A 45,821-nucleotide genomic window follows, 5' to 3' on the forward strand; every position below is an offset into this window, starting at 1 on the left:
AAGTAATAGCGAAGCGATTCATAATCTTTTTACTCAATTAGATTTAGAAAAGCTTTCTCCTGATATATTAATAAATGCAGCTGGTATTCGAGAGATAGCACCTGTTTTACATTTATCCGATGATATGTTTAAAAAAGTAATTGATGTAAATTTAGTAGCCCCATTTATCCTTTCTAGGGAAGTAGCTAAGCGATGGTGTGAATCGAAAATAAAAGGTTGTATTGTGAATATAGCATCGGTTTCTGGATTAATGGCTGAACCAGAGCGAGCTGCTTATGTTGCATCAAAGCATGCTTTAATCGGATTGACTAAACAGATGGCTATGGAATTTGGAAAGCAAAATATAAGGGTAAATAGCATTTCTCCCGGTGTTATTAGAACTGAACTTACAGAAGAATACTTTAGTAATACAGCCTTGATGTCTATGATAAAAAGTAATCAATCTTTAGATACTTGGGGGTTGCCGCAGGATATTGTTTCATGTATTGAGTACTTGATTTCTGATCAGGCCCGCTTTATTACTGGTTCTAATTTTGTAATTGATGGTGGTTGGACTGCTGGGAAAAATTTATAATTGAGTGTTTTTGAGGAAAAGCACCTGTCCTTTTTTAGGCTGGTGTTTTTCTCACTATAAACCGAGTTTTTATTGGAGGGGGATTAATTTGCTTCAAAAAAGTTTTAAGCAAGAGAAAACGGTACCGGCTTTAAAGATGATAGCATCAATGGTTATCTTTGGATCAGTTGGATTTTTTTCAGTTCAAACAAACTTACCTTCGTTTGAATTAGTGTTTGTAAGGTGTATTTTTGCGACAATATTTTTAAGTGTATGCTGGTTGCTTACAGGGCAATATAAACAAGATAAATGGGAACGAAAAGAAGTTATTCAAGTTTTAATATGTGGCTTTTTCTTAGTATTTAATTGGGTTTTCTTATTTAAAGCCTTTGAAAATATGTCAGTTACAATTGCTATCTCGGTTTATCATCTTGCACCCGTAATTGTACTGTTAATTGGAAGTATCGTCTTTAAAGAAAAATTAACATTCATATCTATCATTTCAATAATTGTGTGTTTTGCAGGAGCTTTATTAATTGCTGGTATCGATGGAAGTTTCTCTGTCGGTTCATTAATGTCTTCAGGTATGATATGGGGATTTCTTGCAGCTCTCTTTTATGCATTTACAACTTTATTTGGTAAAGGGATTAACAAAATGAGTGCGTATGCAATGACATTTTTACAAACATTCTTGGGGATATTTCTTTTAATACCATTTATAGATTTAGATGCTTTTAGTGGCCTCACTCAAAGTAATTGGACATATATTATAGCTACTGGTTTTATTCACACAGGGATAGTATATTATCTGTTTTTTGATAGTTTACGCTATTTATCTACAAAAACAATCTCAATATTAGTTTTTTTGGATCCGGCAGTGGCAATATTATTAGATACTGTACTTACTGGATTCCGTCCAACTTTAATGCAAATAACAGGAATTCTTTTTATTTTTATTGGTATGACTTTAACATTAAAAAAATCTAAAGATAAAAAACTGAGCCAAAAAGAAAAGCGAATTGAAAGCGATGCTAGTATATCTCAACAATAATGAAATATATTGTGTATAAAACGATAAACCTTGCATGAATCATGTAAGGTTTATTTTAGTTCAATATAATTCATATTTATAATACATAATTTTCAAAACTGAGGTGTGTTTTTTTCAATATGCTTTTGATTCATACATGTTTATTTGACTATAAATTTACAAAAATGTATATGAAATCTTATTTTTTGATAATATATAAGTAATAAATTCATAGAATTGGAGTGATGAGATGCAGCCGTTAGAAAGGGAGATTCATTCTAATATGCTGAAAGTGTGGCGAATTCACGCTTTAATTGGGACGGCAGTTATACTAACAGTCGTAATTGCGTATTTCTTTTTTATGATTAACTTTAACTGGTGGGGCTGGTTGTTTGTACTATTAGTAACAGGAGCTATTACATTTATTCCACTTGATTATTTTGTGTTTCCAAATTTGCGTCAGCGCTATTATAGTTACAGATTAAATGAAGAAGAGATTGAGATTCAAAAGGGAATGTTCGTTGTAAAACGCGTACTTATTCCGATGATCCGTGTGCAGCACGTAACGATTGAGCAAGGGCCGATCATGAGAAAGTATAATTTAGCAGAATTACACATTTCAACAGCCGCAACTTCTCATAGTATTCCAGGTTTAACGAAAGAAGAAGCAGAACAGCTAAAAAGACAAATTGGAGAACTTGCGAAAGTGAGTGATAAGGATGTATAAGAGGCAACATCCGATTACGATATTGTTAGGTATTAGAGTTGCGAGTTTGTTGCCACTTATTATTCTTGTTTTATTTAAACCTGATGAACAAGTGGAACCTTGGTATTTATTTTATCTTTTCCTTCTGGTTGTTTTATTCATCATGGCTATTTTTTCAGCAATTAAATGGTATTTTAAAGTGTACTGGATTGAGAATAATATTTTACATATAAAGCACGGTGTTTTTGTAAAGAAGGAAAGTTATTTAAATAAAGAACGTGTGCAAAATGTTAGTACGTCTTCTAATGTCATTTATCAGATGCTTGGGCTTATGAAGTTAAATATAGAAGTAGCGGGTGGTGGTAGTGAACCAGAAGTGATGTTGGCTGGTATTAAAGAAGACGAGGCAAAACATTTAATCTCTTTATTACATAAGAAAGAAACTACTGTAAAAGAAGAAATAGAAGAGGAAGAAAGCAAGACGGTTTATCAGTTAACAGCGAAAGAGGTTTTAGCAGCAGCGATTACATCTGGTCGGTTCGGACTAGTGTTTTCTGGACTGGTACTTCTTTACACAAAGTTTGATTTTGTTCTGCCTGAAGGATTCACAAGTAAAGTAGAAGCGTATGTGATGGGAAACGGTGTTTATAAACTAATTGTAATAGCATTAATTTTAATGGCAATTTCATGGATTATTTCCACGGCTGGATATGTGTTGAAATATGCAAACTTTAAAATTGAGCGAAAAGGGGAAGAAATTCGTATCGTTCAAGGGTTATTTGAAAAGAAAGAGTTTGTCTTAAAATTGCACCGAATTCAAGCGATTACTGTAAAAGAATGTATGCTTCGCCAGCCATTTGGTTATTGCGCTGTTGAAGTGGAAGCAATTCACAGTATTGGAGCAGCAAGTAATGAAGTGATGCTGCATCCTTTTATGAAGAAAAAAGATGTACAGCACCTGCTCACATATTTAGAGTTACCTTATGAAATTGAAGCGGAGATCGCTCACTTACCAAAAACAGCGTTGCGTCGTTATTTCATTATGGGCTGGTTAATAAGTATCATACTCACAGTTCTAATTGCTAGCGTGAGTATATATTTAAAACAATATATTGCGTTATTTTTTGTTTTACCGTTATTTATCGTGTTTTCGTTACTTGCGTATGCTAGATATAAAAGTGGCGGTTATGAATTAAGAGAAAATCAACTAACGGTTGTATATCGTAATTTTTCGAAATATACAGGAATAATGCGAAGAAGACATGTTCAAGCAGTAGGTTATAATCAATCGTATTTTCAAAGAAAGGATGAATTATGTACAACTCTTGTAGCGGTAGCGGGGCGGGGTTATGAAGTAAAGCATATGAGAAAAAAAGATTCACTTCGTATATATAATTGGTACAAAGAAAAAGGAAACACCGGTGTGTAATGGTGTTTCCTTTTTGTGTCATGATTTGTCGATAAGTCGATATATTCGAGTTGCGCTGATATATTCGAAGAAACGCTGATATAATTCGAGTTGCGCCGATAAATTCAGAAAAACGCTGATATAATTCGAGTTGCGCTGATATATTCGAAGAAACGCTGATATAATTCGAGTTGCGCCGATAAATTCAGAAAAACGCTGATATAATTCGAGTTGCGCCGATAAATTCGAAGAAACGCTGATATAATTCGAGTTGCGCCGATAAATTCAGAAAAACGCTGATATAATTCGAGTTGCGTTGATATATTCGAAGAATCGCCGATATAATTTCACATACCGTGGTTTCCGAACTCCAAACTCAAAAAAATTAAACTAACACATCAAAAGTAGTCACAAAAGAAGGGCGAGAGAAAATACTCTTTTGCTGTTCCGCATGTGGATGCGCTTGAGCCTGAGGTTTTCCTTCTACTTGCGTGGGACGTTTTTTATGAGCGTTTTCGAATGAACGTGATTCTGTCCAGTCTTTAAAGTTTTGCTCTGTTTCCCACATCGTTAAGATGACATATGTATCGTTACTTAATGGGCGTAGAACGCGGATCGCTTGGAATCCTGGTTCGTTTTCGATAAGGCCTGCGCGGTTTTTAAAGCGGTTTTCAAATACAGGGCGACCTTCGTCTGTTACAGAAATGTTGTTACAAACGATATAGCCAGGTTGTCCTTTAAATTCGCCGACAGCATCTAGTACGTCATACTGAAGTGAACCTTCTACAGATTCTTCTGTATTTTCTTTATAAAACATATTTTTCTCATCATTTTTTGCAGTGAAATGTGCTTGTTCTAGAGGTGTTTCGTATGAAATAATAGCCTTCATTTTAATGCCCCCTTACTAGTTTGTTTCTATTATATCAACTCTCTTAAAAAACTTCGAAGATTATATACATAAAGATACTTCTTTTTCAAATAATAAATGTACCATCATTTGGAAAGAAGGACGATGTATGAAGAAAGTAAAGTGGACTTTATTAGGCGGCGTCGCAACGTTCGTAGTAGCGATTGTACTCTATAAACTTATCGTGTTAGCTGGTGGCTATATGATGGATGAAAAGCAGCTCGTTTTCCACTCTTCATCACGTATCGTTGACCAGAAAGGGAAAGAAATTACGAAATTATACGTAGAAAATAGAGACCTCGTACCGATCGAGCAAATTCCGAAGTATGTGCAGCAGGCGTTTGTTGCGGTGGAAGATTCTCGTTTTTATGAGCATCAAGGGATTGATTATCCGTCTATATTCCGTGCTCTTTATAAAGATACGTTAGCTAGAGAGAAGGTAGAGGGCGGTAGTACCATTACGCAGCAACTCGCTAAAAACGTCTTTTTAACTCGTGAAAAAACATTTACGCGCAAATTGAAGGAAGTCGCAATTTCTCTTCAATTAGAGCAAAAATATACGAAGCAACAAATTCTTGAAATGTATATGAATCATATTTATTTTGGTCATGGGGCTTACGGTATTCAAGCGGCAGCAAAGTTGTATTTTAATAAAAATGTTGAGGATTTAACAGTAGAGGAAGGGGCAATGCTTGCAGGCCTTCCGAAGTCACCAAACGGATATTCACCGTACTATTCTGCAGAGAAGAGTAAGGAACGCCGCGATCTAGTATTGTCACTTATGCATAAACAAGGCTATTTGACTGCAGAAGAAAGCGTTCGTTATCAAGGGAAGACAATTGCTCTATATAAAAATTTAGATGAGAATGAGCTTGCATATATGCCGTATATTGATATGGTCATAGATGAAGCCGCTCGTTTATACGGGTTGTCTCATCAAGAAGTACTTCGCGGAGGATATACGTTTGTCGTACCTATGGATGAAAAGATTCAAAAGGTAGCATATAACCAGTTTCAAGATGCAAGGAATTTTCCTGGGAAAGAAGAAGGGGCGCAAGGTGCTTTCTTATTAATGGATAATCGTACGGGAGGGATTAAAGCGGCGATTGGGGGAAGAAAGTACGTCCCGAGAGGATTTAATCGTGTTTTTGCCAAAAGGCAGCCCGGATCTGTTTTAAAACCACTTATCGTTTATGCACCAGCACTAGAAACGAAAAAGTATAATCCGTATTCTTTATTAACAAATGAAAGAAATTCTTTTGAAGGGTATGAACCTCGAAATTATAATCATGAGTATTCAAAAGAAATGACGATGTATGATGCGATTTTAGAGTCGGCAAACGTACCGGCAGTTTCTTTATTAAATGAGTTAGGGGTAGAAGAAGGAAAGCAATATTTAGAAAAAGGAAATGTCCATATTGCAGATGCTGGTTTAAGTACAGCGCTTGGGGGACTAAAAAATGGCGTTTCAACATTTGATCTTGTAAAAATGTATCGTTCATTTTTAGCAAATGGAAATATTATTGAGCCGCACGTTATTGATAAAGTATTAAATAGACACGGTGCAGTCATTGGGGAATCTCCAAAAGTAGAGACGAAAATCTTCTCGAAGCAGACAGCATGGTATATGACGAAAATGTTAGAAGGAGTTGTGAAGGAAGGAACAGCGAGAGCTGGTGTATATAACGGTGCGTTAGCTGGAAAAACGGGTACAACTTCATTGCCAAATGACGATAAGGGAGCAAGAGATATGTGGTTCGTCGGCTATACACCTAACTTAGTAGGCGCTGTTTGGATTGGTTATGACCGTACGGATAAGGAGCATCAGTTGCAAGGAGAAAGTGCATCTGCGACAAAATTGTTTAAGAAAATTTTAACGAAGGCTAATGTAGAACATAAAGAGAAGTTTATGAAGCCTGAAGGTGTGGAAACAATCGGCGCTCCGATTCGACTGCGCAAAATTGAAGATGTAAAAATGAAACTATCATTTAGCCCTTTCGGTTTATTTAAAGCAAAATTAAGTTGGACGCCACTTCCAGATAACAGAATTATGTACCGAATCTATAGAGTGGAGAACGGAATTCATACACATGTTAGCACTGTAAATGGTGCTGGGGAATATGAGGAAAAGTTCGTTAACATATTTTCAAAACCGAGCTTTTACGTTGTACCATATAATACACAAACGAATCGTGAAGGAGAAAAGTCAAAAGTAGCTAAACCATAGTTTTTCTCTGTGTTATAATAAGAATGTTGTGAAAATAGTAAGCGTTTTTAAGAATGTTTGTGTCAATTTAATGAACAACGTACATAATATTATGCATTTTGTTTTTACAAGCTGTATAGTAAAAAAAGATAAATATCGAACGTATTCGAAGCATTGGTAAGGAAGGGAGCAAGGGTCTTGGTAAGAACTATAAATGAGACATTTTTAAAAGCATGTAGGGGGGAACGTACCGATTATGTACCAGCATGGTATATGCGTCAAGCAGGTCGTTCACAGCCGGAATATAGAAAGATTAAAGAAAAGTATTCTTTATTTGAAATTACACATAATCCAGAGTTATGTGCTTACGTTACAAAATTGCCGGTTGATCAATATAACGTAGACGCAGCAATTCTTTATAAAGATATTATGTCACCACTACCTGCAATTGGTGTGGATGTAGAAATTAAATCAGGTATTGGCCCAGTTATTGATAATCCAATCCGTTCTTTACAAGACGTAGAAAAACTAGGGGAAATCAATCCAGAAGATGACGTACCGTACATACTAGATACAATTCGTTTATTAACGACAGAAATGTTAGACGTACCGTTAATCGGTTTTTCAGGAGCTCCATTTACATTAGCGAGCTATATGATTGAAGGCGGTCCATCTCGTAACTACCATAATACGAAAGCGTTCATGTATGCAGAGCCAAAAGCTTGGTTCGCTTTAATGGATAAACTAGCAGATATGGTTATTACATATTTAAAAGCGCAAATAAACGCAGGAGCAAAAGCAGTTCAAATTTTCGATTCTTGGGTTGGAACAGTAAATGTAGCAGATTATCGCGTATTTATTAAACCAGCAATGGAGCGTATTTTTGCAGAAGTTCGTAAGATGGGTGTACCGATGATTATGCACGGCGTAGGAGCTGCACACTTAGTGAATGAGTGGCACGACTTACCGCTTGATGTAGTCGGCTTAGACTGGCGCTTACCGATTGAAGAAGCACGTGCACGTGGCGTTCATAAGGCGGTACAAGGTAATATGGACCCTTCATTCTTACTTGCACCATGGTCTGTTATTGAAGAACATGTAAAAGGTATTTTAGATCAAGGGATGAAACAGCCGGGTTATATCTTTAACTTAGGTCACGGTGTATTCCCAGAAGTAAATCCGGATACATTAAAACGTTTAACTACATTTATTCATGAATACTCTAAAGGGCAGTTAGCGAAGTAAAGGAGAATTGCTGTATGAAAAAGAAAATTGGTTTGCTTGTAATGGCATACGGAACGCCATATAAAGAAGAAGATATTGAACGTTACTATACACATATTCGTAGAGGAAGAAAGCCAAGTCCTGAAATGCTGGAAGATTTAACAGAGCGTTACCGTGCAATTGGTGGTATTTCTCCTTTAGCTACTATTACATTAGAGCAAGCTAAGAAGTTAGAACAGCGTTTAAATGAAGTACAAGATGAAGTAGAGTACCATATGTATCTTGGTTTAAAACATATTGAACCGTTTATTGAAGATGCGGTGAAAGATATGCATAACGACGGAATACAAGATGCAATCGCACTTGTTCTTGCACCTCACTATTCTACGTTTAGCGTGAAATCATACGTTGGACGAGCACAAGAAGAAGCTGAGAAACTTGGAAACTTAACAATTCACGGCATTGATAGCTGGTATAAAGAGCCGAAATTCATCCAGTACTGGGTTGATGCAGTGAAAGGTATATATAACGGTATGTCAGATGCAGAGCGTGAAAAAGCAGTATTAATCGTATCTGCACATAGCTTACCAGAGAAAATTATTGCAATGGGCGATCCATATCCAGATCAATTAAATGAAACAGCGGATTATATCGCGCGCGGAGCTGAAGTAGCAAACTATGCAGTAGGCTGGCAAAGTGCAGGAAACACACCAGATCCTTGGATTGGTCCAGATGTACAAGATTTAACGAGAGAACTAAATGAAAAACACGGTTATACTTCATTCGTATATGCACCAGTTGGATTTGTTGCGGAACATTTAGAAGTTTTATATGACAACGACTTTGAGTGTAAAGTTGTAACGGATGAAATTGGTGCGAAATATTATCGTCCAGAAATGCCAAATGCATCGGACGCATTTATTGATTGTTTAACAGATGTTGTATTAAAGAAAAAAGAATCTGTACTGTAAGAAGAAAGGGGGAGCCTGCTTGAGGAAAAAAGTTGTGATCGTCGGCGGAGGCATCACTGGATTAACAGCAATGTATAACTTACAAAAAAATATTCATGAAAAAAACTTGCCGATTGATACATTACTTATAGAAGCATCGGGTAAACTTGGCGGAAAAATTCAAACCGTTCGAAAAGATGGATTTACAATTGAGCGCGGACCGGATTCTTTCTTAGCACGAAAAGAAAGTGCAGCTAGATTAGTGAAAGAATTAGGTCTTGGCGATGAACTTGTAAATAATCAAGCCGGTCAATCATTTATCCTCGTAAACAATCGGTTACATAAAATGCCGAATGGATCAATGATGGGAATTCCAACGCAAATTACGCCGTTTCTATTTTCCGGGCTGTTCTCCCCAATTGGTAAACTAAGAGCTGGTTTTGATCTATTAATGCCGAGGTCAAAGCCAGTATCTGACCAATCACTCGGACAATTTTTCAGACATCGTCTTGGAAACGAAGTGGTTGAAAACTTAATAGAACCGTTACTATCGGGTATTTATGCAGGGGATATTGATGAAATGAGCTTAATGTCAACATTCCCGCAAATGTATCAGATTGAGCAGAAACATCGCAGTATTTCACTCGGTATGCGTACGCTCGCTCCGAAAGAAGAGAAAGCTGAACCGAAAAAGGGAATGTTCCAAACAGTGAAAACAGGTTTAGAATCTATCGTAAAATCTCTCGAAGCAAAGATGCATGAAGGTACGATAATAAAGGGAACTCGCATTGAAAAAGTTGCAAAACAGGGTGATGGTTATACAATTACTCTTAGTAACGGAAAAGAAATAGAAGCGGACGCCATCGTAGTGGCAACTTCGCATAAAGTATTGCCGTCCATGTTTGCTCAGTACAAGCAGTTTCGTTTCTTCCGTAATATTCCATCCACATCCGTTGCGAATGTGGCACTTGCTTTCCAAAAGTCTGCAATCCAGCGCGATATTAATGGTACAGGATTTGTCGTATCACGAAATAGCGATTACACCATTACAGCATGTACGTGGACGCATAAAAAATGGCCGCATACAACGCCAGAAGGAAAAACACTCCTTCGTTGCTACGTTGGACGTGCTGGTGATGAAGCGGTTGTAGAACAAACTGAAGAAGAACTCGTTCAGTTCGTACTAGAAGATTTAAAGAAGACGATGGATATTACAGAGGATCCAGAGTTTACAATCGTAAGTCGCTGGAAAGAAGCGATGCCTCAATATACAGTAGGCCATAACGAGCGAATGAAACAGCTCACAACATTTATGGAGAAAGAGTTGCCAGGTATATACTTGGCAGGTAGCTCCTATGCTGGCGCTGGACTTCCAGACTGTATTAATCAAGGTGAGGAAGCTGCAAAGCGTGTATTATCTCATTTGGAGAAAGTAATAGATGCTGAATTAATCGCACAATAAATTATAAGAAACGCCTTCAATCATATTGAAGGCGTTTCGTTTATTATATAAAATACTTATTCGCCAATAAACATATATAAGTTATTTGGCTTTATAACAGCATCTCCTGCATAAATAACCCACTCTGTTAAGTTATCAAAATCTAAATGATAACTATTTCCTTCACTCATATCTTCTATGAAATATGGTTCATTAATGAGTATTCCTTGAATGAAATCTTCCGTAATGTTTTGCATTTCAAACCACATATGTTCACTTTTTCCTTCTTCGTAGGAGACACCAAACTTAGCAAGGAAACGAAAATCTTCATTTGATTGTTCAATGTGAAAAATGTTGCTGAAATACCCGAAAGTATTTTTCGCATTGTAAGCCATACGATCGGTTTCACTATTTGTTTTATAGAACATGAGCCCTGTAGCTTCCTCGTGTTCTTTGAAAAAACTTTCAATATATTCTTCTGAAGTATTAAATTTGAATAAGAGAACGGATGGAGATTGATGGTATTCATCTCGGGCATCCATTCCGCCTAAGAATGTATTTTGTGCATCTATTGGTTGTAGTTTCACTTCCTCATCTTCGATTGAAGATAATTGGTCCATACTCGTTTTATGCCCTATATAAGATAATCCTTTTTCCCACGGAACAGCGACTGTATGTATAGAACCTTGCTGACTATGCGCGATAACGATAGGCTCATTCATAGGGACTTGTCCATTCTCAACGGCATTATTAGCAAATGTTTGAAAGAGATCGCTAATGCCGTAGTAGGAAGAAATGCGATTTGGAATAATTAACTCTATTTCAGTTACGCCTGCTCTTAAAAGACCATGTGTATGAAACCAATATTGCGTAGGCTCACCGTCTTTATCGTCTTCATAAACGGAATGAATAACGTATAAGTCAGGAATGTCAGGTAATAATTCATTTTCAACGTGATATTCAATATAGCTTCTAGATATCACTTTCATTGCTGCACTTGAATCGATTACAAATAACAAATCTGGGGAGAGATTCCATAAGAACTGTAACTGCTGGAAAAAGCAGTCCAGTACATCGCCTACAAATAGCGTACGAGTGAAAATTTCAGTGCCGAAAGCTGCATCTTCAAAATTACGATCTACGATTGTAGCATCTTGTCTATTGTACATTTTATATCCTTCTGGATCGTTCGGTTCATCAATATGCAGTTCATACGGTATGACTGTTTCACCCATATGTAATTCAACAATAAGGCTTGTCTCATCACTATAAACAATTTTTAAATCATCAACTTTAGTAGCGATCGTTTCTAGTCGCTGTTTTAACTGCTCAATTGTAATTCTAGTTGGTATAACGGCAATCATATCTGAAAAATGACGTTCTAATGTTCCATTCATAGCTGCGCGGTATGTTTCTGTTTGCACTTCCATCCAATCACTCCTATTCAAATGAATCCATTTTACATGCCAATTAAATGTCGATATTTTCTGTTTTCTCTCTCTAACATTATAGAGTGTATTTGTAGAAGGTGTAAAATTATTATTTTGTATTATAGTTTGAAAGCTTGTAAATTAAATAAATCTTTTGTAAAATTTGTCGAAATATAGTTCTATATAACGAATCATTTGTTATGATAGAAATGCTGAGAAAATATGAAATAGAGAGAGGAAAATGGCTGTGAAGAAATTGTTAAGTGTCTTTTTATCATTCTTGCTATTGCTTTCATTTACTGGAACTTTAGCGCAAGCAGAAGAAACTGCTTCTATGTCAGTAGAAAAAGCAATTCAAGTATTTAAGCAGCAAGGGAAAACGAAGGGGATAGTAGAAGGATATATTGTTGGATATACGCAAAGTTCTTCTAAATATACGAAGGATCCAGCTAAGTTTGATGATACAAACGTAGCAATTGCAGATTCGCCAAACGAAACGAATCCAGACAAAATCATGCCCGTTCAGTTACCGAAAGGTGATGTGAGAACGGCAGTGAATGTAAAAGATCACCCTGAAAATATCGGGAAGAAAGTTAGTTTGACTGGGACCCTTGAATTATATTTTAGTAACCCAGGTCTAAAATCAGTAACAGCTTATAAGTTTCAAGGTGAAGGACAAAACCGTGTTAGCGATGTAGTAGCTTCACCGAACGGTGGAGAAGTTGCTAAAGGAACAGCGGTAACATTAACGACGAATACAGAAGGCGCAACAATCTACTATACGTTAGATGGCTCTAATCCTACTAATAAAAGCGTTCGTTATAATGGACAAATTATAGTGAATGAAAATAGTGTAGTGAAAGCAATCGCAGAAAAAGAAGGACTTACTCCTTCAGCAATTTCGACATTTTCATTTATTATCGTAAATAATGAACAGGTTCGTATTCATGACATTCAAGGGAAATCACATATGTCTCCTTACAACGGGAAGAAAGTAAACAATGTGGAAGGCGTTGTCACAGCGCTTGATAAAAACGGCTTTTATATAGAAGATAATCAGCCAGATAATGATCCAGCTACTTCAGAAGGTATGTACGTATATAAAAAAGATGTGAATGTAGCAGTAGGAGATCTTATTCAAGTTGATGGAGTAGTAGAAGAATATGTTGGACCAGGATATGCAGAACGATTTGAAACAGACTTAACGACGACTGAAATTAAAGCGAGCCGCGTTGCTGTAATCGCAAAAGATCAATCTTTGCCAGCACCGATTGTACTTGGGGAAAACGGTGTGAAAATCCCGGACCAGATTATTGATAATGATGCATTTGGTTTATTTGATCCAAATGAAGATGCAATCGACTTCTATGAAAGTATAGAAGGTATGCGTGTTACGATGCCAACACCAAAAATTATTACACCTCAGAAAAACGGAAATTTATATGTAACAGTAAAAAATGGTGGAGATAAAATAGTAACACAATATGGCACACCTCTATTAGATGAAAATCAATTAAACCCAGAGCGCCTTTCTGTAAAAGTACCTCGCGATTATGTAGCAAAAGTAGGAGATACTTTTACTGGAGATATAACAGGGGTAGTAGGATATGATTACGGTTCTTTCCGTATTTCGCCAATAACAGAACTGCCAGCTGTAGTGGATGGTGGATTTAAGCAAGTAGGGGCAAATATTCAGCCACGTCTTGATAAGTTAACGGTTGCTACATATAACATTGAAAACTTCTCAGCGAATAAAAAAGAAACAACTGATGAAAAAGTAAAAGCGTTAGCGTATTCTATTAAATACAACTTAAAAATGCCAGATATTATCGGTGTAGAGGAAATGCAAGATAATAACGGATCAATTAATGACGGTACAACAGATGCGTCATTAAGCGCAAAACGTATCATTGATGCAGTTCTAGAAATTCGTGGACCGAAGTATGAGTATGTAGAAATCGCTCCAAACAATAATCAAGATGGAGGAGCACCAGGAGCGAATATTCGCGTCGGCTTCTTCTATAATCCATCACGCGTGAAATTAGCGACGGTACCGAAGTTACTTGATAAAAATGTTGTTCGTATTGGAGACGAAAATCCATTGTTTGAAAGTACACGTAAACCGCTAGCGGCAGAATTTACGTTCCAAGGACAAAACATTGTTGTCGTTGCAAATCACTTAAACTCAAAACTAGGAGATGCAACGCCATTTGGAAAAGTGCAGCCGCTCGTATTAAAGAGTGAAGACAAACGAATTCAGTTAGCACAAGAAGTAAATTATTTCGTGCAAGGAATTCAGAAAAAGAATACAAATGCACCAGTTGTTGTGTTAGGTGATATGAACGATTTCGAATTCTCTAAACCACTAAAAACACTAGAGGGAACAATCTTAAAAGATATGTTAAACACAGTGCCGAAAGAGAATCGTTACACGTACATTCACGAAGGAAATGCACAAGTATTAGATCATATTTTAGTAACAAACAATATCGCACCACACACAATTGTAGACCCAGTACATTTAAACTCAAACATTATGAAAGAACACGGACGTGTAAGTGACCACGACCCAGTACTTGCTCAAATTGATTTGAAGAAGGCTTCTTAAAGTGGGGAACGCTTAGGTGACTAAGCGTTCTTTTTTTGCATTGTTATAGAATAGTATAAAGAGATGATTCCTTTTTTTGTAATCTAACGATAAAATTGATTGAATATTTAGTTTTTAATAAGAAGGACAACAATGCAGTTACAAATAAATGGAAAGGTAATGAATCAGTTTGCAATTTTTTTTAGTACGATCATCATGCTTCAGTTTGTAGCTGATATAACAGGACTTACAAGCAATCTAGATATTACGTATAACTTAATACATACAGCAGCTTCTTATATAACATTTAGTTTGGCGGTTATTTTCACTTTAATAGGTGCAAGAAGAGAATTAAGTAAATATGCAATTGTTTCATTATGTTTAGTTGTAGGTATTAAAGCGATTTATTTTGTAGCGGTCGTTATTTTATGGGGGTTGGCAGGTACGCCATAAGTGAATAGTAAATAAACCCTAATTTCCAATATAGTAAGGAAATTAGGGTTTTATTATACTTGAAACGCTTTTCTACACCGCTCTCTTTTTTGCAGTCTTCTTTTATATTTTTTTCTATCCCGCTTTACTCCTTGTATATACATAAGTAAGCTAACGAAAAGGAAGAAAGCACATTGCGTCATTAAAATATATGGTGACATGCCTTGCAATGGTTGTTTCGGATCATATAAATGAAAAGGTGCTCCGCCTATTGAAGGAAGTATTGTATTTAGCAGGACGTAAGGAATGGAGGCGGCTGCAAATGGAAAGAGAATTGCCATATAGTCTTTTTGTGACCATACAGATGCGGCAAGTCCTAAAAGGGCCATTAAACCTGCAAATAAAAAATTAATTCCGATATATACAGCAATGTAAGTGAGAGGCGCATCAAAATATAGGTTTGCGAACATTCCATCAGCATTTATGATGCCTGAACCAACCGTAGGTGTTCCGTCTGGAATGGTTAATTTGCAAAATAATAACGATAAGATGAATGGAAGTGTATAAAGAAATCCTCCGCAAAAAAACGTAACGATATATTTCGCTACTGAATAAGGAAATATAGAAATCCCCTTACTCACAAACGGTTTAAAACCATCGGACTTATCCGAATTGTAACTTGTACTAAAGGGGAAACTCGCAATAACTGGCATTAATAATAAATAAACATCCATTTCATTGTCGCGAAATCCAATCCATTTTAAATCTGTTGATATAGGACCATTTGCTGCGTTTCCTAAATAACGAATTACATAATAATAGTGATAAATGCAAATAAGAACGAATCCACTAAGCATCATAATTAAAGAAATACGACTACAAAAAGCTTGCTTTATATTTAAACGAAGTGCACGCATCATGACTGAAAAAGCCTCCACTGTTTTGATAAACTTGTCTATTTTCTATATTACTATTAATTGTAAAGATTTTCTTGTTTTTTTATTTGATTATTTGAAAAAGAGGAATTTTGTTGTTGGTAAGTAAGGTTTAGCTGAAATTAATTTTTCTAAAATATGGTTGACAATTAAGTATTACATTTGTAATCTTAATTATAGATTACAAATGTAATACTTAGGAGTGAAATATACTATGACAAATCAATTACCTAAAATATCTGAAGCAGAATTAGAAATTATGAAAGTGCTTTGGTCGAATTCTCCGCAAACAGCGAATGAAATTATAGAAGAACTGGAAGATGCAATGGACTGGAAACCGAAAACAATCCGCACATTAATTAATCGATTAGTGCAAAAGGAAGCCGTTTCTTACCATCAAGATAAAGGGCGTATGTACGCTTATTACCCGTTAGTATCACAAGATAATTATTTGCAAGTGGAAACGAAATCTTTACTAAAGCGTTTTTGCGGTGCAGCGTTTAAGCCATTACTTGTTAATTTCTTAAAAGAGGAGAAATTATCTTCAGAAGATATTAATGAATTAAAACGCATTTTAGATGAGAAGACAGAGGAGAATAAGAGGAAGGATCGATAAAAATGATAAACACGCTTATAAATGTATACCTTCCTCATTTTTTTGATTGGCTTATAGAAACGTCACTTATGGCTAGCATATTAGTCGGATTTATTTTATGTATAAAAGTTCTATTCAGAAATAAATTAACCCCCCGGTGGCAATATATGCTGTGGATCATATTAATGATAAGACTCCTTTTACCGTGGTCGCCAGATAGCTCTTATAGCATTTACTCATTACTTTCTTATAGTTCTAGCGTATCGGAAGTTATTCCAAAAAATATGCCGGCTACTGAGAATATAGTGAATATAGAAAGCGACCGAAAAGTGGAATTGGAATCAAATTCTAAAATGGTGACAAAAACTAGCGAACCGGAAGTAAAAGTCAGTTCGGAAAAACAGACTACATTTTCTTTATACAAACTTGCTTTGTATGTGTGGCTAGCTGGGGTAATCATATTAGCAGCCATCACGTTTCTTACAAATAGACGTTTATATTCTTACATAAAGAAACAACCGGATATTACGGACGAACAGGTCACTACAGTGTTTAATCGCTGTAAGCAGTCTATGAAAATGAAGAAGGCAGTTTCATTACGTCTTGCAGGAAAGATTGCAAGTCCAACGGTTTTTAGTTTCTTTCGCCCGAAAGTATTACTATCAAAAAAACATATGAAAGTATTAAATGAACAACAATTACAATATGTCTTTTACCATGAGTTAGCTCATATTAAGAGAAACGATGTAGCTGTAAATTGGATTATGTACAGTTTAATCCTATTAAATTGGTTCAATCCAATTCTTTGGTACGCCTATTTTTGTATGCGAGAAGATCAAGAATTAGCCTGTGATGCATATGCACTTACTTTTATAGATAAAGAGGAACAAATTGCATACGGTCATACAATTATTACCCTTTTAGAACACTATTCCTATCAAGTACCAAGCCTAGCAAATTTAAGTAGAAATAAACGAACACTAAAAAGGAGAATCATTATGATTAAAAAATTCCAAAAGAAATCGTATCGTCTTTCTTTACTTGGAGTTATTGCGATAGCAGCTATAGCAGGCGGATTTTTATTAAATGCAAGGATAACTGAGGGAGATGAAAGACAAAAGGAAAAGGTTGTAGAAAACAAGCAATATAAACCTGCATTTGAAAAAGCGATAGAAACAGTATATGGTACACCAGAGAATGCAAGTAGAGAATGGGGTATGTCGATAAAATCATATAAAAGAGATACAGATTTTTTGTATTTGGCAGAAAAGAATTTTACAAAAGAAGAATTTGAACAATATGTCCAATTATTTAAAGAGGCTAGCGAAATTCAGAAAAAAGCAATGGTTAAGAAAAATGTGCCTGAGAATTATGATGGAGATACAAAGGAATATAAACCTGAACGCTTGAAGAAAGCTGATCAAGAAAGACTAGCTACTATTCAGAAGAAATTAAAACCTTTTGATGATAAATTGCAGAAGTCTTTAACATATACTATGGAAGAAGCAAAAGAACATGTACCGTATCAAATTAAGCAGCCGACTTATATACCTGAAGGTTATGAGTTAAAGAGAGAGTGGGCTGACTCATATTTTGGAAGAGACGTAGAATTAGTTATTAAATCAGAATATACAAAAGGAAAATATGGTTTTACGATTTATCAGTCAAGGATGTATATGGATGGTAATGGTAATGGCACTAAGGATCCGCTACACTATATGATGCCTGGAGTAGAGAATCTAGAAAGTTATAGTTTAGATGGGAAAGAAATGGTATATAATAAATCTTCTCATGGAGAGGGGAAGTTAAGAGGCCTTAAAATGTTTGTACCAGCACAAGGTAAGAATAGTGATTATCAAATTGTCATAGTGAATGATATTTTTACAAGAGATACAAAGATATACGAAGAGATAATCGATGATGAGCTAACTAAGAAAGAAATGGAGAAAATATTACTTTCTATGTCAAAATAATAGACAGTGTTCTTAAACCTTTGGTTTTAAGAACACTGTCTATTTTATTAAATTTCTAGTGGGATCTAGTCAGCAATTATTTACGAATATATTCTAGCTTTCCATACAAGTATACTTTTTGATAAACTATGGAAAGTATGATATACACTGACTGAAATTTTTTTATACTGGAAATAATAAAAAGAGAACTTGTATAGAATGTAAGCGTGTGGTAATATCAAAGATGTACTGATTGACTATATTATCCAATTGGTCATTTTTGGAGGTGATGATGTGGCAATAGATCGAAAACGTTCTATTATTGAAGCTGCAACAAAGTCTTTTTCAGCGTTCGGTTATAAAGCAACAACGATGGATCAAGTAGCGAAGTTAGCGAATGTAGGAAAAGGAACGATTTATACTTTTTTCAAAAATAAAGAAGAGCTATTTGGTGAAATTATTTCTAATTTAATTACAGAAATGAAGCAAGTTGCAGAAAGTGCAATTCGTTCAGATGTTTCATTTTTTGAAAATGTACATAGAGCATTATATAGCATCTTGGAATTTAGAAAAGAACATCAGCTTATGATTAAATTAATTCAAGAAGAGCGCGATATGGGAACGAAAGAAGTACAAGAAGTTATGCAACAAGTTGATGTGGAAATCGTTTCTGTTATTCAATCGTATTTAAAGATTGCGATTGAAAAAGGTGAAATTAGCAAATGTGATCCAGAAATTACAGCATTTATTATGCTTCGTCTATATGTATCGCTTATTTTTGATTGGGAAAAAAATCATGAACCGCTAGAAAAAGAAAAAATTGCAGAGTTATTTGAACTTTATTTACTAAAAGGATTGTCAAACTAAGATAATCCTTTTAATTTTATAAAAAAATGACCAAATGAACAATGTGGTCATATATTTAAATTAAGGGGGGATATAGAAAAAATATAATCATAATGAGAAAAAGTTGCATAGTAATAAATTCGTGGATAAGGCATATGTATGAACAAGTATAGCCTTTTTGTTTGGGTAAAAATGACTATATGAACATTTTGGTCATTTTATAAAAGGGGGAGAAATTATGAAAGGGAATCAGTTACTTCGGAAAGAGTTCACGGAAATTATCAAAAGTAAAAAAATATTAATTCCAATTATTGCGGTCTTATTCGTACCGATTTTATATGCAGGGATGTTTTTGTGGGCCTTTTGGGATCCGTATAAACAGTTAGATGACTTACCAGTTGCAGTAGTCAATTTAGATAAAGGCGCAGTATTTGATGGGAAACCAATTGAGGTCGGAAAAGGGCTCGTTGATAATTTAAAAGATAATAAAAGTTTTAAATGGGAGTTCGTAAGTGAAAAAGAAGCAAAGAAAGGAATGGAAGGTAGAAAGTATTACATGTTAGTGCGCATTCCAGATGACTTCTCAAGTAACGCTACAACGTTACTAAAAGACAATCCAAAGCCATTAAACTTAGAGTACATTCCAAACGAAAGCTTAAACTTCTTATCTTCACAAATTGGAGGAACAGCCATTGAAAAGATTAAAACTGAAGTATCAAGCACGTTAACGAAAACATATGCAGAGAAAATGTTTGATTCCATTCAAGACGTCTCAAAAGGATTAGCAGATGGGGCGGAAGGAGCAAATAAACTACACGACGGATCAAGTGAGCTGCATGATGGTTCAAGTAAAGTGACGGATGGCCTTCATACACTTCAAGGGAAATCTGGGGAGATACAGACAGGTGTAGGGAAACTATTTGATGGGTCTGGGAAAGTAACAGCAGGTTTAAATACGTTAAATAGCAAAACAGGTGAAATGCAAATAGGTATTGGGAAATTAGTAGATGGGTCAGGAAAAGTAACGAACGGTTTAAATACGTTAAATAGTAAAACAAGTGAGATGCAAGCAGGTATCGGAAAATTAGTAGATGGATCAGGAAAAGTAACAGACGGTTTAAATACGTTAAATAGCAAAACGGGTGAAATGCAAAAAGGAATTGGTGAATTGCATGATGGATCTGAGAAACTGACTGGTGGCTTGAACAAACTAGTAAGTAAATCCGGCGAATTACAAACAGGAACAACTGATCTATCAAATGGTATGGAACAACTGGTTGGGGGACAAAACCAATTAGAGGTAGCTTCTCAAAAAATTGAAAAGGGTTTGCAAGATTTAAATAGTAAAGTGAAAAGTTCTGCTGCAGGTTTAGAGGAAATACAGTCGAAAGGCCCTTCTATATTGAATACAGTAAATGAGAAAATAGATGGAGCTGGGGCGAATGTAAATCAGTTAAATGAACTTACACAATCAACGGCAGGAGATGCCAAAAATGCAGAACAAGAGGTAGTGAATTTACAAAAGCGAATTGAAAGTTTACCGAAAGAATATCAAGAACAGTTACAACCATTCATAACAAGTGCTGTAAAAAGTACAGCGACAGTTCAGCAAAAAGCTGCCGGGGTAGCAGGTGGAACAAATAAATTAAATGAAGAAGTAAAACAATTAAAAGGTGAAATAAATCAAAAAACAAGTGATGCACAAAACAAACTACCGAATACAGCGAAATTGGACTCTTTAACAGAGGGTATTGAGAAATTAGCCAGTGCACAAAAAGGATTTGTTGAAAATTTCCAAGGGTTTGGTAAGAATTTAAATGTAGCAAAAGAAGGCGCAAATAAATTTAAAAATGAATCCGGTCAATTAATTGATGCGATAAATCAATTAGCAGATGGCTCGGGTAAAGTAACAGGCGGTTTAGGTGCATTATCTGCAGGAGCAAATCAAATGGCAGGTGGTGTACATCAATTAGCAGATGGCTCAAGTCAAGTAACAGGCGGCCTAGGTCAATTATCTGCAGGAGCAAACCAAATGGCAGGTGGAGTAAATCAATTAGCAGATGGCTCGAGTAAAGTAACAGGCGGTTTAGGTACATTATCTGTAGGAGCAAATCAAATGGCAGGTGGAGTAAATCAATTAGCAGACGGCTCCGGTCAAGTAACAACAGGCTTAGGCACATTATCAACTGGCTCAACCCAGCTAATCGACGGCGTAAATAAACTAGCAGATGGGTCAGGAAAAGTAACAGATGGTCTCGTAAAAGTAAACGACGGTTCAGGTGAACTTGCAGAGAAACTTGGCGAAGGGGCAGAGAAAACTGGGGAAGTAAAAGGAACGGATAAAACGTATGATATGTTTGCAAGTCCTGTAAAAGTGAAGACAGAGAAAATGGCGGAAGTTCCTAACTACGGAACTGGATTTACGCCGTATTTCTTATCACTCGGTTTATTTGTTGGGGCATTATTATTATCTATCGTATACCCATTACGTGATACAGTAGGCGTTCCAAAATCAGGATTTAGTTGGTTTATTAGTAAGTTCGGTGTTTTACTATCAGTTGGTATTATTCAAGCGATAGTAGCAGATGTTATATTACTGTTCGGATTAGGTGTAGAAGTACAAAGCATTCCATACTTCATACTCTTTAGCATCATTACAAGTTTAGCCTTTATCGCATTAATTCAATGTTTAGTAACAGCATTTGGTGATGCAGGCCGTTTTATCGCCATCATCACATTAATTATGCAGCTTACAACAAGTGCCGGAACATTCCCACTAGAATTGATTCCGAAGTTTTTACAACCATTCAATGCTTGGTTACCGATGACATACTCTGTATCAGGATTGAAAGCAGTCGTATCGAGTGGAGACTTTGACTTCATGTGGAAAAACATAGGAATACTCATGATTTTTATCGTTGTATTATCATTTGGAACAATCGTTTCTTTAACTTTGATGCACAAACGAAAATTTAAAAATGTGCTTGAAAATCAATCGGTTGAAGCGTAGATAAAAGCACCTTTTTGGTGCTTTTTTTATTAGTTTTGTTTTATCCCGCTTTAATGATGGGCAGTAAGACCAAACCTCAAAATTCAGCGAAAGCAAAGAAGTTAGGTGGGGATCAACTGCCCATTAAAGCCCGATTGGTGAGGGCTAATAATCAGTGGGGGATGAAGAAACCCCCACTGATTAAAGTTTCACTTCATTGGTTGAGAAAGTTCATTTGTTTTTCTGTTTTTACGGAACAAGTATATAACGATACTTATAAGAATAATTGTAGCTACAATCCAAATAAATGGACCATATTTTTCAGCAAAAGTATATAGTTTCATATTACTAGCAATTTCCTCTTTTGTTTTTCCTATTAGAATTTCAGAACCACTATACCCTTCAAGGGTATCCCCCTTTTTTATGCCAAAAATAAGAGTGTCTGATTTGTTTTCTATTCCCGTATATCGGTATCCTTTACTTTTAATTGTTAATTGAGTATCATCCTTTTTTAGTGAGTAATCTTCGATGGAAATATCTTTTCCTGACAGTGTAATTGGTTCCATCGAAAAACGAATTTCTTTTAATGCAGGAAGAACCTCATTATTTAGTAAGAGCTGCTTTGCAATATGTTGCTCTGTATCAATGTTTATCCAATTTGCTTTTCTTCGTTTATACGTATTAATTTCAAGGAGTGCGAATTCTTTATTTTGAAGTTTTTCCTCTGTAATAGGTTGCGCAGTAGTTAATGCTCCTTTTAATAAAATCACACCGTCTTTTGCAGATTGAAATGAAGAGACTTCTTTCGTTTCTTTTAATGTATTGATAGCACTTCTATAATCTTCTTTTCCTAAAAGAACAGCTCCTGTATGTACGGTTAAAATAAGATATAGAATGCTTAATACTATAATAGCTTTTTTCACTATGTACCCTCCAAAGTATGTATAAGTTAATTGTAACATAATTTACCATTTTTAATTTGTTAATTTGAATAATAGGTTGCAAATGTAAAAGTGGTAAGTCAGTTTGAAGAAAGTGTGGGTGAGAGGAGTAAAAATGAAAAGGAATTCCATAATAGGAAACCAGAAGATACAAAGAAAATAGATAGTAGAATATATACGTCTGTCGTAGTAGCTTCATTATCGAATAAGAGAGGAAGCAGTGTTGAAGCACCTATGGTGAAAAATAGCAAAAAAGATAATGAATAAGAAAAATTTATCAATTTTAGAGTGAAATATCATTTATAATCATCCTTCTCCTTAATTTCACCATATCGCATGTGCAGTTTAAACGAAAGAAAAGGATTTACAACAATTTACAGAGAAAACTAGAATAGAGGAGTTGATATGATGAAAGGAAATCTTACTTATTATTTTATCTTAAATCCGCTAATCATCTTTCTTGTTTACGCCCTTTCACCTATCTTATTTCATAAAGAAAAATATATAAATATGAAAGATGCACTAGGAATACTTGTAGTTTACTATGTGCTTATTAGTGGGTATTACTTTATGGATGTTGTAAGTGAAAGAATGAAGAAGAATAGTAAGGACAAACAATAAAGTTTTGTTGTATAAAAATTAATGGAGGACAATAAAATGACTGAAAGTGACATGAAATTTAGGGATACGACCATTCGTAACTTTTTCGATAAAGAGGATCGTTTAAAATCGATTCCAGGTCAAAAGAAGAAGAAACTAGTATTGTTAGAGCATTTAATTAGCAAGTTAGATGCTGGAAATCAATATACAGAAAAAGAAATGAATACATTTATAAAACAATATCATGATGATTTTTGTACAATTAGACGTGAATTTATTGTACATAGGTTTATGGATAGAGAGGATAATATGTACCGTATAAACGGGAGAGAAGTTTGGACGAAGTGGGAGGAGTTAAAATAATGAATCAGCGAGGGGATTCCCGCTGATTATAAGCCTGTGCTAGTCTTGCTGTTTCTTTGTAGTAAGTCTATGAACGCTTCAACATTCGAACTTGTAATGTATCCAAGCGTTATATATTCATCTTCATAGTAAAATATTATTTTTTTGTCAAAGATTCTTCTCTTCGTTTCTATGGATAGAATTTTTTCATAATCAAATTCGGCAATAAATGTGTTTTTATATTGGCTAAAAAAGAGAAGTCTTTTATTAGTAGCAAGTAACATGCCAGGATATGGGACTTTATGCGTAATCATATAGCCAGTAAGTGAACATTTTAAAGTAGATAAAATCTTTTCTTCTTTATGTAATAGTTGTTTTGCAGCTGTTAAGATTGGATTCATTGCATACATTCCTTTTATTTTGATGTATGAATATTGTATCAAGAGTAAAAAGATTCTCAATATGCAATATTGCATATTGGACGTTTTATAGTTTTAATATTATTTTTTAAAAGAAAAAGTACGAGGTGATTCAATGATACGATTAGCAAAAGAGGCTGATGCAGAAGCAATAATGAATATTAGAAAAGAAATTATATTATCGGAAAATACTACAAAGTTTTTCATAGTATCTCCAAAGAAATTACCGAATGATATTGATGCAGAAAGAGAAAAGATACGGAAAAGTAATGAGAAAGGTAATCTTTATATTGTGTATGAAGTAGATTATAAGGTGGTAGGCTTTTTACTTTTCAACCGATATGAACTAGAACGGTTACAACACGCAGGCACAATGGGAATGGGGATTAAAGAGGCGTATTGTAATCAAGGCATCGGCACGAAATTAATTGAATTTCTTATTAGTTGGGCTAAAGGGCAGAAAGGTTTAGAGAAAATTTGCTTAGGTGTAGTTTCTGTTAATGATCGGGCAATTAAAGTGTACAAACGTATGGGTTTTGTAGAAGAAGGAAGACAACGAAAGCAAATTAAATATGAAGATGGATCATATGGAGATGATGTATTGATGGGCTTTTATATTAAATAAAGAATATATGGTATTAAGAAAAGGAATGTACATAACGTAAATTTCTAAAAGCAGTATATTGCCCATGCATTAACAGACTTTTACCTATGTATAATATTAATATAGTAAAATCATAACAACCGATATTGCAGTTTCCAATAATATACTATATAATCAATTTAAGAAAACGTTTTCATGCAAAGGGGGAGAATTTCGTGTCGACTATAGAGGACGTGGCGAAATTAGCAGGGTTATCAAGGACAACGGTTTCTAGGGTGATTAATAATCATCCATATGTTTCAGATGAGAAGAAAAAAAGGGTTCAATTAGCAATGAAGCATTTAGGCTTCGTTCCTAATTCTGCGGCGAGAAGGCTTCGTAAACAAAAAACGGAAACAATTGCGGTGCTAGTTCCAAGGATTACAAATCCTTTCTTCAGTAGATTTATTGAAGCAATCGAGATTGCTGCTTCTGAACATAAATATAAACTGATTATTTGTCAAACAAGATATTTACCGGAAAAAGAGATGGAGTATTTACAATTATTATCTACGAAACAAGTAGATGGGATTATTCTATGTTCACTAGAAAATCCGTGGGAAGATGTAGAGCCATACTTACAGCACGGTCCAATCGTGTTGTGTAATGAATATATTGAGGAAGCAAATATTCCAACAGTGAAGTTTGATCATGCGCAAGGAGCATACATAGCTGCGAAGCATGTGTTAGATCAAGGATATCGTAATCTTATTTTTTGCCGTGGTAACGAAACCAAAGTCGTTAGCCAGCAGCGAAAAATGGGCTTTTTACGTGCAATAACTGAGAAGAGCCGCCAAGTAGAAGCGATTGACTTTCTTGAAAACGCTTTCTCTTGGGAAGATGGAAAACGAATATTCCATGAAGTATTAAAGGACAAAAAAAATCCTACCGCGATTTTGGCAGGAGGCGATGAGGTAGCAGCTGGAATTATCTCAGAGGCGAAACGCCATAACTGGAGCATTCCAGATGATCTCGCTGTTATCGGTTTTGATAATCAAATATTATCGCAGATTACAGAACCAGGTATTACGACAATTGAACAGCCAATTGATGAAATGGCCAGAAAAGTTGTCGACCTGATGATGGATAAAATCCATACGAAAAATTATCGAAAAAAAGAATTGTATGAGTTTGAACTGGAGCTCTTGGTGAAAGGTTCAACGATGAAGGATAAGATGTTATTAGCCTAGTAGACTATGTCTGCTAGGTTTTTTTATGCTCAAAAACTACTATTCTTCGTGAACGCAATCATCACATTTGTTATGGTATGCTTCGTGTTGCTCATCAATTTCTTTCCCGCAGTGCGCACAAGTTTTCGTCGGTAAATTTCTGAAAAACTCCATTGGTTGATCGATCATGTCAATCCCTCCATTTCCATTTCTTACTATCATTGTATTAGTACAAAAAATAAAAGTCAACAACTGTTTTATAACAAAATTGAAAATTAATGAAAAAGTTTAGGAAATGGATTATAGTTAACAATGTAGGATGTAAGTAAAAAACTTTCTCAAGTACGGAGAAAAACTGCATTCCTACTCGGTTTTAGAAAGGATGGATACATATGAAAATGACTGTTGTCGGCTTTTGGGGCGGCTTTCCAGAAGCGGGAGAAGCAACGTCGGGGTATTTGTTTGAACACGATGGTTTTCGTTTACTTGTAGACTGTGGTAGTGGTGTACTAGCACAGCTTCAAAAATATATAACACCATCTCATATAGATGCAGTTGTACTGTCACACTATCATCACGATCATGTTGCGGACATTGGGGTATTGCAATATGCGAGATTAATTACGAGTGCGACAACAAGGCAACTACCGGAATTACCAATATACGGTCATACGTTTGACGAGAATGGATTCCATTCTTTAACACATGAACCACATACGAAAGGAATCGCGTACAATCCAGAAGAAACACTTCAAGTTGGACCGTTCTCGATTTCGTTCTTAAAAACTGTTCATCCTGTTACATGCTTTGCGATGCGTATTACAGCTGGAGATGATGCTGTAGTATACAGCGCTGATTCAAGTTATATTCCTGAATTCATTCCATTCACGAAAGATGCTGATCTTTTCATTTGTGAGTGTAATATGTATGCACATCAAGAGGCTGCAAAAGCAGGGCATATGAATAGTACAGAAGTAGCAAGTATTGCAAAAGATGCAAATGTAAAAGAACTTTTATTAACGCACTTACCGCATACAGGCAACCCATCTGATTTAGTAACAGAAGCAAAACAAATTTTCAGTGGCCACATTACGCTAGCGCATAGTGGCTACGTATGGAACTCATGAGGTGATACGATGTTATTTATTGATAATAAAGGAATTACAGATCCTAGAATAAACTTAGCGATTGAAGAATATTGTGTGAAAAATTTAGATATTAACGAAACATATTTACTGTTCTACATTAACGAACCTTCGATTATCATTGGTAAAAACCAAAACACAGTAGAAGAAATTAATGCAGATTACGTAAAAGAAAAAGGTATTCATGTCGTTCGTCGTCTATCAGGCGGAGGCGCAGTATATCATGATTTAGGAAACTTAAACTTCAGTTTTATTACGAAAGATGATGGAGACAGTTTCAGCAACTTCAAAAAATTTACAGAACCTGTAACGAAAGCGCTTAGTAAATTAGGCGTAAATGCAGAACTAAGTGGTCGTAACGACATTTTAGCTGAAGGTAGAAAAATTTCAGGTAACGCACAGTTCGCAACGAAAGGTCGTATGTTCAGCCACGGTACGTTACTATTTGACTCTGAAATCAATCACGTCGTATCAGCGTTAAAAGTAAAAATGGATAAGATTCAATCAAAAGGAATTAAGTCAATCCGTAGCCGCGTTGCGAACATTACAGAGTTCTTAAACGAAGAAATGACGACAGAAGAGTTTAGACAACTTCTTCTAGAAACAATTTTCGAAGGAGAAACAGAAATCCCAACGTATGAATTAACAGAAGAGGATTGGAAAGCAATCCATAAACTTTCTGAAGAACGTTACCAAAATTGGGATTGGAACTACGGAAAATCACCGAAGTTCAACTTACAACATTCACACCGCTTCCCAGTTGGACAAGTTGACGTTCGTCTTGAAGTGAAAAAAGGAACAGTAACAGAATGTAAAATTTACGGCGACTTCTTCGGTTCACTAGATGTTCATGATATCGAAGAGCGTCTAACAGGCGTTCAGTTCGATAAAGATGCATTCACTGCAGCTTTAGAAGGCGTAGATATCGCACGCTACTTCGGTAACATTACAACAGAAGATTTCTTACATTTATTCTTCTAAAAATGAGGGAGGCTTCCATAACGGGCAGCCTCTTTCTTTTTTGCGTAGATTGTCAGGTTTTGTCGGTAAGTCGATATAACTGAAAAATCGCTGATATAAATTGAGTTGCGCTGATATATTTGAAAAATCGCCGATATAAATCGAGCGGCGCTGATATAACTGAAAAATCGCTCATATAATTTCATTTACCACAAAACATAAAATCACAGGACATTTGCCCCTCGTAAAGGAATATATATATTCAAAAGGAGGCGAATCGAAATGAAAAGGGTAATGTACGTTGTATTATTACTCAGCTTCGTCGTCGGAATGACAGCGTGTAGCAGTGGATCGCCCTCAAGTCGTACAATTTTGTCTATCGGAAAACCAGCGGAGGATAATGTCATATATTTTACGCATACAGATAACAAACGAAAGATACATGATATACAAGACATGTTTCAAAATAAGAAGTGGAAAAGAAATGAAACATTCAGCACTGTTAATAAAACACCAGATGTCGTCTTATCAATAGATGAAGATAACAAAGGGTTACCGGCATTATATGTTACCGTGTATTTTCATGAAAATGGAGCGGACGTTTTGAATTTGTATGGGGAGTATACGAGCTTAAATAAAGAGGAACTTGAAAATCTTAGAAAAAAGATGAGTGCATATTATCCTAAAATGATTTTTGGTCTAGTGTTATAAATTACTTGTAAATAAAATCCCCTTATTTTTCCAAAGTAAACTAAGAGAAGGTGATCTGTCTATATGCAGTTAATAGAATATCACTTGCCACTTTAATTTTCTTTTAATATAATTAATTTAGAATTTTTAAATATTCTAAATTTTATAAAGGTGGGGTTTTTGTGAATCTCGTTCAATCTTTGGCTGAAACGGCAAAAAAGAAGGGGGAAAAACCGGCTTATATATTTATGGATCAGTCGGTCTCATATGACCAATTAAACAAAATGGTCACAAGGTTTTCTAGCAATTTAGCAGAAATGGGCATTGGAAAAGGGGACAATGTCGCATTAGTTGTTGGGAACTCACCACATTTTTTGGTCGGTTTATACGGAACAATGAAAGCCGGAGCAACTGTTATTCCAGTTAATCCAATTTATACAGCAGACGAAATGCATTATATTTTACAAAATGGAGATGTAAAAACAATCATCGTACTCGACGTCCTTCTACCTGTTATACAATCTCTTACAACAAGACTTCCTTCATTAGAAAACATCATCATATGCGAAACCTCATCAGATTTTAACCATACAGAAACCGAAAAAATGAAAACGTTTACTAGTTTTGTGGGGACTGGAGATACAACTTACGAAGGTCCTGAACTAGATGAAGAAGATGTAGCGGTTATTCTATACACATCGGGCACAACTGGAAAACCGAAAGGCGCTATGTTAACACATAAAAATTTATATAGTAATGCGAACGATGTGGCGTCGTATTTACAATATACGGCTGATGACCGCGTTGTTGCGGCACTGCCTATGTTCCATGTATTCTGTTTAACAGTTGCGGTAAATGCACCGATTGTGAACGGGGCAACGATTTTAATGTTACCGAAATTTAGTCCGAAAGAAGTATTCCGTATTTGTCGCACGTACGAACCAACGATCTTTGCTGGCGTACCGACGATGTACAATTATTTATATTTATTTGAAGAAGCAAGCGCAGAAGATGTGAAGACGCTTCGCCTTTGTATTTCCGGTGGTGCATCGATGCCTGTTGCTCTTCTGCAAAACTTTGAAAAACGTTTTAACGTTATTGTTTCAGAAGGATACGGTTTATCAGAAGCATCACCAGTTACTTGTTTCAATCCGCTAGATCGTCCTCGGAAACCAGGATCAATTGGCACAAATATTTGGCATGTAGAAAATAAAATTGTAAATGAACTTGGGGAAGAAGTACCTGTCGGCGCAGTCGGTGAATTAATTGTTCGCGGACCTAACGTTATGAAAGGATACTATAATGCACCAGAAGATACAGCTGCGACATTGAAAGACGGCTGGCTATATACAGGTGACTTGGCGAAAATGGATGAAGAAGGTTACTTCTATATCGTGGATCGTAAAAAAGATATCGTCTTAGTTGGCGGTTATAACGTATACCCTCGTGAAGTAGAAGAAGTATTATATACGCACGAATCAGTAGCGGAAGTTGTCGTAATCGGTGTTCCTGATGAAAACTTAGGAGAAGCTGTGCGAGCGTACGTCGTTTTGAAGCAAGCAAACGTAACAGAAGAAGAACTAATGCATTACTGTAGGTTACATTTAGCGAAATATAAAGTGCCGAAAAGCATTGAGTTTTTAATAGAATTGCCGAAGAATACGACGGGTAAGTTGTTAAGAAGAGCATTGAGAGAGAAAGCGATGCAAGTGTAAAAATGAGGCAACCATCTTTGGAGGTGGTTGCCTCATTTTTTTTGTATTGATTAAGCGGTGGTGCCATATATTTAAACCTGTATATGACCAACAAGGAGGGGACATACGTAGAACAGAAGAAATTAACGCTTACGTCGGGTGCAATATCTTATTTGTGAAATTATGGATGAACTCTGAAAGTGATAAGAACGGTAATTTTAATCAAAATGGAGTAGTGGACTGTGAATCAATGGCTACGGTGTTAGTAAATGCATATAAATTAGAATGGAATGAAAATAGTAAGTTACCAAAAGAATTTGCTGATTTGAAAAATCATTGGGCTCAACGTATGCCAATATTTTAGTTTAATAAGAAAATTCAAATTCCAAGTTGACACATGTGAATTACAGAATTAAAATGAAAAGAAATCGAATAGAATACATTAGAAGCTAATCAGATAAACTGAAGGCGCACAATGTTCACATTTGTGAATATATTGTGTGCCTTTTTCTATTGTATAAACTAAGGGGGCTTAACGATGAAAAAGTGGGGTAAGACAGCGTTTATGAAAAGTACAGGTGTTTTATTATCAGCAGTTGTACTTTTATCAGGGTGTGGTTCGGCAACATCCACTAGTAATTCTGAAGGAAGTGGAGATAAAAAAACAGTTGAGCTTTTAAATGTTTCTTATGATCCAACGAGGGAGTTATATCAAGATTTCAATAAAGATTTTGCGAAGTATTGGAAAGAGAAGCACGGGCAAACAGTAAATGTAAAACAATCACACGGGGGATCTGGAAGTCAAGCGCGCTCTGTTATTGATGGCTTAGAAGCAGACGTTGTTACACTAGCACTTGCTTATGATATTGATGCGATTAGTAAGAAAAAACAATTAGCAGAAGATTGGCAGAAGCGACTTGCGAATAATTCCACTCCATACACGTCAACAATTGTATTTCTTGTTCGAAAAGGAAACCCGAAAGGCATTAAAGACTGGGATGATTTAACGAAAAAAGGTGTGTCTGTCATTACACCAAACCCAAAAACATCAGGCGGGGCACGTTGGAACTATTTAGCGGCGTGGGGATACGCACTGAAAAAATATAATAATAGTGAAGATAAGGCGAAAGAGTTTGTTAGCCAAATTTATAAAAACGTAGAAGTATTAGATTCAGGAGCGCGCGGAGCAACGACAACATTTGTTGAAAAAGGAATTGGTGACGTATTAATCGCATGGGAAAATGAAGCGTTATTATCCCAAAAAGAGCTTGGAAAAGATAAATTTGAAATTGTAACCCCTTCTATTAGTGTACTTGCAGAACCACCAGTAGCGGTTGTAGATAAAGTCGTTGATAAAAAAGGAACGAAAAAAGTAGCAGAAGGGTATCTTGAATATTTGTACTCAGAAAAAGGACAGGAAATTGCGGCAAAAAACTTTTATCGTCCACGTAATGAAAAAGTAGCAGAAAAATATACATCTCAATTTCCGAAAGTTCAATTATTTACAGTAGATGAACTATTTGGTGGCTGGAAAAAAGCGCAGGAGAAACACTTTAATGACGGCGGCGTATTCGATAAAATTTATCAAAAATAATGCGTACTGCTAAAGGGGGATGAGGTGAAAGAGGATGAGGAAGAAACGTGTTTTACCAGGGTTTGGATTATCGCTTGGATTTACAATGTTGTACATGAGTTTATTCGTACTTATACCACTTTCTATCGTATTTATTCAAACTTCACAGTTAGGTTGGAAGAAGTTCGCTGGGGTTATAACGAACGAGCGTGTGTTGCATTCCTATCAAGTTAGTTTTACAACTTCATTTGCAGCTGCTATTGTAAATGCCATTTTCGGTTTATTAATAGCATGGGTGCTCGTACGCTACAAATTTCCAGGAAAAAGACTATTAGATGGACTCATTGATTTACCGTTTGCACTTCCGACAGCTGTAGCTGGTATTACACTTACAACGCTTTATGCGGAAAATGGATGGATTGGGAAAATATTTAGTCTGTTTCATATAAAAGTAGCTTTTACACCACTCGGAATTATCGTTGCGCTTACTTTTATCGGTTTACCATTTGTCGTTCGAATGGTGCAACCAGTGCTGCAAAATATTGATAAAGAAGTAGAAGAGGCAGCTTCGAGTTTAGGTGCATCCCGCTTACAAATATTTGTGAAAATCATTTTACCAGAAATCTTTCCCGCTCTTCTTGCCGGTTTTTCACTCGCATTTGCAAGAGCATTAGGAGAATACGGATCTGTCGTTTTCATCGCAGGTAATATGCCGATGAAAACAGAAATTGCACCACTGATGATTATGACGAAACTAGAACAATATGATTACGCGGGGGCAACAGCTGTAGCGACCGTGATGCTTATTATTTCCCTCCTTTTCCTTCTTCTTATTAATATGATTCAAAGCTGGAGTAGAAGGCATGAACTAAAAAGTGAATAGGAGGAGAGAAAATGGAACCAACATTATTAGAAAAGAAAATAGTAAAAAGCGTATCAGCTAAAAAAGAATCTAAGCTTGTACCAGGCGTACTAATTACGATTACAGTTTTATTTTTATCTCTCTTTCTATTACTGCCACTCATAACTATTTTTCTAAAAGCCTTTGAAAGAGGGATGGATGTATACATTGCCGCTATTACAGATCAAGAAGCATTTTCAGCAATTAGATTAACGCTTCTCGTTGCGTTAATCGTTGTGCCGCTTAATACGATATTTGGGGTAGCGGCCGCGTGGCTTATTACAAAGTTTCAGTTTAAAGGAAAACAAGTATTACTCTCTCTTATTGAACTGCCGTTTGCTGTGTCACCAGTTATCGCAGGATTAGTATTCGTCTTACTTTTCACACCGAGGGGTGCTCTTGGCGAATGGTTACTTGAACATGGAGTGAAACTCATTTTCTCTGTACCAGGCATTATTATCGCAACAATCTTTGTAACCTTCCCGTTCGTTGCACGTGAATTAATTCCAATTATGCAGGCGCAAGGGAAAAGTGAAGAAGAGGCAGCTTTATCACTTGGCGCAAGTGGCTGGAAAATGTTTTGGCGCGTTACGCTTCCAAATATAAAATGGGGTCTTTTATACGGCATGATTCTATGTAATGCCCGTGCTATCGGTGAGTTTGGAGCCGTTTCTGTCGTATCAGGTCACGTGCGTGGCATTACGAACACGATGCCGCTCCATATTGAAATTTTGTACAATGAATATCAATTTTCAGCAGCATTTGCAGTAGCGACGTTAATGTCATTAATTGCAGTGTTTACACTCGTTATAAAAAACTGGATTGAATGGCGAATGGAAAAACGACAATAAGGGGGATTACGGTGAGTATTCAAATTCAAGGTGTATCAAAGCAATATGGTACATTTCAAGCACTAACAGACATTCATTTGGATATTCCAAAAGGTGAACTTGTTGCCTTATTAGGCCCGTCAGGTTCTGGGAAAACGACGTTATTACGCATTATTGCAGGATTAGAAGAAGCGGATGGAGGCTCTGTTTCATTTGATGGAGAAGATTTAACAGACATTCACGTGAAAAACAGGCAAGTCGGTTTCGTCTTTCAGCACTATGCGCTCTTTAAGCATATGAATGTATTTGAGAATGTCGCTTTCGGTTTAAAAGTAAGAAAGAAAAGCTTAAGACCGTCAGCAGAAGCGATAGAAGAAAAGGTAACAGAATTATTAAAGCTCGTAAAAATGGATGGCTTTGCTAAACGTTATCCAGCGCAATTATCTGGTGGACAACGTCAACGTATTGCACTAGCCCGGGCACTTGCAGTCGAACCGAAAATTTTATTACTTGATGAACCGTTCGGTGCACTTGATGCAAAGGTGAGAAAAGAATTACGCAGATGGCTCCGAAAATTACATGACGAATTTCAAATTACGAGCGTATTCGTAACACATGATCAAGAAGAGGCGTTAGACGTTGCAGACCGCATCGTTGTAATGAATGAAGGCTGCATTGAACAAATGGGAACACCGGAAGAAGTATATGAAAACCCAGCAAGTCCGTTTGTATATGATTTTTTAGGAAATGTAAATTTATTTCATGGTCGCGTTCATAAAGGTAAACTAAATGTAGGATCGGTGGAACTAGAAGCACCAGAGCATAAGCACGTTTCAAACGTAGACGGAATAGCCTATGTAAGGCCGCACGACTTATCAATCTCTCGTACGAAACAAAGTGTAGATGCAATCCCAGCAAAAGTATCTTATTCTCACGCAGTCGGACCTGTCGTATATGTAGAATTAAAACGAGACGGAACAGATGAATATTTAGAAGCAGAAATTACGAAAGAACAGTTCAAGCAGCTGAACATTCAAGCGGGTGATTTCGTATACGTACAGCCGAAAGAAGTGAAAGTGTTTATTCCGGAGGATTTTGTAATTTAAATAAAAACCGAACCACCATCTAAATGGAGGTTCGGTTTTCTTTATTTTTTCTCTACTAATTTCTTATTCTTCCAATCTAGTGTGAACAATTTATTAAATGTTTTTTGATCAACGTCTTTTACGTTGTTTCCAACCCAGTTTGCAGTTCCGAATGTGTAGCCTGGACGAAGTTGGTAATCGTCGGCGTGTTTTGTATAAGCGACTTGTAAGTTAGATTGATCTGTATTTTTTTCAGAGATAACAACAGCGATCATACCAGGAGAGAAACCGCTATTTGTTAGCGCTGGAAGTTGATCCATCGGTATTAAATTACCTTTTGCATCAGATTCATATAGGTATGTGCGAGAGTACATGAAAAGTTGGTTTCCATATAAAGAATGATAGGAGTCACGTGTGTAAATACCCCAGTTTTGATTGTTATATCCGTTAAAGAATACGTTCCACTTTACGTTTTTGTTTGTTTGGTCAATTAAATTTGTTTTATAACTAGTTTGTTTATAGCTTACAGAGTCAGACCAAGTGACTTGACCAGTTGCACCAGCTTCACCGCTAGGGCCATTAGGCGTTACAGAAGCTTTAACAGAGCCACCAAGTTGATAAGATACGCTAGATGTTACAGTCGTTTCTTCTACAGCATTTGTAGGTGCTACGTTAAAGAAACGAGCGCTGTTATCTTGAAGGTTAAATGCAACATCATATTGTGAAGGATAACGTAATGTTGCACTAGCGCCAGGGATTGGGTAGTTATCAATAGGTGCATCACTTATAGTAGGATTTGCTTTTAGAAAACTACCAGTTGTATTAATAACGGCAATCTGTTTATCAGCGCTTGGGTCATCGATAAAAGTTACCTTTAAAGACATTGTCATATTATCAGCTTGATCATTATTAAATGTATTATAGCTCGTATGTGTTTTTGCGTTTTGTCCGATATCTGTTACAACTTGCGATGTTGTTTGAGCATAAGCAGCAGGTGTTGAAAGAGTTACAGCGCTACTAGCAAAAACAGCGGATAATGCTAAACATTTTAAGTATGTTTTAGAACGTTTCATACAATCACTTCCTTTTATCTTTGTCGATATATGTCGTATTACATTTATATCGTAACATGAAAATAAAACGGAATGGATGGTTATGCATAATTGCATAGATGAGTTTTGAAGGATAAAGATAATAGAATTTCATCCAACACTTAAGACTCAAAAATGTCCATTACAGCCGTTCTTAAAAATTTTAAGACAATATGTTTATCAATGTTCTTATTCTGAAGATTGAAGCGCTTAATATTTACGTTATAAGTGCATAACAAGTTATAATAGAAGAAATCAATAAGGAGGCTGGCTGTGAAGAATCTTCGTTATCTCAATATATTTACCATATTAATTATATACACACTACTTATGTTTTACATCGGCTGGAACGGATGGGTTTGGCTTCATGCGGTATTTGGCTGGGAATCTTGGGGATATTATGCTTTTATAGTTGCATTTATTTCATATGCGTACATTCTCGTGCAAGTGTTTAAGTTTTTGCCATTTCTGCGAACGATAGGTTCGATTTGGTTTGCAGTTATACAATATGCGCTTATGTTGTTGCCATTAGCTAATATTATGGTCTTTCTTTTACAGTTTTCAGTAGAGAAAGAAGCGGCAATTATTTGGACAGGGGCGGCTGTGATAGCTGCATTTATCTTTATCTTTGCGTATGGAGTATTTAATGCGTATAGTCCGGTAGTAAGAAAGTACGAGGTGCACATACCGAAAAAGGTAGAGGGGCGTAAAAGTTTACGCATTGCGATGGCTTCTGATATGCATTTCGGTAAACTGTCTGGCGTTTCGCATTTAAAAAGACTTGTTCGTCATGTAAATGAGATGGAACCTGATATTATTTTACTGCCAGGTGATATTATCGATGATCATCCAGGTGTGTTCATTCAAAAGAATATGGGACCAATCATGAAACAAATGAAAGCACCATTAGGCGTATATGGTGTTTTAGGGAACCATGAATACTACGGTAGAGCGGTTCCAGAGTTTTTACAAGAGATGGATAAGATTGATATTCGTATTCTTTTAGATGAAGTAATTACAATTGAAGATGACTTTTATCTCATTGGAAGAAGAGATAAAACAGAGCGAGATCGTCAAAGCTTTGAACAATTAATGAGTACGGTAGATAAATCGATGCCTGTTATCGCAATGGATCACCAGCCATTTGAGTTGAAACAAGCAGCAGCGGCAGGTGTAGATTTATTATTATCCGGTCATACACACCGCGGACAAATGGCGCCCAATCATATTGTAACGAGAAGAATGTACGAGCTAGACTGGGGATACGCACAAAAAGGCGCGTTCCACGCAATTGTTTCTTCTGGATTTGGATTTTGGGGACCACCGCTTAGACTTGGAAGTAGGTCGGAGATTGTGCAGGTAGAAGTTACATTTGAATAGGGGTTATGAAATAGAGAGCTGATGGCTCTCTATTTTTTTTAATAAAAACAAATAACAATAAATATTTATGTTGGTGCTAATTTCATAAAAGAGATAAGATTATAAGACTCGATCAAAATAAAGGGGGATTGTAAGTGATCATATCAGATGTACTATACGGAGAATTTGAAGTGGATCAAGTAGTAGAAGAATTAATTTCAAGTAAATCTATGCAAAGACTAAAGGGAATTCATCAAGCAGGCGCAAGTTACTTAATGAACGAGAAATGGAATGTAACGCGCTTTGATCATTCAGTTGGTGTTATGTTATTAGTGAAAAAACTAGGTGGTTCAGTAGAAGAACAGATTGCTGGTTTACTACATGACGTATCACATACTGCTTTTTCCCATGTGATTGATTACGTTTTTCATAATGAAGATGAAAGTTATCATGAAGAGATATTTAGTTCTGTTGTGAAAAACTCAGAAATTCCAGCGATTCTTGCGAAGTATGGTTATAACTATGAAGATATTTTGTTAGATGATTCGAAATGGACGTTACTCGAAAGGTCAGCACCAGAATTATGCGCAGACAGAGTGGATTATACATTACGAGATATGTATACATATGGGTATATTTCTTTAGAAGAAGTTCACAGTTTTTTAGAGGATGTCATCGAAGTAAAGGGGAAAATGGTTCTGCAAAATATCGAAATAGCGGAATGGTTTACAGAAACGTATTACAAGGAAGTAATCGATTTCTTTATGGAACCAATGAATATTTACGGAAATGATATGTTAGCGAAAACGTTAAAGGTAGCTCTTCATAAAAGGATTATTCATGCAGATGATTTTCTTCTTGAAGATGAGGAGCTTATTTCGAAATTGCAGCAATGTAATGACCCCGAAGTAGAAGCTTTATTAAGCAAAGTTCATCGAAATGTAAAGGTAAAAGAAGATAGAAACGATTATGATTTACATCAGAAAAATAAAGTGCGTCTTATTGATCCGCCGTTACTTCGTGAAGGGAAAATCGTTCAGTCGTCTGTTGTGTCAGAAAACATAAGACAGATGAGTGATATTGCTTATGAAAAAGCGGTGAGAGGGATGTATGTGAAAGTGATTTCGAATTAAAAAAGAAGTAGCGCATCGTTTTTAGAGCGCTACTTCTTTTTTATTAATGATCAAACCAATTCCAAATCTCAATATCTCCAAGAGTCGCATAACGTACGTGCGGGGAGTTTTGTAATTTTAATAACTCTTTCGATGGGCCAGTAATAACAATTCCGTATACTTTTACACCGTTATCCTTTACATATTGATAACGTTTATCTAAGTTTAGTTCTTTCTCAGAAAGCGCTGCTATTTTGCTTACCGTTTTTTTATGGATAGAAAGGACGCGCATCATTTCGGTTACTTTGTCTTCTTGCGTTTTCTGCCCGTCAGTTTCATTATCGAGGAATCTTACATGTTCTGGAAACCCTATAGCTTCTCCGCCATGTAGGATATAGTCATCTACATTTTTTCTTTCTTGTCCTGTATCTAAAGCGTACCATACAGGAGTTGGAGGGAGTTTTTGTGCCTCGAATATGCTATATAAAAGCGGTTCTAATTCTTTTAAAGTGTAAGCTTTATCAAAAGAAATTGCTACTTCTGCAACGGTTCCATCATGTACTTTTGCAAGTGTATCCCATACTTTTTTTGATGAATCCTTTAAATAATCACCCAGCTCTGTTTTTGGATGAACAAAGAAGAGTTTTGGTTGATAGAACGGATTCATCCAAGTTTGCTTCGTGATATCTACAGATGATAAGAAGCTTTTTGTTTCTATTGTACCGAGGGGCATTTCTTTTTTACCGATGGTTCTTACTAAATCAAATTGGCTATTCGTACGGAAAAAAGCTTCTACACTTGTTCCGCCTCCCATAACGCGGCTATTTGGGATAGTTGCTTCAAGTGCAAGCGAAGGAACCTCTCTAATTTCTTTTAGCCTTTTATCATTATTAGATTGAAAATAAAAGGCTGATAATACCCCGCCGATTATATAGATAACGATGCAAATTGATAATATAAAACCAAACGTTTGTAAACGATGTTTCCACTTAATTCTCCAAAAAGGAATTTTAATATCTTTTGGAGGTAACTTTTTCTTAATTGGTTCTGTTTTTGTTAACAGCTCATCTAAGTAAGCTTCACACTCTTCACATGACTCAATATGACTTTCTAACAGTTCTTGTTCATCATGCGTGAGCGTTCCATTTTCATACTTCTTCCATAGTTTTTTAAATTCTGCACAGCCCATCTGTATCACTCCTTTATGCTTTTTATTTCTTTTCGTCCCCTGTGTAATTCAATTTTCACTTTCGCTAATGAGAAACCAGTCATTTCTGCTATTTCCTTATAGGAGAATCCATAGTAATCTCGTAGTAGCAGGGCATTTCGTCTTTCGAGCGGAAGAGAAGATAAACTGTCTAACCAACTAGCAATCTCATGTTTTACGAAATATTCATGTTCTGTACTTGGCACGTTTGGTAAATGGAATTCTTCCACTGTAGTTGTGTTATACTTTTTTTCTTTTCGATACCAATCGATAAAGGCGTTGTAGGCTATTGTAAATAACCACGGCCTAATTTCTTCTCCTTTATAATAATCAATATGGACGAGCATTCGGTAAAAGGTTTCTTGCATGAGATCTTCCGCATAGTGGGAATCTCCGGTTAGGGAGAGAAGATAGCGAAATAAATCTTGCATATGCTCGGAGTAAATGTCTTCTAATGATTGTTTGCGTTTCACTACATTTCCCTCCCTTCATACATAACAACGAAATACATATAAAAAAGTTACAATTTTTTATGGAATTATAGTAAAAAACGTCAAGAATTGGATAGGATTCTCTTTTATCATAATACATATAAGGCGGGTGAACAGAGATGGAAAGCTATGAAACACAAATTCAAAGATCAATTGATTATATTGAGGAAGATGTAATGGAAAAACAGACGCTGCGTAATTTAGCACGTATTGCAGGTTTTTCTGAGTCGCATTTTCATCGTGTATTTCAGGTATTAGTAGGTGATACAGTAATGGAGTATGTTCGAAAGCGGAGGTTAGCCCGGGCAGCTTATCAACTTTCTCATACGGATGAAAAAGTTATTGATATCGCATTTGAGCATGGCTTTCAATCTCACGAAACGTTCACGAGAGCCTTTAAGAAATTATTTCAAATGACCCCGAGTGAATATCGAAAACAAGAAATTGAAACACCGATGTATTACAGCGTGAATGTAAAGCAAAGAAAATTAAATCCGTATTTAGGAGGCATACAAATGGAATATCGTATTGTAAATAAACCAGAATTTTTAATGGCAGGTTATGAACTGAAGACGACAAGTAAAGAAGGGAAAAACCATCAAGACATCCCAGCATTTTGGCAAGAATATTTACAAAAAGATCTTGGAACAACGATTCCGAATCGTAAAGATACGAGCCAATGGGTAGAGCTTGGATTATGTACTGATTTTAATTTAGAAACAGGGGACTTCACTTATATTATTGGAATGGAAGTTACAGACTTTGAAAATGTACCAAATGAAATTGCAAAGCGTACTTTCCCTGCAGCAACATATGCAGTATTTACAACGCCGAAAGTTCCTCATAAAGAAATGGTATCGTCTATTCACCAAACTTGGAATGCAGTATTCTCAGAATGGTTCCCACATTCAGGGTATGAACATTGCGGAGTTACAGAGTTTGAACTGTACGATGAGCGTTGCCACGAAGATAAGAGTGAGTTTGCACAAGTAGAGCTTTGGATACCGGTGAAGAAAAAATAATAAGGTAAGAGCGAATCATTGGGAGATGGTTCGCTTTTTCATAAAAGGAGAAATGGGAAAATGTTCAAAAAACTAGAATGTGTATCTATACATACGAAAGATATAGAAAGATCAGTTTCTTTCTATAAAGAAATGGGAATGAAGCAAAACTGGATGATAGAAAGAGAACTAGAAGAAGGAGCTATTTGGACGTTAATAGGATTGAAATTTCCAGATGAGAAAAGTTCGGAGTTAGTAATAAGCAATCATCCGGATATTAATTTTACGGAAGTCGAAGTATTAGTAGAAGATGTACAACAAACGTATGAGAGTTTAAAAGATAATAAAGATGTAAAGTGGATTCGCGAACCATTTCCAACAGAATCAGGACATGTTGCAGTAATGGAAGCACCTGATGAGAATGTGTTTGTGTTAGTAGGGAAATAGCTGAAATATGGAGTGACCTTTCATAGTGAGTTATGAAGGGTTATTTTTACTTTGTATAGTAGTAGAGGAAGTAGGTTAGTATTGTCGATTTTTGTCGGTAAGTCGATATATCTAGAAAATCGCTGATATATTTTGAATTGCGCCGATATATTCAAAAAATCGCCGATATAATTTCATATACCGCTAAAACACCTCAAAAAAAACGATCTGCATAATTTCAATTACCGCAAAACTCTCCCAGAAAAGAAAAAAAGACGCCACATAGCGTCTTTCCTACGAACGAAACGGAAACACAAGAATAATCGTCGTTCCTTTTCCGAGTGCACTATCAACGGAAATTGTCCCGTTATGAGCATGAACGAGCTGTTTTGTAATGGCTAGGCCAAGTCCAGTTCCAATGTTGCTTTCTTCTGTGTTTGTTCCGCGGTAATATCGTTCAAATAGAAGTTCTTTCGTTTTTTCATCCATTCCTTTTCCATCATCTGAAATGGAGAGTGTAAAGGAATTAGCGTTTTGTGATAGTTTTACGATGACAGTAGTTGTTTCGTTATTATGTTTTACCGCGTTTACGAGTAAGTTTTCGATAATACGCTGGAACCATTTTTCTTCAATGAAATATTGAATTTTATTTGAGCTCGGTACGAATTCAATATTTTGATTTTGGAGTGTTGGATTGTTAATAAATTGCAATAATACTTTTTGAACGAACTGATTGATTTCAACGTTTACGTGTTGGGCAGGAAGGCTGTTATTTTTTAATTGATACGTTAAGCTTAAATCATCAATTAATGTCGTCATATATTGAGATTTCTCTTTCATAACACTACCAAATTGCTGAATATCACGATCAGTCCAGTTATATTGATTCGATTCGAGTAATAATGCGTAGCCATATATAGAGCTAAGTGGTGTTTTTAAATCATGCGTTAGACCGGTAATCCATTCTTCTCGTGTTTGCTGGAGTACTTGCCTCATCGCATCATTTTTTTTGAGTGTAATAGAAAGGTGTTCTAGTGAACTTGTTACATCTCTAAACAAACGGAATGACCATTTTTCTTTACCAGATCGCCGGAACCTGACAGGTTTTCCTTTTTTACTAATAGGTTCTTCATACTTTCCACCAGCGATATTTTTTAGCCAGCGCATCGCATGTAATAACGGTTTTCCGAATTTATTACCGTACCAAATAGAAAGAATGACTAAATAAACAAATACGATAAGAAGGATTAATCCGCATCCGATGAGAAACTTCTTAGTAAATACATCTTCAATTTCGTCATCTGGATAGTAGTGCTCATTTTTTGCAGTTACAACGAGAAGGTTGCCACTATTTGCATCGTAAAAGCTAGACGTGTTTTCTTTATGATTCCACGGTTCTTTTTCATTAAGGGCAATTTGTATTGCTGAAAATGTTTTTTTCTTTCCAGTTGGATAGGAAAAAACCTCTTCGCCATTTTGATTAAATATTTGAAGTGTTGCTTTTTCTTTAGATAGTAACTGTTTTTCTTGGTCTGTTAATGCGAACGAATCCATCGTTAAAGAGGAATGCTCCTTTTGAATTGCTGTCAGTAACGCATTGCTTTTTAACATACCACCATAAATAACAAGTGCTTTCTTTTCTTCTAATTCAATTTCCCAATATGTAAATTTATAATTGCTTTCGATATGATGTTGTATATATGCGACTAAAGATGTCTTCGTATAAGCATCCGGAACATCATTTGGTGTATTAAAGTGGTAGAGGATTTTTCCGTTTTCATCTACAACTTGGAGCCAATCATTTTTCTCCTTTATTAAATCTTGCACTTCAGATTGTAACGAAATATGCCCATCTTCTGAAGAGATGTATCTTGAAATTGTAAAACTATCAGAATCTGGAATGTTAGGTTCGTATAAAGTACTAGTAAGAAGAAAAATTAAATAAGTAAAAGCAGCAACTACAGCGATAAGTAATGTAACTAAAACAAAAACGTGTTGCATGATAAATTGAATAATAAGTCGTTTATTAAAATTCATATCGTCACCCTACTTTGTAACGAACTTATAACCAAGCCCGCGAACGGTTTTTATATATTCTGGTTTACTTGGATCATGTTCAATTTTTTCACGTAGTTTTCGAATGTGGACCATAACAGTGTTGTCATCGCCATTATAGGCAGGTGCTCCCCAAACTTTTTCATATATTTCCTCTTTCGAAAATACGTAGTTCGGATTCTCGCAAAAGAAGAGTAGTAGTTGAAAGAGTTGAGCAGAGCATTCGACAATGTGCCCATCTACTGTTAGTTCTGCAGAGTGCTGATCAATTTCAAATCTTCCAAATGAAATTGAGTGTGGTTTTTGTTCGTGTGGTACGGTTTGTTTCATATGTCTCCGAAGCTGTGCTTTCATACGTGCTACTACTTCTAATGGATTAAATGGTTTCGTAATATAATCATCTGCACCGTATGAAAATCCGGATATTTTATCTAAATCAGATGCTTTTGCTGATAGGAAGAAAATTGGACAATCTGTTTGTTGGCGAATGATTGGACAAATATCAAAACCAGATTGTCCAGGAAGCATTACATCTAAAATAATTAAATCGTAATTGTTTTGCTTAGTTAGAGATAAAGCCATTTCAGCTGATGTTGCAGTTGTAATATGAGAAAAGCCTTCTTTTTCAAGAATGGTAGTTAGTAATTGTAAAATTGCTGTTTCATCATCAACGAGTAAAATATTTGCTTGGTACATAAACATCCCTCCTAATTTTCTCGAATATCATATCATCATTTTGTAACTTATGGAATTTTTAAGGAAATTTTAAGGTTTTCTTTCGCAAAAAATTAAGAATCAAATGATATGATAAAAGTAACATAGGGGAGGAGATGAGTGTGAACCCGTTTCAAGTGATGCGAGCTAGATATTTTTTAATTGTATTTGCACTATTAATTTTAATAGCGAGAAGTAGTGGCGATTTGCTAACAAGTATATTTCATATACAAAATTCTTCTTTTATAAATATCCTTATATTCTATATCCTTCCGATGGTATGGATTTCTTATGAGTATAGAAAGCACCACATTTCATTTTCATTATTTGTTAATAAAAATGAAACATTTAACTTGGTACAAGTTTTATACATTACGGTTATGTTATGCATGTTTAGTTACGGGTATCTTATTTTGTATATGTATAGTTTTGCATGGATTACACCGGACTTTATTATGAACGCCCTGCATGAACCAATTGTAGATAGTACTGGGGGATATGTATCTCAAGTCATTAGGGTCGTATTCATCGCACCAATTATCGGGGAATTTGTTTTTCGCGGATTTTTACTTCAACGTTTTGCAACAAAATGGGGAACGAGCATAGCGACCATCGTTGTAGCAATATTGTTTGCGTTGTTACATGTTGATTTCCTCGGTGCAGCCATATTCAGCATCGTATTGTCAATCGTATATATTCGTACGAAAAGTTTACTCATGCCAATTGCAATACATATGTTAAACAATGCATTTGTAATAGGTGCGTCTTTTCTAATAAGTAGAGAAAAAATTATTAGTTTTGCCGATTTCTCAAATTATACGACATTCTTTCCTGGACTTATTATTTTTATAACAGGATTAAACTTAGTACTTATCTTTTTATTTGTTAATCGCAAATATTGGAGTAAAGAAGTGCCGGTTATATATGCAGAGCAGGAAAAGAGCTTTTCAGATGTAGTCGGGAGTAAATAAGATGAAGAAGACGGTTGAAAAAATATTAAAAGACATTATAGATTCTACGTCTATTACAGATATGTGTGATAAAAGCGTTTGTCATTGGCTTCAACCTGTAGTAGATACGATTGTGTTTCCAGAGTATTACTTATTTTCTAGTACTCATTTAAAAGAAAATATTATTTCTCTTCTTATTGTGTTCGGGGTTTTACTAATATTTGGTCTAATT

At 35.8% G+C, this 45,821-nt stretch carries 43 protein-coding genes and 2 pseudogenes; 33 read left to right on the forward strand and 12 right to left on the reverse strand.

What is annotated here, in order from left to right; all coding sequences use genetic code 11:
• From ACQGSG_RS09400 to ACQGSG_RS09415, 4 genes are all read left to right on the forward strand, one after another.
• A partial coding sequence (locus tag ACQGSG_RS09400; RefSeq protein WP_426947253.1) for an SDR family NAD(P)-dependent oxidoreductase occupies window positions 1–574 on the forward strand: 574 nt, incomplete at its 5' end.
• A gap of 88 nt (window positions 575–662) precedes the next feature.
• Window positions 663–1,604, forward strand: a complete 942-nt coding sequence (locus ACQGSG_RS09405) for a DMT family transporter (RefSeq protein ID WP_000939625.1) — start codon at window positions 663–665, stop codon at window positions 1,602–1,604.
• Window positions 1,605–1,833: 229 nt separating this feature from the next.
• Window positions 1,834–2,310 carry a PH domain-containing protein gene (locus tag ACQGSG_RS09410; protein ID WP_325842725.1) on the forward strand — a complete coding sequence of 159 codons (477 nt, stop codon included), beginning with the start codon at window positions 1,834–1,836 and terminating at the stop codon, window positions 2,308–2,310.
• A complete protein-coding gene (locus tag ACQGSG_RS09415) occupies window positions 2,303–3,718 on the forward strand; it encodes a PH domain-containing protein (protein ID WP_061655443.1) in 1,416 nt (471 codons plus the stop codon). The genes ACQGSG_RS09410 and ACQGSG_RS09415 overlap by 8 nt, the downstream gene beginning before the upstream one ends.
• 364 nt (window positions 3,719–4,082) lie before the next feature.
• Here ACQGSG_RS09415 and hmoB read toward each other — a convergent pair whose 3' ends face one another.
• Entirely contained in the window at window positions 4,083–4,586 is a 504-nt protein-coding gene (gene hmoB, locus ACQGSG_RS09420; protein ID WP_016109457.1) for a heme-degrading monooxygenase HmoB, read from the reverse strand.
• 127 nt (window positions 4,587–4,713) lie between these two features.
• Between hmoB and ACQGSG_RS09425 the strand changes: the two genes are divergently transcribed.
• The 4 genes from ACQGSG_RS09425 to hemY all read left to right on the forward strand — a co-directional run bounded on the left by ACQGSG_RS09425 (window position 4,714) and on the right by hemY (window position 10,446).
• On the forward strand, window positions 4,714–6,831 hold the full coding sequence (locus tag ACQGSG_RS09425) for a transglycosylase domain-containing protein (RefSeq protein ID WP_000756294.1): 2,118 nt from the start codon (window positions 4,714–4,716) through the stop codon (window positions 6,829–6,831).
• A 177-nt stretch (window positions 6,832–7,008) separates the two neighbouring features.
• Window positions 7,009–8,055 carry a uroporphyrinogen decarboxylase gene (gene hemE / locus ACQGSG_RS09430; RefSeq protein WP_000252605.1) on the forward strand — a complete coding sequence of 349 codons (1,047 nt, stop codon included), beginning with the start codon at window positions 7,009–7,011 and terminating at the stop codon, window positions 8,053–8,055.
• A gap of 14 nt (window positions 8,056–8,069) precedes the next feature.
• Window positions 8,070–9,005, forward strand: a complete 936-nt coding sequence (gene hemH / locus ACQGSG_RS09435) for a ferrochelatase (RefSeq protein ID WP_000726800.1) — start codon at window positions 8,070–8,072, stop codon at window positions 9,003–9,005.
• Between the two features lie 19 nt (window positions 9,006–9,024).
• A complete protein-coding gene (gene hemY / locus ACQGSG_RS09440) occupies window positions 9,025–10,446 on the forward strand; it encodes a protoporphyrinogen oxidase (protein WP_325842724.1) in 1,422 nt (473 codons plus the stop codon).
• 56 nt (window positions 10,447–10,502) lie between these two features.
• Here the strand turns inward: hemY and ACQGSG_RS09445 are convergent, their stop codons facing one another.
• Entirely contained in the window at window positions 10,503–11,855 is a 1,353-nt protein-coding gene (locus ACQGSG_RS09445; RefSeq protein WP_097796474.1) for a DUF4026 domain-containing protein, read from the reverse strand.
• A 241-nt stretch (window positions 11,856–12,096) separates the two neighbouring features.
• On the opposite strand from ACQGSG_RS09445, the gene ACQGSG_RS09450 reads away from it, so the two are divergent.
• Both ACQGSG_RS09450 and ACQGSG_RS09455 read left to right on the forward strand, forming a co-directional pair.
• Entirely contained in the window at window positions 12,097–14,463 is a 2,367-nt protein-coding gene (locus ACQGSG_RS09450; protein ID WP_098218413.1) for a DUF6359 domain-containing protein, read from the forward strand.
• Between the two features lie 132 nt (window positions 14,464–14,595).
• Window positions 14,596–14,895 (forward strand): hypothetical protein, encoded by a 300-nt coding sequence (locus tag ACQGSG_RS09455; RefSeq protein ID WP_001176844.1) that lies wholly within the window; start codon window positions 14,596–14,598, stop codon window positions 14,893–14,895.
• 53 nt (window positions 14,896–14,948) lie between these two features.
• Here the strand turns inward: ACQGSG_RS09455 and ACQGSG_RS09460 are convergent, their stop codons facing one another.
• Window positions 14,949–15,794, reverse strand: coding sequence for a hypothetical protein (locus ACQGSG_RS09460; protein ID WP_000984174.1), 846 nt, complete (start codon window positions 15,792–15,794; stop codon window positions 14,949–14,951).
• Window positions 15,795–16,023: 229 nt separating this feature from the next.
• Here ACQGSG_RS09460 and ACQGSG_RS09465 point away from each other — a divergent pair, with 229 nt between their 5' ends.
• The 4 genes from ACQGSG_RS09465 to ACQGSG_RS09480 all read left to right on the forward strand — a co-directional run bounded on the left by ACQGSG_RS09465 (window position 16,024) and on the right by ACQGSG_RS09480 (window position 22,212).
• Window positions 16,024–16,425, forward strand: coding sequence for a BlaI/MecI/CopY family transcriptional regulator (locus tag ACQGSG_RS09465; protein ID WP_000184503.1), 402 nt, complete (start codon window positions 16,024–16,026; stop codon window positions 16,423–16,425).
• Between the two features lie 2 nt (window positions 16,426–16,427).
• Window positions 16,428–18,377: a M56 family metallopeptidase gene (locus tag ACQGSG_RS09470; RefSeq protein WP_325842723.1), complete on the forward strand. Its 1,950-nt coding sequence runs from the start codon at window positions 16,428–16,430 to the stop codon at window positions 18,375–18,377.
• 273 nt (window positions 18,378–18,650) lie between these two features.
• Window positions 18,651–19,223: a TetR/AcrR family transcriptional regulator gene (locus tag ACQGSG_RS09475; protein WP_000963381.1), complete on the forward strand. Its 573-nt coding sequence runs from the start codon at window positions 18,651–18,653 to the stop codon at window positions 19,221–19,223.
• Window positions 19,224–19,440: 217 nt separating this feature from the next.
• Window positions 19,441–22,212, forward strand: coding sequence for a YhgE/Pip domain-containing protein (locus tag ACQGSG_RS09480; protein ID WP_325832537.1), 2,772 nt, complete (start codon window positions 19,441–19,443; stop codon window positions 22,210–22,212).
• Window positions 22,213–22,400: 188 nt separating this feature from the next.
• Here ACQGSG_RS09480 and ACQGSG_RS09485 read toward each other — a convergent pair whose 3' ends face one another.
• A complete protein-coding gene (locus ACQGSG_RS09485; RefSeq protein ID WP_003283506.1) occupies window positions 22,401–23,153 on the reverse strand; it encodes a hypothetical protein in 753 nt (250 codons plus the stop codon).
• 384 nt (window positions 23,154–23,537) lie between these two features.
• Here ACQGSG_RS09485 and ACQGSG_RS09490 point away from each other — a divergent pair, with 384 nt between their 5' ends.
• Together ACQGSG_RS09490 and ACQGSG_RS09495 are read left to right on the forward strand one after the other, a co-directional pair.
• On the forward strand, window positions 23,538–23,753 hold the full coding sequence (locus tag ACQGSG_RS09490) for a hypothetical protein (protein ID WP_001988614.1): 216 nt from the start codon (window positions 23,538–23,540) through the stop codon (window positions 23,751–23,753).
• A 36-nt stretch (window positions 23,754–23,789) separates the two neighbouring features.
• Window positions 23,790–24,095: a DUF2087 domain-containing protein gene (locus tag ACQGSG_RS09495; protein ID WP_325842722.1), complete on the forward strand. Its 306-nt coding sequence runs from the start codon at window positions 23,790–23,792 to the stop codon at window positions 24,093–24,095.
• Window positions 24,096–24,121: 26 nt separating this feature from the next.
• On the opposite strand, the gene ACQGSG_RS09500 is transcribed toward ACQGSG_RS09495, so the two are convergent.
• A complete protein-coding gene (locus ACQGSG_RS09500; RefSeq protein ID WP_001068217.1) occupies window positions 24,122–24,475 on the reverse strand; it encodes a PH domain-containing protein in 354 nt (117 codons plus the stop codon).
• A gap of 133 nt (window positions 24,476–24,608) precedes the next feature.
• Between ACQGSG_RS09500 and ACQGSG_RS09505 the strand changes: the two genes are divergently transcribed.
• Both ACQGSG_RS09505 and ACQGSG_RS09510 read left to right on the forward strand, forming a co-directional pair.
• Window positions 24,609–25,118: a GNAT family N-acetyltransferase gene (locus ACQGSG_RS09505; protein WP_000620018.1), complete on the forward strand. Its 510-nt coding sequence runs from the start codon at window positions 24,609–24,611 to the stop codon at window positions 25,116–25,118.
• A 194-nt stretch (window positions 25,119–25,312) separates the two neighbouring features.
• On the forward strand, window positions 25,313–26,326 hold the full coding sequence (locus ACQGSG_RS09510) for a LacI family DNA-binding transcriptional regulator (RefSeq protein WP_000103715.1): 1,014 nt from the start codon (window positions 25,313–25,315) through the stop codon (window positions 26,324–26,326).
• Window positions 26,327–26,365: 39 nt separating this feature from the next.
• Here ACQGSG_RS09510 and yhfH read toward each other — a convergent pair whose 3' ends face one another.
• Window positions 26,366–26,494: a protein YhfH gene (yhfH, locus tag ACQGSG_RS09515; RefSeq protein ID WP_000567010.1), complete on the reverse strand. Its 129-nt coding sequence runs from the start codon at window positions 26,492–26,494 to the stop codon at window positions 26,366–26,368.
• A gap of 203 nt (window positions 26,495–26,697) precedes the next feature.
• Here yhfH and ACQGSG_RS09520 point away from each other — a divergent pair, with 203 nt between their 5' ends.
• The 9 genes from ACQGSG_RS09520 to ACQGSG_RS09560 all read left to right on the forward strand — a co-directional run bounded on the left by ACQGSG_RS09520 (window position 26,698) and on the right by ACQGSG_RS09560 (window position 35,204).
• Window positions 26,698–27,432 carry an MBL fold metallo-hydrolase gene (locus ACQGSG_RS09520; protein ID WP_000784690.1) on the forward strand — a complete coding sequence of 245 codons (735 nt, stop codon included), beginning with the start codon at window positions 26,698–26,700 and terminating at the stop codon, window positions 27,430–27,432.
• Window positions 27,433–27,441: 9 nt separating this feature from the next.
• Entirely contained in the window at window positions 27,442–28,431 is a 990-nt protein-coding gene (locus ACQGSG_RS09525) for a lipoate--protein ligase (RefSeq protein ID WP_103652865.1), read from the forward strand.
• A 261-nt stretch (window positions 28,432–28,692) separates the two neighbouring features.
• Window positions 28,693–29,121, forward strand: a complete 429-nt coding sequence (locus ACQGSG_RS09530) for a hypothetical protein (RefSeq protein ID WP_098522297.1) — start codon at window positions 28,693–28,695, stop codon at window positions 29,119–29,121.
• 161 nt (window positions 29,122–29,282) lie between these two features.
• Window positions 29,283–30,815: a fatty acid--CoA ligase family protein gene (locus tag ACQGSG_RS09535; RefSeq protein ID WP_044584217.1), complete on the forward strand. Its 1,533-nt coding sequence runs from the start codon at window positions 29,283–29,285 to the stop codon at window positions 30,813–30,815.
• A 166-nt stretch (window positions 30,816–30,981) separates the two neighbouring features.
• Entirely contained in the window at window positions 30,982–31,158 is a 177-nt protein-coding gene (locus ACQGSG_RS09540) for a hypothetical protein (RefSeq protein ID WP_001999272.1), read from the forward strand.
• A gap of 174 nt (window positions 31,159–31,332) precedes the next feature.
• Complete coding sequence (locus ACQGSG_RS09545; RefSeq protein WP_000758703.1) at window positions 31,333–32,388, forward strand: sulfate ABC transporter substrate-binding protein; 1,056 nt, start codon at window positions 31,333–31,335, stop codon at window positions 32,386–32,388.
• A 34-nt stretch (window positions 32,389–32,422) separates the two neighbouring features.
• Window positions 32,423–33,250, forward strand: coding sequence for a sulfate ABC transporter permease subunit CysT (cysT, locus tag ACQGSG_RS09550; protein ID WP_001227879.1), 828 nt, complete (start codon window positions 32,423–32,425; stop codon window positions 33,248–33,250).
• Between the two features lie 11 nt (window positions 33,251–33,261).
• On the forward strand, window positions 33,262–34,119 hold the full coding sequence (gene cysW, locus ACQGSG_RS09555) for a sulfate ABC transporter permease subunit CysW (protein ID WP_061660109.1): 858 nt from the start codon (window positions 33,262–33,264) through the stop codon (window positions 34,117–34,119).
• 11 nt (window positions 34,120–34,130) lie between these two features.
• Complete coding sequence (locus tag ACQGSG_RS09560) at window positions 34,131–35,204, forward strand: sulfate/molybdate ABC transporter ATP-binding protein (RefSeq protein WP_097998627.1); 1,074 nt, start codon at window positions 34,131–34,133, stop codon at window positions 35,202–35,204.
• 41 nt (window positions 35,205–35,245) lie between these two features.
• On the opposite strand, the gene cytK2 is transcribed toward ACQGSG_RS09560, so the two are convergent.
• Together cytK2 and ACQGSG_RS09570 are read right to left on the reverse strand one after the other, a co-directional pair.
• Window positions 35,246–36,256 carry a beta-channel forming cytolysin CytK2 gene (gene cytK2, locus ACQGSG_RS09565; protein WP_000830629.1) on the reverse strand — a complete coding sequence of 337 codons (1,011 nt, stop codon included), beginning with the start codon at window positions 36,254–36,256 and terminating at the stop codon, window positions 35,246–35,248.
• Window positions 36,257–36,399: 143 nt separating this feature from the next.
• Window positions 36,400–36,513: pseudogene (locus ACQGSG_RS09570) on the reverse strand (TetR family transcriptional regulator); the annotation flags it as partial.
• A 34-nt stretch (window positions 36,514–36,547) separates the two neighbouring features.
• Here ACQGSG_RS09570 and ACQGSG_RS09575 point away from each other — a divergent pair.
• Both ACQGSG_RS09575 and ACQGSG_RS09580 read left to right on the forward strand, forming a co-directional pair.
• Window positions 36,548–37,654, forward strand: a complete 1,107-nt coding sequence (locus ACQGSG_RS09575) for a metallophosphoesterase (protein ID WP_325842719.1) — start codon at window positions 36,548–36,550, stop codon at window positions 37,652–37,654.
• Between the two features lie 134 nt (window positions 37,655–37,788).
• Complete coding sequence (locus tag ACQGSG_RS09580; protein WP_000587063.1) at window positions 37,789–38,766, forward strand: HD domain-containing protein; 978 nt, start codon at window positions 37,789–37,791, stop codon at window positions 38,764–38,766.
• 43 nt (window positions 38,767–38,809) lie between these two features.
• On the opposite strand, the gene ACQGSG_RS09585 is transcribed toward ACQGSG_RS09580, so the two are convergent.
• The gene (locus ACQGSG_RS09585) at window positions 38,810–39,934 is read right to left on the reverse strand and encodes an anti-sigma factor (protein WP_325842718.1); all 1,125 of its coding nucleotides are present in this window, start codon (window positions 39,932–39,934) and stop codon (window positions 38,810–38,812) included.
• A gap of 5 nt (window positions 39,935–39,939) precedes the next feature.
• Window positions 39,940–40,425, reverse strand: a complete 486-nt coding sequence (locus ACQGSG_RS09590; protein WP_087948062.1) for an RNA polymerase sigma factor — start codon at window positions 40,423–40,425, stop codon at window positions 39,940–39,942.
• 137 nt (window positions 40,426–40,562) lie between these two features.
• On the opposite strand from ACQGSG_RS09590, the gene ACQGSG_RS09595 reads away from it, so the two are divergent.
• Both ACQGSG_RS09595 and ACQGSG_RS09600 read left to right on the forward strand, forming a co-directional pair.
• Complete coding sequence (locus ACQGSG_RS09595; RefSeq protein ID WP_098222755.1) at window positions 40,563–41,465, forward strand: AraC family transcriptional regulator; 903 nt, start codon at window positions 40,563–40,565, stop codon at window positions 41,463–41,465.
• 60 nt (window positions 41,466–41,525) lie between these two features.
• Window positions 41,526–41,891, forward strand: a complete 366-nt coding sequence (locus tag ACQGSG_RS09600; RefSeq protein ID WP_000473643.1) for a VOC family protein — start codon at window positions 41,526–41,528, stop codon at window positions 41,889–41,891.
• 273 nt (window positions 41,892–42,164) lie between these two features.
• Here the strand turns inward: ACQGSG_RS09600 and ACQGSG_RS09605 are convergent, their stop codons facing one another.
• Together ACQGSG_RS09605 and ACQGSG_RS09610 are read right to left on the reverse strand one after the other, a co-directional pair.
• On the reverse strand, window positions 42,165–43,907 hold the full coding sequence (locus ACQGSG_RS09605) for a sensor histidine kinase (RefSeq protein ID WP_001010440.1): 1,743 nt from the start codon (window positions 43,905–43,907) through the stop codon (window positions 42,165–42,167).
• A gap of 9 nt (window positions 43,908–43,916) precedes the next feature.
• Window positions 43,917–44,621 (reverse strand): response regulator transcription factor, encoded by a 705-nt coding sequence (locus ACQGSG_RS09610; RefSeq protein ID WP_000283870.1) that lies wholly within the window; start codon window positions 44,619–44,621, stop codon window positions 43,917–43,919.
• A gap of 140 nt (window positions 44,622–44,761) precedes the next feature.
• Between ACQGSG_RS09610 and ACQGSG_RS09615 the strand changes: the two genes are divergently transcribed.
• Together ACQGSG_RS09615 and ACQGSG_RS09620 are read left to right on the forward strand one after the other, a co-directional pair.
• Window positions 44,762–45,610, forward strand: coding sequence for a CPBP family intramembrane glutamic endopeptidase (locus ACQGSG_RS09615; RefSeq protein WP_001067984.1), 849 nt, complete (start codon window positions 44,762–44,764; stop codon window positions 45,608–45,610).
• Between the two features lies 1 nt (window position 45,611).
• A pseudogene (locus tag ACQGSG_RS09620) lies at window positions 45,612–45,821 on the forward strand (hypothetical protein); the annotation flags it as partial.

It is taken from the genome of Bacillus sp. GMa5/1 (assembly GCF_050172015.1).
GTDB lineage: Bacteria > Bacillota > Bacilli > Bacillales > Bacillaceae_G > Bacillus_A > Bacillus_A cereus.

Bases quoted from the DNA above. Each gene is read 5' to 3' on its own strand.
- ACQGSG_RS09465 (WP_000184503.1), top strand. From the start codon at position 16,024: ATGACAAATCAATTACCTAAAATATCTGAAGCAGAATTAGAAATTATG.
- ACQGSG_RS09470 (WP_325842723.1), top strand. From the start codon at position 16,428: ATGATAAACACGCTTATAAATGTATACCTTCCTCATTTTTTTGATTGG.
- cytK2 (WP_000830629.1), bottom strand. From the start codon at position 36,256: ATGAAACGTTCTAAAACATACTTAAAATGTTTAGCATTATCCGCTGTT.
- ACQGSG_RS09485 (WP_003283506.1), bottom strand. From the start codon at position 23,153: ATGTTACAATTAACTTATACATACTTTGGAGGGTACATAGTGAAAAAA.
- ACQGSG_RS09525 (WP_103652865.1), top strand. From the start codon at position 27,442: ATGTTATTTATTGATAATAAAGGAATTACAGATCCTAGAATAAACTTA.
- cysT (WP_001227879.1), top strand. From the start codon at position 32,423: ATGAGGAAGAAACGTGTTTTACCAGGGTTTGGATTATCGCTTGGATTT.
- ACQGSG_RS09460 (WP_000984174.1), bottom strand. From the start codon at position 15,794: ATGATGCGTGCACTTCGTTTAAATATAAAGCAAGCTTTTTGTAGTCGT.
- ACQGSG_RS09410 (WP_325842725.1), top strand. From the start codon at position 1,834: ATGCAGCCGTTAGAAAGGGAGATTCATTCTAATATGCTGAAAGTGTGG.
- ACQGSG_RS09425 (WP_000756294.1), top strand. From the start codon at position 4,714: ATGAAGAAAGTAAAGTGGACTTTATTAGGCGGCGTCGCAACGTTCGTA.
- cysW (WP_061660109.1), top strand. From the start codon at position 33,262: ATGGAACCAACATTATTAGAAAAGAAAATAGTAAAAAGCGTATCAGCT.
- ACQGSG_RS09540 (WP_001999272.1), top strand. From the start codon at position 30,982: ATGAACTCTGAAAGTGATAAGAACGGTAATTTTAATCAAAATGGAGTA.
- ACQGSG_RS09610 (WP_000283870.1), bottom strand. From the start codon at position 44,621: ATGTACCAAGCAAATATTTTACTCGTTGATGATGAAACAGCAATTTTA.
- ACQGSG_RS09495 (WP_325842722.1), top strand. From the start codon at position 23,790: ATGACTGAAAGTGACATGAAATTTAGGGATACGACCATTCGTAACTTT.
- ACQGSG_RS09605 (WP_001010440.1), bottom strand. From the start codon at position 43,907: ATGAATTTTAATAAACGACTTATTATTCAATTTATCATGCAACACGTT.
- ACQGSG_RS09505 (WP_000620018.1), top strand. From the start codon at position 24,609: ATGATACGATTAGCAAAAGAGGCTGATGCAGAAGCAATAATGAATATT.
- yhfH (WP_000567010.1), bottom strand. From the start codon at position 26,494: ATGATCGATCAACCAATGGAGTTTTTCAGAAATTTACCGACGAAAACT.
- ACQGSG_RS09450 (WP_098218413.1), top strand. From the start codon at position 12,097: ATGGCTGTGAAGAAATTGTTAAGTGTCTTTTTATCATTCTTGCTATTG.
- ACQGSG_RS09480 (WP_325832537.1), top strand. From the start codon at position 19,441: ATGAAAGGGAATCAGTTACTTCGGAAAGAGTTCACGGAAATTATCAAA.
- hmoB (WP_016109457.1), bottom strand. From the start codon at position 4,586: ATGAAGGCTATTATTTCATACGAAACACCTCTAGAACAAGCACATTTC.
- ACQGSG_RS09490 (WP_001988614.1), top strand. From the start codon at position 23,538: ATGATGAAAGGAAATCTTACTTATTATTTTATCTTAAATCCGCTAATC.
- ACQGSG_RS09500 (WP_001068217.1), bottom strand. From the start codon at position 24,475: ATGAATCCAATCTTAACAGCTGCAAAACAACTATTACATAAAGAAGAA.
- ACQGSG_RS09415 (WP_061655443.1), top strand. From the start codon at position 2,303: ATGTATAAGAGGCAACATCCGATTACGATATTGTTAGGTATTAGAGTT.
- hemH (WP_000726800.1), top strand. From the start codon at position 8,070: ATGAAAAAGAAAATTGGTTTGCTTGTAATGGCATACGGAACGCCATAT.
- ACQGSG_RS09595 (WP_098222755.1), top strand. From the start codon at position 40,563: ATGGAAAGCTATGAAACACAAATTCAAAGATCAATTGATTATATTGAG.
- ACQGSG_RS09600 (WP_000473643.1), top strand. From the start codon at position 41,526: ATGTTCAAAAAACTAGAATGTGTATCTATACATACGAAAGATATAGAA.
- ACQGSG_RS09530 (WP_098522297.1), top strand. From the start codon at position 28,693: ATGAAAAGGGTAATGTACGTTGTATTATTACTCAGCTTCGTCGTCGGA.
- ACQGSG_RS09585 (WP_325842718.1), bottom strand. From the start codon at position 39,934: ATGGGCTGTGCAGAATTTAAAAAACTATGGAAGAAGTATGAAAATGGA.
- ACQGSG_RS09545 (WP_000758703.1), top strand. From the start codon at position 31,333: ATGAAAAAGTGGGGTAAGACAGCGTTTATGAAAAGTACAGGTGTTTTA.
- ACQGSG_RS09455 (WP_001176844.1), top strand. From the start codon at position 14,596: ATGCAGTTACAAATAAATGGAAAGGTAATGAATCAGTTTGCAATTTTT.
- ACQGSG_RS09520 (WP_000784690.1), top strand. From the start codon at position 26,698: ATGAAAATGACTGTTGTCGGCTTTTGGGGCGGCTTTCCAGAAGCGGGA.
- ACQGSG_RS09445 (WP_097796474.1), bottom strand. From the start codon at position 11,855: ATGGAAGTGCAAACAGAAACATACCGCGCAGCTATGAATGGAACATTA.